The organism is Clostridium thermopalmarium DSM 5974 (assembly GCF_002995795.1).
Classification (GTDB): Bacteria; Bacillota; Clostridia; order Clostridiales; family Clostridiaceae; genus Clostridium_H; species Clostridium_H thermopalmarium.
In genome coordinates, this window is sequence record NZ_PVXN01000053.1 from 57,672 (window position 1) to 115,342 (window position 57,671).

Sequence of the window (57,671 nt, forward strand, 5' to 3'; positions counted from 1 at the left end):
TATGTAGTCATGGATGTTTATGATGAATATTTTAATGATATTTTTAAAAGCGTAAATGTTTATAGCGGCAGTAATATGTATATTTTAAATAAGGATGACACTATAATCACAGATAAGTTATACAAAAATAGAACAGGATTTAAATTTTATGAGAAGTATTTAGACAGTATACTTGAAAATAAAAGTGGAAGATTTGACTGCATTATTGATGGAGAAAAAAATATACTATACTTTACTACAAGTAATTCTGGACTTAAAGTTATTGAAACAGTTCCTGCACAAATAATGTATAAGGATAGTATAGTTATAGTAAGAACTTTTGTGTTTTTAGCAGTATGGTTCAGTATTATTGCTATTTTATGCTCATTTCTTCTTTCTAAAAGCATATCAGATCCTGTAAATAATTTATCTAAATTAATGCATGAGGTAGAGAAAGGAAATAGAGATGTAAGCTTTGACTTAGTTCAGGAAGATGAAATTGGCCAGCTTGGAAAGAGCTTCAATAATATGATTAAGGAAATTAATAGGCTCATAGAAGAGGTATATATGAAGCAGTATCTTTTAAAAGAAGCTGAATTTAAAGCCTTAAAGGCACAAGTTAATCCTCATTTTTTATATAATGCTTTGGAATCAATAAAATGGATGGCTAAGCTTGGAGAAAAAGACAATGTAGTTTTAATGGTAACTGCACTAGGTAAATTTTTAAGGTACAGTATAAGCAATAAAGGTGATATAGTTACTGTAAGAGAAGATATAGAACAGATTAATAATTATCTTACTATACAGAAGATAAGATATGGAGACAAAATAAATGTTGAAATAGACATTGAGGAGAATCTATATGATAAAGAAATAATAAAGCTGCTTCTTCAACCTTTAGTAGAGAATGCCATAGTACATGGATTAGAGCCAAAAAGGGACAAGGGCAATCTATATATTAAAGGATATATTCAAGATGACGATTTGTGCTTTGAAATTATAGATGATGGTGTAGGAATAGGAAATAGCGTAATAAAGGGTGAAGGTATTGGTATAAGCAATGTAAACAGAAGAATAAAGCTTCATTACGGCGAAGATTATGGAGTGGTTATTGAAAATAAACAAGGATTTACTATAGTAAAAGTTTCTGTTCCAGATAGTTATAAAATTTGAAAGGAGGCATAGTGTGATAAAAGTCTTAGTTGTAGATGATGAGTATTTTGCAAGAGAAGGTATGAAAAGAACAGTTCCTTGGGAAAAATATGGATGCACTATATGCGGCGAAGCTCAAGATGGGAGAGAGGGTATTGAAGAAGCTAAAAAGCATAAACCTGATTTAATTATAACGGATATAAGTATGCCAGAAGTTAACGGAATAGATATGGTAAAGGAAATAAGTAAGTTTCTTCCCAATTGTAAATTTATAATTATAACTGGACATGATGAATTTAAGTATGTTAAAGCAGCTATAAAATTAAGAGCCGTTGATTTTATACTAAAACCAATAGATGATGATGAATTTTTAGAAGCTGTTAATAGAGCTGTTGAGGACTTAAGAAAATTAAATGTGAGTAACAATATTAGAATAAGTAAGGAAGATATTATAAAACTTTCGGATATAATGAAAGAAGAAAAAGAGCTTTTATTTGCTGTTAAAGCTTTTGACAGGATAAATATGGAAAAGAATCTTAAGCATATATTTTTTAATATTTTAGAAGGTAATAGAAGCAATTATGAGATTGTAAAGCAAGTGAGTATTGATATTGTATTAAAGGCAGTTAATATGCTTAATGAATATAATATATCTTTTGAAAATGTATTAAACAGTGATTTAGATGCTTATAAAAAATCCTATACAGCATCAAATATAAAGGAAGCCTATGATTGGGTGCATAAAATCTTATCTAATATATTAGATGCTATAAAGGAAGCTGTAATGGAAGCAAATGAAACAGGCATAGAAAAGGCCATAGAATATATAGAAGAGCATTTTTGTGAAAATATATCACTAAGTGATGTTGCTAAAAGAGTATATTTGAGTGAGAGTTATTTAAGTAGAAAGTTTAAGAAAGTTAAAGGAATGGGCTTTGTGGAGTATATAACTAAATTGCGAATGGAAAAAGCTATAGAGGATTTAAAAAATCCAAATATAAAAATAACTGAGCTTGCATCTAAATTAGGATATCCTAATTATAGGTACTTTTCTCGGAGTTTTAAAAAGTACACAAACTATACTCCAAGTGAATTTATTAAAATCAATAAGTGAAAAATAAATAATAAGTATGGGAGAGAAGAATATAATGATTTGGTATGAAGTCTTGATAAGACTTGCATTAGCAGTTATAGTTGGAGGACTTATAGGTTACGAAAGAGAATATAAAAATAGACCTGCGGGTTTTAGAACTCAAATATTGGTATGCATTGGAGCAGCGGTTATATCTATGATACAATGCTATACTGTACAAGAAACTTCTAATATGATACTTCAAAATCCCACTCTAGCAAGTGCCTTAAAGGCTGATATAGGAAGGCTTGGAGCACAGGTAATATCAGGAGTAGGTTTTTTAGGAGCTGGAACTATAATGCATGAAAAGGGTTCTGTAAAAGGACTTACAACAGCTGCTACTACTTGGGTAGTTGCTTGTATCGGATTAGCTATAGGTTTTGGATATTATTTGTTAAGCATAGCTTCAGCCGTATTTGTATTCACAGTTCTTGTTTCCTTAAAACGGGTTGAAGTGCGAATCTTAGAGAGATCTAGAAGCACAAAAATTGAGGTTAGATATTTGGATAGAGGAGAGATGGTGAAAAAATTAGAGGAATATTTTACAAATAGAGGTATAAAAATTCAAAATATACAATTCGAATTAGAAGAAGATGAAGATTCTGAACAGCAGGTTTGTCTTTATACAATATTGGTACCACGACATATTAAATCTAGTGAAATAGTTAGAGACTTATGTTACTATGATGAGATTGTTAAGGTAACTTTAATATAACCATAATTTTTATATAATTTCTCGTGTAGAGTATAAAAATAATAAATTTTTAAACATTTATTTCTAGATAATTATAAATTTTAATAATTAAAAGATAGTTTTGTAATACAGAGTAATATATAACAAGATTTTTGATGCATAGTGAAAGGTAAAATGGATAAGCTATAATTGGACACAAAATCTCTACTAAGATAAATGCTAAAATATACTCTACGGAAGGGGAAGTTAACATGGATAATAATTTAAAGGAAACAAAAGAATTAAATGCACAATCAGCAGCAAAGGCAGGCAATGCAGGAGCAAATATGAATAATATGGCTGGAGCTAATAATATGTCTAATACTGCTACACCAACTAGTCTAAACAGTGCTAAGTTAGAAGAAACAAGACAATTAAATGCACAATCAGCAGCAAAAGCAGGTAATGCAGGAGCAAATATGAGTAATGCAGCTGGTTCTAGCAATATAACTAATACTGCTACACCAAATAGCTCAAACAGTGCTCAATTAGAAGAGACAAGACAGTTAAATGCACAATCAGTAGCAAATATGAGTAATATAGCTGCCTCTAACAATATGTCTAATACTGCTACACCAACTAGTTTAAATAACGCTAAGTTAGAGGAAACAAAACAATTAAACAAAAAGTCTGCTCAAAATAAAGGACTACAATAAGAATTAAATGTAGCTCAAAATTTTTAAAGGCGCAAAGCAAAATTTTGCTTCACGCCTTTATTTATGTTACACTGCTATGTCATTAGGAGCGTTGATACTTTCTTTTTTAAACATTCTTAATACAAGCTTTACAATCTCATTTACTACTATTATTAGGGCAGAAGCTGCTATAACTTTAATCCACATAATAGGGCTTAATGCTACTGCATTAAAAAAGCCTGAAAATACATTAGTTACAAAGATTTGAACTAAGGCTGTAAGGCTAACTATTTGTAAGAATATTTTATTATGAGTTAAGTTAGGAAATATACTGTTTGTACCAAACTCTCTACAGTTAAATGCATTGAATAATGAACTAAAAGCAAATAGAGCAAACAATACGGTTTCCATTTCGCTTGGGCCTTTGTGACCTTGTGGTGGAACTTCAGCACCTAGAGGATTGAACTTCATTTGTATAAGAATTACTGCTGTAATATACATTGCATTTAAAATCATGCTTGTTATCATCTGTTTTGTTATGATGCTAGCATTTCTATTAATAGGTTTTCTATTTAAAACAGCATCACGAACAGGCTCAAGTCCAAGAGAAAGTGCTGGAGGACCATCCATTATAATGTTAACCCATAATAATTGTATAGTTGTAAATGGCATTTCAAAATCTAATAATACAGATAAAATAGCTGTTAAGAAAGCTATGATATTAACTGTAATCTGGAACTGAATAAATCTTTGGAAGTTTTCATATATTCCACGTCCCCATTTTATACCTTTAACTATAGTGCCGAAGCTGTCGTCGGTTAATATAATGTCTGCCGCATTTTTAGAAACTTCAGTACCTGCAATACCCATTGCAATACCTACATCTGCTTTAGTTAAAGCAGGAGCGTCATTTATTCCGTCACCAGTAACTGCAACTACTTCTCCATTAGCTTGAAGAGCTTGTACAATTCTCATTTTTGTATCCGGTTTTGAACGAGCAACAATAGCAATAGTTTTAATTTCATCCCTTAGCTCTTCATCAGATAGAGTATCTATATATGAAGCTTCAACAGCTCTAAGACCTTCACCTAGAAGACCTAGCTCTTCTCCAATAGCTATAGCTGTGTTTATATTATCACCAGTAAGCATCTTTGTAGATACACCAGCATCTTTTGCAACTCTAACAGCCTCTTCAACTTCTGGCCTTAATGGGTCTTTTATTCCAACAAAACCTGTGAATATTAAGTCATCTTCAATAACTCCAGCTTCTGTTGACATTGCAACTTCTTCATTTATATTTCTATAAGAGAATCCAAGAACACGCATGGACTTCTTTTGAAGACTTTCAATATCTTTTAGAATTTCCTTTTTTCTAACATCAGTAAGTTTTACTATTTTTCCATCAATATGTTCATAGCTACATAAATCTAGAATTACCTCAGGAGCACCTTTAGTTAAAACGGTACAAGTATCTTCTTCATCTATAATAGTACTCATTCTCTTACGCTTTGAGGTAAATGGAATTTGATGTATTATTTTTCTAGATTCCCTTTCTTTTATGTAATCATAAGAATCGTTGTATAAAAGAAGGGCACATTCAGTAGCGCTGCCTAGATATTTAACTTCTCCATCAGTTTTTTCAATATCTGCTGTAGAGTTAATTAAACAGTTATCTATAAAATAGTTACTGCTTTCACTTAACTCATCTCTTTCAACAAACCTACCATTTAAATATACTTTCTCTACAGTCATTCTGTTTTGAGTTAAAGTACCTGTTTTATCAGAACAGATTACACTAACTGAACCTATAGTTTCACAAGCTTCCTTTTTAGTAACAAGTGCATTAATCTTGGCCATTTTTTGCATGGTTATAGCAAGAGTCATGTTTATCATAGTAGGAAGTCCTTCAGGAACAGCTGCAACTATTAAAGCTACACAAACAACAAAAGCTGTTTTTACAGGTTCAATAGAATCTAAGAATGGAATGAATCCTGATGTATCTATGTTAAGAGCATTTCCCATAATCATTTTTGTAAGCATTATTATGAAAAGAAGGGCTGCAATACCACTAGATACTTTTGAAATTGTGGAACCAAGGCCGCCAAGTTTAATTTGAAGAGGTGTTTCAAGATCTCCTTCTTCAAGGTTTTTGGCAATTTTACCCATTTCAGAAGCATCACCAGTAGAAGTTACTATAAATTTTCCTCTACCGTAGGCAACAAGAGTACCACCAAACACCATATTTACTTGCTTTGCAGGGATAGGGTCTTGTATAACTGTTTTTCCCTTAGCTTCAATGGTTTCCATTTCAACAATAGTATCTGCATTCTTGCTAACATCTTCAGATTCTCCAGTTAGCATATCTTCTCTAACCTTTAAATCTATGCTCTCTATAAGCCTTCCGTCAGCAGGAACCATATCTCCCATTTCAATAAAAACTATGTCTCCCGGAACTAAATCGCTTTTACTAATTTGCATTATATTTCCATCGCGTAGAACTTTAACCTCAATATTTTCGGTCATCTTAGATAGAGCATCTGCAGCTTTTTGAGATCTACTCTCAGTAACTATTCCTATAGTAATACCAATAGCTACGGCACATACTATACCAATGGCATCATGAAATTCTCCGATAAGCGCACTTATAAGGGCTGCAATTAAAAGAATAATCATCATAGGTTCTGTTAGAGCATCTTTAATGTCATCCCAAATAGAGCGTTTTTCTTGCTTTGTAAATTCATTAGGTCCGTATTTTTCTAATCTAGCTTTAGCTTCAGAAGAAGACAGGCCTTTAGCTGAATCTACTTTCAACTCTTCTAACACGTTAGAAGCTTTTTCGCCAAAGTACTTCATATTATCACCTTTCTTTTAAAATTGTACAAATTAGATTATATCATGATTATAAAATAATTGATATCAGAACTTATAGTAAATAAAAAAGAAAATACGTTAAAGTTTTGTAAATCTTAGCATGGTTTTAAGTTTATTGAAGTTTATTTTTTTATCCTGTAACAAAAGTTACAGAAACTAAAGATTTTGCCATATATAATAAAGCCATAGAAATTATTAGTGAAACAACAATTATATAGTTGAATTAACTCTTTAAATTGAATAAAAAGCAATTTTAAATTATTAAATAAAAAGTAATTTTAAATACAAATAAAATGGAGGTATAAATATGAACATGTTTTGTTATCAATGTCAAGAAACTGCAGGATGTAAAGGCTGTACAATAAAAGGTGTATGCGGAAAGACTGCAGATGTAGCTAATCTACAAGACTTATTAATATATACACTTAAGGGAATAGCCCTATATGATTTAAAGGCAATAGATGCTGGAATCAAAAATGAAAAAGTAAATCAATTTATGGTAGATGCATTATTTGCAACAATCACAAATGCTAATTTTGATAAAGAAGGTTTCGATGTAAGAATTAGAAAAGGACTAGCTTTAAGAGAAGAAATCAAAGCTTCATTAATAGAAAATGGGGTAAATATAGATGATATAACTCATGATTCTGCTCTATGGACTGGAGATACTCTTGAAGAATTTGAGGAAAAAGCTAAAACAGTAGGAATTCTTGCAGTAGAAAATGAAGATGTAAGATCATTAAGAGAACTATTAACATATGGAATAAAGGGTATGGCAGCTTATGTTAAACATGCCTATAATCTAGGCTTTGAAGATGAAAATTTATACACTTTCATGAAAAAAGCATTAGTATCAACAACTAAAGAACTAAGTGTTGATGAAATGGTTGCAATAGTTCTAGAAGCTGGTAAGTTTGGTGTAGACGCTATGGCTCTACTTGACAAAGCTAATACATCTACTTATGGAAATCCAGAAATAACAAAGGTTAATATAGGTGTTAGAAACAATCCAGCTATTTTAATTAGTGGACATGATTTAAAGGATATGGAAGAATTATTAAAGCAAACAGAAGGAACTGGAGTAGATGTTTATACTCACAGCGAAATGCTTCCTGCGAACTATTATCCAGCATTCAAAAAGTATAAACACTTTGTAGGAAACTATGGAAATGCATGGTGGAAACAAAACGAAGAATTTGAAAAATTCAATGGACCAATCCTAATGACAACAAACTGTATAGTTCCACCTAAGGATTCATACAAGGACAGATTATATACTACAGGTTCAACTGGATTCCCAGGAGTAAAGCATATTCCAGATGGAGAAAATGGTCAGCCAAAAGATTTCTCAATCATAATTGAACACGCTAAAAAGTGTGCTCCTCCAACTGAGATAGAAAAGGGAGAAATAGTAGGTGGATTTGCTCACAATCAAGTATTAGCTTTAGCTGACAAAGTAGTTGAAGCGGTTAAGAGCGGAGCAATCAGAAGATTCTTCGTAATGGCAGGATGCGACGGAAGAGCTAAGAGCAGAAACTACTATACAGAATTTGCTAAGGCTCTACCAAAAGACACAGTAATTCTTACAGCAGGATGTGCTAAATATAAATACAATAAGCTTGATTTAGGAGATATCGGTGGAATTCCAAGAGTACTAGACGCTGGACAATGTAACGACTCATACTCATTAGCAGTAATAGCTCTTAAATTAAAAGAAGTATTTGGACTTGATGATATAAATGAATTACCAATTTCATTTAACATTGCATGGTATGAACAAAAGGCTGTAATAGTATTACTTGCATTATTACACTTAGGAGTTAAAAACATTCATTTAGGACCAACTCTACCAGCATTCTTATCACCAAATGTAGCTAAAGTTTTAGTTGATAACTTTGGTATTGCTGGAATTGGAACAGTAGAAGATGATATTAAATTATTCTTAGGAGAATAATTTAGATTAGAGAGAAAAATATTAAAGAGTGTAAAAATCAATGGATTTTTACACTCTTTTCTAACTCCATAAATTATTAATTTAGAATTTAAAGGCTTTATAACTAAATAAAACTGTTTTATTATATGATTCTAAAAGAGTGTTTCTTCTAAAGCTTCTATGTCTAATATAGTTATAGTTTTTCTATCAAAATCTATAAGTCCATCCTCTTTCATCTTTATAAGTTCCCTCGATAAGGAAGGTCTAGTAGTTCCAAATTGATCTGCCATTTCTTGTCTTGAGCCATTAAGAGTTATTGTTAAACTTTTCTTATTCTTATATTCATTCAAAAGGAAGCTAGATATTTTTTGCCTTATGGTTTGATAAGATAAATCTCTTAATATTTTGCTTAAGGTGAGTATCCTATTAGATAATACCTTCATAAAATTATTTAAAAATGTTGAATTAGAGCTGCATAATTTAAGTATATCATTCTCATGTATAAATAGGATTTTTGTTGCATTAGAGGATACTATAGTTGAAGGGTATGTCTTTTTATTTGAGAATATGATAGCCTCTCCAAAAACATTTCCTTTTTCCATGCGATTTATGGTGACAGTTTTACCAGAAGGGTAATTTTTTTGAACCTCTATTGTACCTTCAAGAACAATTCCGATGCTTGAAATTGGATCGTCCTCTAAAGCTATAATTTCACCTTTTTTATAGGAAGAAATTTTATAATTCGTATTAGATAGCGTTGATATAGCTTCTTCTTCATTGAATCCACTAAATAAACTGCAGGATTTTAAAGCGTTATAAATATATTCCATGAACATCCCCCTTTGTACATAAAGTTTCGTAACATAAGTTACATATTAGATACAATAATATTAGTATAATTAAGAAACTGAATCAAGTATATGATTATAGTCACAATAGATAAGAAGAAACCTTTATGAGAGGAGAAGAGTAAATGAATAATAAAAATAAGGATATATTTAAGGGAATATCAGCGTGTCCATCTATGATAGCTGAAAATATAAATAGTGATAAATCAGAATTAAGCCATTGGCCAATACAGCTTAAACTTATAAAAACATCATCACAAATTTTCGAAAATGCACATTTGCTTATAGCTGCAGATTGTACTGCATATGCATATAAAGACTTTCATATTGATTTTATAAAAGACCATGTTACAACAATAGGATGTCCAAAACTTGACGATGCTGAATTTTATAAGAAAAAGCTAATAGAAATTTTTAAAAATAGTAATATTAAAAGTGTTAAAGTTGTAAAAATGTCCGTTCCATGTTGCAATGGGATAAGCATAATAGTTAAAGAAGCCTTAAAGGAAGTTAATAAGGATATTCCTTATAGCGAGGTTACCATAGATATAGACGGTACAATAGAAGCGAATTAGGTTAATAATTTACTACCTTATGTAAAGCTGAGCATTTCAAGGCCAGTTTTCTTTCTTTCGGCATTAAATGATGCTGTAGTTTCAATTGGTACAATGCAGTTATAATTTAATGAGAAAGCGTGACTACAGGTTTCAAATCCACAGACATCTGTTGCAGCTCCACAAGTATTAAATTTTTAATACCATTATTATTCAGTATCTCGTCTAAGTTAGTATTGAAATGTTCCTACTTGGTGCCTTCGCATAAGAAGATGCACCATAATTTTTTTGTATTGTATGTTTATTAAAATTTTGTAAATTTTTATTAGCAAGTTGTTGAATTTTAGTGTAGTTATAATATAATGGTACTAAATTGAATAAATTATTGTATCAGGGCTTAGGGTTTTTAGTTTATATTAGGAGGAATGACAATGGGAGTAAAGGATAGCTTGGAGAAAAGCGTTAAGCAAAAAGTGGTAAATACTGTATTAAACATTATAGACAAAGATCCAGAAAAAAATGTAGATAAGATTTTTGAAACATTAAAAAAGGTTACAAGAGATAAGGGACAGCTAGCTCAGATTGAGGCTGTTCACAAGTATTATGATATGCAGCCTGCTACTCGTAAATTAGTGGAAAGTATATTAAAAGACACTAATAAGAAGTGTCTAAAAAAGTTTTTTACTAATTTTTTTGCAAATGCGAACTGGTATGCTGGCTCTAAGAGATCTAAGTATCTTTTTGAGGAGGATACCAAAATACCTTTTACAATGCTTATAAGCCCTACTATGCAGTGCAATTTGAGATGTAAAGGCTGTTATGCTACAGATATGATGAATTTACCTAAAATACCTATAGAAGAAGTAGATAGAATAATAGGTGAAGCTAGAGACCTTGGTATCTACTATATTATAGTTTTAGGTGGAGAGCCTTTCTTTTATAAGGAACTACTTGATATATATGAAAAGTATGACGATATGATTTTCACACCATTTACTAATGGTACTATGATAGATGAACAAATAGCAGATAGGCTCCAGGAATTAGGAAATGTAATACCTATGCTTTCTGTAGAAGGTGAAGAGGAATTTACAGATGCAAGAAGAGGAAAAGGTACTTATAAAAAAGTTATGCATGCTATGGATCTTTTAAAAGAAAGAGGTATATTATTCGGTGTATCTACTGCTGTTACAAGGGAAAACATTGACTCTGTATTAGCTGATGAGTTTGTAGATAAATTGATAGAAAAGGGCGCAAAAATGAACTGGTACTTCCTATTCATGCCTGTTGGGTGTGAGAAACCAGATTTTGACTTAATGCTGACTCCAGAGCAAAGAATTTATCTTGGAGAAAGAACCCATGAAATAAGAAAGACTAAGCCGTATTTCACAATAGATTTCTTTAATGATGCACCTTTTGTTGGAGGATGCATAGCAGGAAAGTATTTCTTCCATGTAAATGCTCATGAGGATTGCGAACCTTGTATATTTGCTCATTTTGCAACACAGAATCTTAAAGGAAAACATCTTATAGATGTGTTTAGGGATCCTTTCTTTAAAGAATTAAGACATAGACAACCATATAACAAAAACATGCTAAGACCTTGCATGATGATAGATAATCCTAATGTAGTAAGGGAAGTATGTGAAAAGGTAGGGGCTAAGCCAACAGACTTAGGTGGAGAAATTATGCTCCATGATGAGGAATATAAGAAAAAAATAGAACAAGTAGCAAATGAATTTGCCCCTTATGCTGAAAAGATGTGGAAAGAAAGATTTGATGAAAAGGGAAATGAAAATTTTGCAAGAGGATAGTAGAAAAGTTTAAATAAACACAAATAATCCCGCTAATTGCAGCTTGTTGCAAACAGCGGGATTATTTAAATTATATTTATCTATTGCAGATTTTTTCATAGGCCTTAAAGGTATTTTCAGCAGTTTTTTTCCAAGAGAATTTTGAAGCTTGTTTTAAACCTTTTTCTCTTAAAATTTCTCTTAGCTTTCCATCATTAAGCACTTTTTCTAAAGACTTTTTGAGTTCATCTTCGTTATAAGGATTGATTAGTATAGCGCTGTCTTCTACTATTTCAGGTATTGATGTAATATTTGAAGTAATAACAGGGGCACCACAGCTCATTGCCTCTAGAGGTGGAAGTCCGAAACCTTCATATAGAGATGGATATACAAAAGCATCACAGGAATTATAAAAAATAGGAAGTTCTTCTTTAGGTATAAATCCAGTAAATATTATCTTAGAAGCTAGATGAGAGTAAGAATTGCTTAGGTACTCTCCCAAATCTTTTTTTGCACCTCCTATTACTAGAGTGTAGTTTTTCTCCTCTAGATTAGGTAGAGCTCTTAAAAAGGAATTTATTAATGCCCTTACATTTTTTCGAGCACTAAATCCACCTATATATAAAATGAAAGGTTTAGTGATATTATATTTTTTTGCTAAAAATTTCTTGCAGTTATTCTTATCTAAAGGCTTGTATATACTATCTGCAGCCAGTGGTGTTACGAAGATTTTATCTGGGTCAATAGGGAAAAATCTTAGTATATCTTTTTTTGAGTATTCTGACACGGTGATTATTCCATCAACATTTTGTATAATGTTAGGCACTTCTCTTAGGAATTTTAATAAATATCCGCGTCCTACGGTTTCAGGCATAATGTAAGGTATTAAGTCGTGAACAGTAATCACTTTTTTGCATTTAGCATCTATATTTAATCCAATGCCGTTTTGAGGCACGTGATAAATATCTATATTCTCACGTATTAAGTCATAAGAAAAATAATTTTGTTCAAAAAATCTAGTATGACGTTTAGAAGTCATAACTATTTCCGTATTATCTCTTTTATATTCGTCATAATTTAACTCTGACCAATAGAGTCTATAATAATTATCTTTATATAAATCTATTAAGTTTTTAACGATATTTTCTGTATAAGTACCAATTCCAGTACCTCCATACCAATTGATACCTCTAGCATCAATGGCTATTCTCATTAAATCCTCTCCTTATAATCCTTATATAGTATTAATATTAAACAATTGGTGAAAATGTGATATACATATCCAATATTTACTATTATTCACACACTAAAAAAATTATTCATATACTAGAAAGAGAAAAAAGATTTTGGAGGAAGGTTCCTTGGACGCAAAGGATGTAAAAGCAATAGTTGAAAAGGAGTATGGAGTTAGGGTAAGTAATATAGAACCTTTGAAGAATATATATAAATTGAACATTTCCAATAAAGAATTCTGTCTTAAGGTTATCAAGTATGAATTTGGGCATTTCTTTTTTATTCTTAGCGCTATGAAGCATCTTCAACAAAATGGATTTCATAAAATACCTGAGATAATAAAAACTCAGGAAGGAATGGATTATATAGAACTTGAGGGCAGTTATGCTTATTTAACGCCTTGGGTTAATGCAAGACATTGCAACTATGATAATCCTTTAGATATAAAAGAAGCTACACTGAAGCTAGCTGAACTTCACATAAAGAGCAGAGGTTTTAATGTTACAAAGGAAATGAAGCCTAGAATAGGATGGTTAAAGTGGATAGAAACATATAAAACGAGAAAAAATGAAATTCTTGACTTTAAGCATAGGATAAGTAAGAAAGAAAAGCTTTCTGAATTTGATGAGATGTATTTAGAGATTATGGATGATGAGCTAAAAAGGGCAGATAGGGCTATTAAAAATTTAATAAATAGCAGTTACGTAGAAAGTATGAAAAAAGAAATAAAAGATAGAAGCTTCTGTCATCATGACTATGCATATCACAACGTTCTTATAGATAATGATAATCAGATTAATATAATAGATTTTGATTATTGTATATTAGATACGCATTTGCATGATTTATCAAGCCTTTTAATAAGAAGGATGAAATATGGAAAGTGGGATTTGAAGAATGTTATAGAAATACTTGATGTATATAACTCAATAAATAAGCTATATGATGATGATATTCCAATAATGGCTGCTTTTATGGAATTCCCTCAAGACTATTGGCAAAGAGGAATACAGTATTATTGGGAACAAAAGCCTTGGGGAGAAGAGTTTTTCATAAATAAACTTGAAAAATATATTGAAGACAGAGAGCAGAAACAAGAATTAATAGAGCAATTTAGGGAAACCAAATTAGGTGGTTAAATTATCCATTGTCCTAATTATTAAAAAATAGTTTGGGGGGATAAGAATGAGCAAGGATGAAAAATATGAAATTTTAGAATACGATCTACAGGATATTGATATAGATGAATATGAAAAAGAGGTTGATAGAGTGAAGCAGCATATTAAGATGTTAAAAAAACTGAGAAAAAAACAGGAGAAGCTTAGAAAGCTAGAAAAGGAGAGACGTCATTTAATGAGAAAAATGAAGAAGGATAGATAGGAGTGAAGTTAATGATAAGCTTATATGATAATTCCTTTTTAAAATATTGTAGTGAAAAAGGAATTAAACAAATAGATTTTCAAAATGATAATCTATTTAGAAAATCCCTTAATAAAGATGACATAATAGAGCATATGCATACATTAAGTAAGTTTCATAAAAAGATTAGTGGGTACAACAATTATATAGGGTACAGATTAGAAGATAAAAGAGGAAGAATGGTAGAGCAATATAAAATATATATAAGAAAGGTAAAACGACAATATGAATCCATAAAAAAAAAATCTGAACTAAGTAGTTTTGAAAAGCTTTTGCTATATCATGGAGATGAGTATTTAAAGAGAGCAGAGAATTGCATAAAAGTGATATATGAAAATGGATATTTAGAACTTATAAAAAGAAGTATGGATAGAAATGAAATTTGTATAGGAGATACTTCCTTTGCCAATCTTAGGATGAGGGAGCAAATAGAGGTTAATGATTTGAGCAAGTGTGTTTATGATTTAGTTGAAATTGATGGGGCAGATTTTTTACTTAGATTAATAAAAAAAGGATTAGATTTAGACTATGAAAATTTAGTGAAGGAGTTTTGTAAGATAGAGGGCTTGGATTCAAGAAGTGAAAACTTTATAAAAGCAGTAATATCCTATCCTAGTGAGTTTATGAAATACTGCATTAAGTATAATAAAAAAAATAAAATGAAAAATAGGGATAAGTATGAAGCTAAGCTTCATAAATTAGTTGAGGAGGCTTTTATGAGCTTAATATAGGGGGTGGGGAGAATGTTAGAGAATATTAGATTTAAGGATAAAAAAGCTTTAATACAATATGATTTAAATATAGACATTTTTAAAAATTATAATTTTATTGTTGAAGATGTAATTCCAGTTCGAAAGGTTTTTATATTAATTACTAATAAAGGAAATAAGATTCTTAAACGACTTAACTATGGAATAGAAGATTTAGAATTTATACAACAGGGAGTAGATTATATAAAAAAGCGTTTCTTTGATAGGGTGTTTAACTATGAACTGACAAAGGAAGGAAAAGCTTATGTTGTTTGGAAGAAGCATATTTATACTGTTATGGATTTAATAGAGGCTAGAGAAAGCGAGTATACTAATCCTATAGATGTAAATATAGCATCACGTGGTCTTGGAGAACTTCATAAAGCCAGCGAGGGATTTAGATATAAAAATAAAGCTAGATATGCTTGCGGAAACACCATAAATAGTTTTAAAAGAAAACTTGAAGAGATGGAGTTATTTAAAAATATAGCTATTTTAGGAGAGGATAAAACAGAATTTGATAATATATTTTTAGAGAATATTGATTACTATAAAAAGCAAATAGAGGAAAGCATAAAAATTTTAGAAAAATCTAATTTCTATAAGTTGTGCAGCGAAGAAGATAAAGTAGTATTATGTCATCATGATTTAGCTCATCATAATATATTAATTAAAGATGAAAAGGCATATTTTGTAGACTTTGACTATTCTATAATAGATTTAAAAATTCATGATCTATGCAACTTTATAAATAAGGTGGAAAAATTTTCGGCTTATGATATTGAGAATGCTAATAGAATAATTGAAAATTATTGTGAGAGTAACGATATAGATAAGAGGGAATTAGAGGTTTTATATGGAATGTTAGTATTTCCACAGGATTTTTACAATATATCTAAGGCATATTATACAAGAACAAAGGAATGGGATTATGATACCTTTTTAGAAAAATTAATAAAAAAGAATAATTTTAAAAATGATAGAGAAGAGTTTTTAGAAAAGTTTAGAACTTTGTTATCTTGAATTATAATATAATTAGCAGAATAAAAACATAAGTTTAGGTTAATATCTAATATTAGCCTAAACTTTTTTTATTGACAAAAAAATGAATTTGTAATATAATCCTATTAAACCAGTAGTTTTAATCGGGTTAAGGAGTGTTTATATGAAAATATCTACTAAAGGAAGATACGGACTAAAGGCTATGGTAGATTTAGCTCTTTATTCTAGCAGTGAAAGCAGCATAACTTTAAAGAGCATATCTGAAAGACAAAATATATCTGAGAGATATCTTGAGCAAATTTTCTCTGTACTCAGAAAAAATGACTTGGTAAAAAGCATAAAAGGACCTCAAGGAGGATATATGCTGAGCAAGCCAGCAAAATATATAAGTGTAGGAAATATTTTGAGAGTTCTTGAAGGTGAACTTCATATTGTATCAGAAGAAGAAAATGGTGATAAAGTTGCAATGTGTATAAAAGAAACTGTATGGAATAAGATTAATGAAAGTATCGATAAAATAGTAGATTCTATAAGCTTAGAAGATTTAGTATGGGAATATAATAATTCAAATAGTGAAGGATATATGTTTTATATATAAATTACAAGATGTTTATGTGTTTAAATTATAAGGAGGGATTCTCATGAAAATAGCAAGAAATTTAACTGAGTTAATAGGAAATACACCTATGATGGAGCTTGTCAACTATGATAAAATAAATGACTTACAAGCTAATATAATTGCAAAGCTAGAATACTTTAATCCAGCAGGCAGCGTTAAAGATAGAGTTGGTTATGCTATGATAGTAGATGCTGAAGAAAAGGGAATTATAAATAAGGATACAGTAATAATTGAACCTACAAGTGGTAATACAGGAGTAGGACTAGCATTAACAGCAGCTGCAAAGGGATATAAATTAATCATAACAATGCCAGAATCCATGAGTATTGAAAGAAGAAAAGTTCTAAAGGCTTATGGAGCAGAGCTTGTATTAACTCCTGCAGCTGAAGGAATGAAGGGAGCTATTGCGAAGGCTGAAGAAATAGCTAAAAACACTCCAAATTCATTTATTCCTCAACAATTTGCTAACCCAGCAAATGCTGATATTCATAGAAAAACTACAGCAGAAGAGATTTGGAGAGATTCAGAAGGAAAGGTAGATATATTCGTTGCTGGAGTTGGAACAGGCGGAACTATAACAGGAGTAGGTGAAGTGCTAAAACAAAAGAATCCTAATATTAAAATTGTGGCTGTAGAACCAATGGATTCACCAGTATTATCAGGTGGAAAGCCAGGTCCACATAAGATTCAAGGAATTGGTGCTGGATTTGTGCCAGAAGTTTTAAATATAGAGGTAATAGATGAAATAATAAAGGTTAGCAATGAAGATGCATTTGAAGCTACTAGAGAGCTTGTAAGAACAGAAGGATTATTTGTAGGAATATCTTCAGGAGCAGCAGTTCATGCAGCTAAAGTATTAGCGCAAAGAGAAGAGAACAAAGGTAAAAATATAGTAGTATTATTGCCTGACACAGGTTTAAGGTATCTTTCAGAGCCTGTATTTGGAGAATAGAAAGCTGTTTATAAAATATAATAAAATTAATGCATAAAACTTTCCTCAGTTGGGGAAAGTTTTAATTAAGTTTTGTGAATATTTTTAAGAGGAGGTGTTGGTGAGTGGTTGAAAAAATAGAAGTCTATATGGATAATAGCGCTACTACAAAACCTTATGATGAGGTTATAGAGACTATGGTTGATGCAATGAAAAACTATTATGGAAATCCTTCTTCTGCACATATTCATGGAATAAGGGGAGAAAAAAAGCTAAATGAGGCCAGAGAAATAATTGCAAAAACTTTAAATTGTACTAAAGATGAAATTATTTTTACTTCTGGAGGAAGTGAAAGCAATAACTTTTTAATAGGTGGATTTGCAAAGAAGGGTGTCCATATGATAACTTCCTCAATAGAACATCCTAGTGTACTCAATACCTTCAAAGAACTAGAAAACCAAGGAGTAAGAGTTACTTATCTGAATACAGATAGTAGTGGAAGTATAAAGCTTGATGAGTTAGCTAACAGCATAACCAAAGATACTGTTTTAGTAAGTATTATGCATGTAAATAATGAAATAGGGATAATTCAAGATATTAATACTATTGGAAAGATTATAAAAGAAAAGAGCAGTAGAGCAAAATTTCATGTAGATGCTATTCAAAGTTATGGAAAGCTTGATATAGATGTTAAAAGAGATAATATAGATTTACTATCTATTAGTGGACATAAAATACATGGACCTAAAGGAATAGGAGCAGCTTACATAAAAAAAGGCCTTAATCCAAAGCCTTTGATATACGGTGGAGGACAGGAGAGAAAGCTTAGAAGTGGAACGGAAAATCTTCCTGCTATTGCTGGATTTGCTGTTGCAGCGGATAAAAAGGCTAAAAACTTGAAGGAAAATTTTCACAAGGTTCAGGAAGTAAAGCAGTATTTTATAGATAAGCTTAAAGATATAGATGATATAAGAATAAACAGTAAAGGAGCAAAGTTCTCTCCATATATATTGAGCGTATCTTTCAAGGGTGTTAGAGGAGAAGTACTTCTTCATGCCCTAGAAAATGAAGGAATATATGTATCTACTGGTTCTGCATGTTCATCAAGATTGCATGAAAGAAGTCATTCTTTAGAAGCTATTGGTCTTACGGAAGAAGAAATGGAAGGAACTATAAGATTTAGCTTTAGTGAATATAATTCTAAAAAAGAAGTAGATTATGTAATAGAAGTACTAAAGAAATCTTTGAATTTTCTAAGGAGATTAAGAAAATGAGAAAATTAATTTTGATAAAATATGCATCCGAAATATTTTTAAAAGGATTAAATAAAAAGAGCTTTGAGCAAAAGTTGTTAACAAACATAAAAAGAGCTTTAAAAGGACTTGATTATGAATTCAGCATTGATCAAAACAGATGGCTTTTATATTCTGAGAATTTAGAAGAAGTCATTGAAAGAGTAAGAAAGGTTTTTGGAATAAAGGAGCTTGATTTAGTTACAGAAGTAGATGCAAATCTTGAGGCAATCAGTGAGGAGGCTTTAAGAGAAATCAGAGAAGTAAATCCTGCTACTTTTAAGGTGGAAACAAAAAGAGCAAATAAAAAGTTCCCTATGAATTCTATGGAGGCTAGTAGGAAAGTTGGAGCATATATATTAAGAAATAGTAAAGATTTAGAAGTAGATGTTCATAATCCTGGAGTAGTAATAAATGTGGAGATAAGAGAAAAAGCATATATTTACTCAACCTCAAGAAGGATAAAGGCTGTAGGCGGTATGCCTTATAAAACAAATGGAAAAACTATGCTTATGTTGTCAGGGGGTATAGATTCCCCTGTAGCAGGGTATATGATGGCAAGAAGAGGGGTAGAATTAAGTTGTGTTTATTTCCACAGTCCTCCTTATACTAGTGAGAGAGCAAAAGAGAAGGTAAAGGATTTAGCAAAGATATTAAAGGGCTATACTGGAAATATAAACTTATACGTTGTACCTTTTACCAATATACAAATGGCTATTATAAACAAATGTCCTGAAGATGAATTGACTATAATAATGAGAAGGTTTATGATGAGATTAGCTTGTAAGTTAGCTGAGAAAAATGAAATTCAATCAGTTACAACTGGAGAAAGCATAGGACAGGTAGCGAGCCAAACTATGGAAGGCTTAGTTGCAAGCACTGAAGTTGCAGATAGACCAGTATTTAGACCGCTTATATCCATGGATAAAGAAGATATTATGGATATAGCAAAAGAAATAGGCACCTATGAAACATCTATACTTCCATATGAGGACTGCTGTACAATATTTGTACCAAAGCATCCAAAAACAAAGCCAAAAGTTCATTTCTTGAAGAAATCTGAAGAAGCTTTAGATGTGGATAAATTAGTTGAAGAAGCACTAGAAAACACAGAACTTATCAGATTATAAATTAAGCAAGAATTTAAATCTATTATATGATGATAGGACCTACCTTTGTTATAATGATAAGAGAAGTTTTATAATATAAAAGGAAAGGGGAGAAATAAAGGCTGCATGTATGCAGCCTTTATAAATAACATGAGCAAAAATATCTATTTAGATTATGCATCAACCACATTTATAAAAGAAGAAGTGTTGAAGGAAATGATGCCATATCTTACTGAACATTTTGGTAACCCTTCATCCATTCACTCTATGTCAAGAGAAGTTAAAAAGGCTGTGTATGATGCCAAAATAAGAACTGCTAAGGCGATAAATGGAAGTAGAGAAGAGATATTCTTTACTTCAGGAGGTACAGAGGCTGATAACTGGGCAATTAAAGGAGTAGTCTTTAGGAACAGGGATAAAGGGAATCATATAATAACAACAAAAATAGAACACCATGCAATTTTAAATTCTTGCAAATATTTAGAAGAACAGGGGTTCAAGGTTACATATTTACCAGTAGATGAAGAAGGTATTATAAAAATAGAAGATTTAAAGAACGCCATAACAAAAGATACTATTTTGGTATCAATAATGTTTGGAAACAATGAAGTTGGCAGTATTCAACCAATAAAAGAAATAGGAAAGATATGTAGAGAAAAAAATATAATATTTCATACAGATGGGGTACAGGCAGTAGGTTCAGTTCCTATTGATGTAAATGAGCTAAACATAGATTTATTATCCATGTCTGCACATAAGTTTTACGGACCAAAGGGCGTAGGAGCACTTTATATAAGAAAAGGAACAAAGATACATAATCTAATACATGGAGGATCTCAGGAAAGGGCTAGAAGAAGTGGAACAGAAAATGTGCCAGGAATTGTAGGACTAGGCAAGGCAATAGAATTAGCCTCAGAAAGTCTTGAAAAGGAAAGAGTTAGATTAACTCATTTAAGAGATAAGCTTATTGATGGTCTTCTTAAAATTCCTAATTCTAAGTTAAACGGCCCTATTGGAGAAAAGAGGCTTCCAGGAAACGTAAATATAAGCTTTAAGGATGTAAATGGAGGAACAATGCTTATGGCTTTAGATGAAATGGGCATTTTTGCATCCGCAGGAAGTGCGTGTACAGCAGGATCTTTAGAACCTTCTCATGTATTATTAAGCCTAGGTTTGCCAGAAGATATGGCGAGAAGCTCAGTTAGATTTACTATGGGCGCAAAAACCACAGAAGAAGAAATAGACTATGTAATTGATGTTATGCCAAAGATTGTGGAAAGAATAAGAAACACAAATATATAAGAACTTCGGTACGCAAATTGAAAATTGACGATGGAGACTCTCCATCGTCAATTTTCAATTTTAAAATAAATTGCTTCATAGCTTATTTTAAATTTTTATTATATTTTTGTATGCTTTTAGCGTGTTTTCAGCAGTTTTTACCCAGCTAAACTCAGAGCTTCTTTTTAAAGATTTATCAATAAGGTTATTTCTAAGGTGTTTATCTTCAAGAACTTTGTACATAGACTCATATAATTCATCTATATCATAAGGATTTATAAGGATGCCAGCATCTCCTACAACTTCAGGAATAGAGGTCAAGTTTGAAGCTATTATTGGAACACCGCAAGCCATAGCTTCTATAGGTGGAAGACCAAATCCTTCATAAAAAGAAGGGTATACAAAAAATTCACAAGCGTTATAAAAGATTGGCATATGTTCTAAGGGGATAAATCCAGGAAAAATAACCTTATCAGATATGTGCAAATCATCAGCAGTCTTCTTATATAAGCTATAGGATTTGCCCTGTTTCCCAACTATAACTAGCTTTAGGTTGCTATTTTTTAGTTTATTGTGTAGTTTACTAAATGCTTGAATCAATCCTACAATATTTTTCCGAGGGCTAAAACCACCTACGTATAAAACGTAATCATCTTCTATAAAATAGTTTTTTTTCATAAAATCTTTGCATTGCTTTTTATCAAGAGGAATATATATATCTTCATTGGCTAAGTGAGTAACAAATATTTTATCTTCTGGGAAATCAAAGGCGTTTAATATGTCTTTTTTTGAGTAATTAGATACTGTGATTATTCCATCACATTTTGAAATTATGCTAGGCATTTCTCTAAGAAATATTTCTAAGTATGCTTCTCCAACAGTCTCAGGCATTTTATAAGGTATAATGTCATGAAGTGTTATTATAAAAGGACAAGTTTTTTCTTTAGGAAGACCTATACCATTTTGAGGAACGTGGTATAAATCCATATCTTTGCTTTTCAATATATTAGGAATGTTAACTTCGTCCCAAAAAGTTCCTTTCATATCTTGTGATATATTTCTTATTTTATAATTATTATTAAATTTAATATCACAATTGCTATCCTTAGGCATAAAAAGCAAATATTCGTTGAAAAGGTCTATTTTATTTAAAGAATTGATTAATTGATAGGTATAAGTACCTATACCTGTTCCTCTATACCAATTTGCAGCTCTTGAATCTATTCCTATTTTCATAAAGCATCCCTTCAAAAAATAATAGCTACAGTTTAGTATATTAGAGCTAAGTAAAAAGTGTTAATAAATACTTTAATAAATACTTTATATAAAAGGATATATTTCAAAGTCTGTGGAATTATTTATATTATTATCCATTGAATAGTATTTATTAAAAACAATTCTAAATATGTAATTTTAGTCATATAAATTTATAGGGAGGCGATAACAATGATGAGGGAGTTTGAAATTGAAAGACAATTTGATATTAGAATCGAAAGTATAAAGCCCAATAAAGGGGTATATTTTTTAAAAACAAATAAAGGAGCTAAGTGTCTTAAGAGAATAAATTATGGTATTCAAAAACTTTGCTTTGTATACGGGGCAAAAGAGCATTTAATAAATAATGGATTTACCCGTGTGGATAAGTACAATTTAAACATTGAGGGAGAGCCTTATGCTCTTGTAAATGAAGATATATACACTTTATCAGAATGGATTGAGGGAAGAGAATGTGACTTTCATAATGATGATGATATAGTTATTGCAGCTAAGGCTCTAGCGAATATGCACATAGCTTCAAAAGGATATGATCCTCCAGAAAATAGCAAGTTAAAAACAGATCTTGGGAGATGGCCTCATCTCATGGAAAAAAGAGTTAAAGCCTTAGATAAGATGAGAGATATGTCAAGAAAAAGAAGTAGGAAAGGAGAGTTTGACGTTAATTATGTAAAGAATGTTGAATTCTATAAGGAACTTGGGAAAAGGGCAATAAAGGTTTTAAATGATTCTAATTACATGGAGATATGCAAAGTTACGGATGAAGAAAAGAGTTTTTGTCATCATGATTATACTTATCACAATATAATAATAGATAAAGATAACAATGTAAATATAATAGACTTTGATTATTGTAAGAGAGAGGTAAGAGCTTATGATATTTCAAACTTTATGACAAAGGTTCTTAAAAGAAGAGAATGGGATATTAATTGCGCAAATCTTATTATTGATGCTTACAATGAAGTTAGTCCTTTAAGTAAGGACGAGTATAGGGTATTGTTTGCCTTTTTACTATTTCCTCAACGTTTCTGGAGACTAGGAAATAGATATTATTACAATGAGGTTAACTGGGCTACAAATACATTTAATAAGAAAATAGAAGCTCTAATTTCTGAGCAAGAGCAGTATATGAAATTTATAGATGAGTTTAAGAAAGTTTATAATCAGAAAGAGGATTTATGATAGAAGAGATTTTTTTGTAATAAGGCCATATAAGTATATATACTTATATGGCTTTATTATAATAATTTGATAAAAAGTGAAAAATATACTAGTATATGTCTGAATAAATTAATTTTAGATAGGAGGGAAGGCGATAAAAATCAGAAAAAATGATTCTGATAAAAAGCCTAACTAATAATGAAATATAAAAATATATATGAGCTAAAAAAAGAAGGTTTGCAAAGCCTTAAAGGAAGATGGGGAATAGCTATATTAGTATGCTTAATTGCAGCTATAATAACAGAAGGTCTTTCTATTTATGCAAGAATTTCCACTATATCAGATGTTTTTAGTAAAGGTCTATTTTCAAGTCTTATTAATTTAGATTTTCTATCAGAAGGAATAGGAACATCTTCTATAATGCTAAGATTAGATTTTCTTGTAAGCTTGTTATTAGGAGGAACTATTACTTATGGACTTAACAGCTTCTTCTTAAATCTAACTAGAAATGAAAATCCTCAAATTGAAAATCTATTTTCTGGATTCAAGTACTTTGGAAAGAATTTTCTTATTCAGCTGGTTATAGGGATATTTAATATTATTTGGACTATAATAGTTTTTATACCGATTATTTCAATAGGACTTATTACAATAATAGGATCCTTTTCAAGCTATTCTGGTTTAACAGAGCTAGAACAGATGCATTGGAATGCACGAAGAGAAATACTGATTATTATGGTGGTGTTATTTATAATTGCTTTTATAATTGTTGAACTTATAGTTCTAAGATATGCTTTAGCATTTTATATTCATAATGATATTAGAGATGCTTCAGTTATGGATTGCATAAATTATAGTAAAGAAATGATGAGAGGGCATAAATATAGGTTATTATTATTAAATTTAAGTTTTATAGGGTGGCATATTTTGTCTATTTTAACTTTAGGAATAGGGTACATCTGGCTTAGACCATATATTTTTGCAACAAGGGCAGGCTTTTATAATGATCTTAAACAAAAGTCATAATAAAAATGCTTGGCATTTTATTATAGTCACCTTCATTATCCCTTTGGCATACTATGAAATATAAGTTGTAGTATTGGGGATGATAGTTTGGAAATAGGAGATGCTGTAGTAAGAAGATCTTATGGAAAAGATATTACTTTTAAAATAATAGATATAAAGCATAATGAATATGGAGTTATTTATGTACTTAAAGGCATAAATATGAGAATAATAGCTGATTCTCCAGAGGATGATTTGGAATTAGCAGGCGGAGAGAATATGAGTAAAAAAGAAGCTGCATTTAATAAAAAGGTTAATAATTGTATAAAAAAGATATTGATGAATAGAGGTGTTGAAAAAAAGTATAGAGGAGAAATAGAAGAAACTAGGGGGAAATCTAAGAATCAAAAAAAAAATAAAGAACATATACCCTCAATGCTTTTCGGAAGACCAGGAAGAGTACTTCATGTTGATGGAGATTCTGAATATTTAGATGTATGCTTAAAAACCTATAAACAGTTATCTGTGGAAGCAGTTGGACATGTGATCCCAGAGGCAGAACAACCAATCCGTGTTCCAGAGCTTGTTAGACAGCTAAGGCCTGATATAGTAGTATTAACTGGTCATGATGCTATTTTAAAGGGTGCAGAAGATTATATGAACCTTGATAATTATAAAAATTCAAGATATTTTGTTGATACTGTAACTCAGCTTAGAAATTATGAACCTAATTATGATGATTTAGTTATATTTGCAGGGGCATGCCAATCTTGCTATGAAGCTATACTAGATGCAGGTGCTAATTTTGCAAGTTCTCCCAATAGGATACTGATACACTGTTTAGATCCTGTATTTATCTGTGAAAGGGTAGCTTATACCAATATAGACAAAGTAGTATCTATACATGAAGCTATACAAAACACTATAACAGGGGCAGATGGCATTGGAGGGCTTCAGACAAGAGGAAAGTATAGAGAAGGTTTCCCAAAGTCTAAATACTCTTAAATGTACTTTAAAAATGTTATTTGATAAAGTTTATATTTTTTATGTATATTTAATAATAAAATTGAAGATAATAATAATATAAACGTATGAGTTAAATAAATTTAGCTTCAAGTTACGTTTAGCACTTGAAGCTAAATTTGTTTACAGAAAATTTACATTGACAACTATAATATATTAATGATAAAATTATTAGTTATTTGACATTTGAGGATATGTACTGTATAATATATAATGTAGAAAGAGGGTGCTTGTGATGGAAAGAAGAAATATATTAGCGACTATAAAAAATGAGATGGATGATCACATTGGAGAAAAGGTAACGCTAAGAGCTAATAACGGAAGAAGAAAAATTATTGTTAGTAATGGAATATTAGAAAAAACATATTCAAGTATTTTCGTTGTTAGGTTAGAAGACGACACCCAAAGGACAGTCACATATAGTTACTCAGATGTTTTGACAAAAACGGTTCAAATAGACTTTGCTGGCTGAAGAAATACTGAAATTTCAGTATTTCTTTTTTTATAATAAAAAACATTTTTAATCCAAAGTATTTCTAAATAGTTTTAAATGATAGCCTATTGTTCCAGGATTTTTACTCCTATAAAATAAGTAATTATTTTATAAAACATATCATATTTTTTATTGAGAGGATATATAAATTAGTTAGTAGGTATTTTATGGGAGGTAGAATGGATGGCTATGGAATTGATAAAGGAAAATATAGAGTACGAACAACTTCTAGGAGAACAGACAGTTGATAATATGATAAAAGAAGAATATGTTATACCTGATGTACAGCCAGATGTGAAAAAAATCTTGATGGTAGATGCTAAGCCTAAAATTGTTAGTAAAGAGGTGATGCAAAATAAAGTATATGTAGAAGGAAGAGTAAAATGCAATGTACTTTATTTAGCAAGTGTAGAAGAAAATAATGAGATTTTCAATGTAGTGTACACTAAGGATTTTTCAACTTATATCGATATGAATGGCGCTAAGCCTGATATGAGCTGTTCATTAGAATGTGATATTGAACATATGGAATGTAACATAATTAATGAAAGAAAAATATCTATTGAAGGAATCGTGCAGCTAAAGTTAGGGGGTTATAATAAATATGAATTTGATGTTATTAAGGATGTAGATGATTTAGATAACATTCAACTTTTAAAAAATCCTTGTATTATAGATAAGGTCATAGGTAATGTAAATGGAGAATTAATAAGCAAAGCTCATATTCAAGTTCCAATGGACAAACCAGAAATAGATAAGATTTTGAACTGCGATGTTACTGTTCATAAGGGAGATGCAAAACTTAAAGAAGGTAAAGTTGAAGTTGAAGCCTTTACAAAAATAAAAGTTTTATATAAGGCAGTAGAAAATAGAGAACTATGCAGTTTGGAGGAAGACGTATTTATTAGCGAAGAACTAGACTGTCCAAATGCAGATCAGTTCATGGAGAATAGTTTGGAATTTGTAGTTGATGATATAGAATTTGATGTTAAAGAAAATGATTTAGGAGAAAACCGAATTGTTGATGTTGAAGCTTTAGTAAAATGTTATGTTAAAGTTATGCATAAAGAAGAAGTGGACATGATAGAAGATGCTTACTCACCTTCTAAAGTGTTAAGGATGGACAAAAAAGGTTATGAACTTAATACTATTCTAGGACATAATATAAATGAAATTATAATTAAAGAAAACATAGAATTAGAAAATAATATGCCAAAACCAGTTGAAATCATTATGTCTACAGGAAAGATATCAGTAACAGATAAGAGAATAGTAGAAGATAAAGTAATCGTGGAAGGATTATTAAATGTTAATGTGCTATATAAGACATCTGATGATGATAAATATGTAGCTACAGTAAGTGAAGATATTCCATTCAATTGTAGTGTAGAAGTATCTGGAGCTAAGATTGATATGGAATGCATAACTAAAGCGTATCTAGAAAATTTAGAAGCGTCTATAGAAGCTGGAACTATAGCTATAAAAGGTATTGCAAGGGTTTATGCAAGAGTTAATTATGTTACTCATAAAGAATTCTTAGTTGATATAGTTCCTCTTGAAGATGAAGTAGTAAAGAAAAAAGCTAGTATAACAATTTATGTAGTCCAAGATGGAGATACATTGTGGAAGATTGCAAAAAGGTACTACACTACTATAGAGGATTTGATTAATATTAATGAGTTAAGCAGTGACAACATAATGCCTGGACAAAAGTTGATTATACCAGGAAGAGCAGTTATATAAAGGAAGTTTAGAAATTATAAACGGGAAAGGTTTTCTAAAAATATAGTTAATAAAAATAAAACTGTAGGTGTAGACTAAGTCTATACTTATAGTTTTTTTGTTTATAATTTTATGATATAATGTTAAAATAATGTATACTTAAATAGATGTTGCGGGGGAAATGTATATGTTGATTAAAGCATACGCTAAGATAAATATATCCTTAGATGTAGTTGGGAAAAGAGAAGATGGTTATCATCTTTTAGAGATGATAATGCAAAATATAGAGTTATATGATATTTTGAGGATAGAAAAGAGCAGAAGATATATTAATATTGGGTGCAATAAGCCTTATGTACCTACAGATGAAAGAAATTTAGTTTATAAGGCTGCTAAGCTATTTATGGACGCTTATAATGTAAAAGGTGGAGTAAACATTAGTATACATAAAAACATTCCTGTAGCTGCAGGACTTGCAGGTGGAAGTACAGATGCTGCCGCGACCTTATTAGCTATGAGAAAATTGTATGAATTAGATGTTAGTGATGATGAGCTTAGGAAGCTTGGGCTAAACATAGGTGCAGACGTTCCGTACTGTATAAAAGGGGGAACTGCTTTATGCACAGGCATAGGAGAAATAGTAACTCCTCTTAAGCCATTTAAAGGGCATATATTAGTTTTAGTTAAACCTAATTTCGGTGTATCAACTAAAGAAGTGTATAAGAATTTAGATTTAAATAAAGTACATAAACATCCAGACACTAAAAGATTGATTAAAGCTATTGAAGATGATGATATCGTATATATTAGTCAAAATATGAGGAATGTGCTTGAAAATGTAACATTAAAAAAGCATATTATATTGAAGGAAATTAAAGAAAAAATGATTAGAGGTGGAGCGTTAGGTTCCATGATGAGCGGAAGTGGGCCATCTGTGTTTGGATTCTTTGATGATATGTTAAAGGCTCAAAGATGTTATGATCATTTTAAAGAGAAATATAGTGAAGTGTATTTAACTAGAACAATTTAAGTATAATCGTATTCTCCATGAGGTGGAGAATACGATTATTTTTTTTGCGAAGAATACAGTTCTTCTTTTTGTAAAGAATATTGTTATTCATTTTGTGAAGGATATTATTATTCATTTTGTGTATATTTTGCTGCTAGAAGACAAAAAATAGGCTGAGTAGGAGTGATATCATGAGAATTATAAATTTATTCGGAAAGTATTTTTTGGCATTGCTTGTAATACAGGGAACAGTGTTATCTTTAATAGATTCAAAAGATTTGAAGAGGTCAGGAATGGTTGAAGCATCTAGAAAAGCAAAAGCTATTGGAAATGCTGTAATTATATTAGGAGTTATATTATTTGCTTTAAGTTTGTTTATATAAGTCTTAAAATTAACTCCAATATTAAAGTGTGTGGAAGGTGTGATAAGTTTGAAAGAAATAATCAAAGAAAGCATATCTAGGCGCGTTAAAGAAGATGTTAAATACATGAAGGAACTTTTAAAAGATAATTCAGATATAGTGTTTAGAGAGTTTCGAATTCATGAATTAAATGCAGCTATTGTGTTTATTGATGGGCTGGCAGACAAAAGTTTTATAAGTGACTACATAATGGAGAGTGTAATGCATGAGGAATCTGTAAAATATCATGTAGATGAAATAAAAGAGAGGATATTAGCTGTAGCTGATATGAAAGAGGTTGATACTCTAAAAGACGGAATAAATGCTGTACTTTCAGGAGAAACCTTGCTGCTTATAGATGGTCTTAGAGTTGGATATGTTATAGCTACTCGTGCTTGGCCAGCAAGAGGAGTAAGTGAACCATCAGGAGAAACTGTAATAAGAGGTGCTAGAGAAGGTTTTACAGAGACCATGAGGTTTAATACAGCTTTAGTAAGAAGAAGAGTAAGAGATACTAGATTGAGAGTTGTTCCAAAGTCTTTAGGAACTAGATCAAAAACAGACGTAGTTGTAATGTACATAGAAGATATTGTGAATAAATCCATTGTTGATGAATTAAATAAAAGGGTAGATAATATAGAAATCGATGCTGTATTAGACAGTGGATATGTAGAACAATTGATAGAGGATAATCCTTTTTCACTATTTCCTCAGATACAAAGCACAGAAAGACCGGATGTGGTAGCGGCAGCCTTATACGAAGGAAGAGTAGCTATGTTAGTTGATAACTCACCATTTGCCATTATAGCTCCAGCAACTTTGCCTACTCTATTTCAATCACCTGATGACTATTATCAGCGTTGGATAAATGCTTCATTAATGAGAATCTTAAGAACTATTGCCGTAGTATTATCTTTAATTCTTCCAGCATTATATGTCGCAATTACCTCTTATCATACTGCAATTATACCATCAAGGCTTGCTTATTCTATAGCAGCTTCTAGAGAAGGAGTGCCATTTCCATCAGTTGTAGAGACTTTGATTATGGAATTTAGTTTTGCCCTTTTATTAGAAGCTATATTAAGGCTTCCAAGACCTATAGGTTCAACAATAGGTATAGTAGGAGGTCTTATTATAGGGCAGGCAGCTGTAAGTGCAGGAATAGTGAGCCCTTTAATGATAATAATAACCAGCCTCACAGCTATTACTGAATTTATTACGCCTAATTACGAAGTTTCTATTGCACTCAGATGTACAAGATTTTTATTAATAATTGCCTCTTCGGTACTTGGTTTGTATGGTATAATGCTGGGACTTATATTGCTGCTCACACATTTACTAAGATTAAAGAGTTTTGGTATACCATATTTAGCACCAGCTGTTAGTCCAGACGCAAATGATTTGAAGGATATGTTTATAAAATTGCCTCTTAGATATTTTAAAAAGAGACCAAATTACATGAAAACTGTAGATAAGATAAGACAAAAATGATTTTGAAAGAGGTGTCATGTATCCTTATGAATAAAAAGAACATTTTGAGTCAATATGATTTATTTGTAACTATAGTGGTGACTGTAGTTGGAAGTGCTGCATTTACCTATCCAAGAAAACTTAGTGAAGTCATAGGAAGTGAAGGATGGATTGTAATAATTTTAAGTGCACTTATGCTCCTTCCGTTTCTATATATAATCTATAAGGCTATTAAAGTTAATGGGTATAGAAGACTTGTAGAAATGTTACAGAGGAATTTTGGAAAATTCTTAGGAAATGCTATAGCGTTATATATAGTGTTAACTGGTATATTTATAATGGCTATAGAAATGAGAACTTTTGCTGAAGTAATAAAGATGTATCTCTTAAATAGAACACCTACAGAATTTATAATATTAGTAATGTTTCTTGTTGGAGGATTTCTTGTAAGGGGAGAGATTGAAAGTGTAATAAAATTTAATGAAATAGCTTTTTGGTTAATGTTTGTACCTGTGCTGATAGGAATACCTTTTGTATTGAAAGGATCAGACTTTTCGAACATACTTCCTATATTTGTTCATGAGCCTTTAGAATATATAAAAGCTACAAGAGTAAGTATTTTCAATTTTTTAGGCTTTGGAATATTATATATGATAATTCCTATGGTAAAAAACAAAAAAAGTATTGTAAGAGTCACATTTAAGAGCCTAGTCTTTATAAGTGTTTTTTATATCATAATAACCTTGTCAACTTTGTTTGTGTTTTCAAAGGAATATAATTCTCAGTTATTGTGGCCAACAATAAGTATGTTTTCAACTGTGGATATGCCAGGAAACTTCATAGAACGCTGGGAAGGTATAGTTATGGCCTTTTGGATAATCTTTTACTTTACTACTTATATAAATATATATTATTTTAGCTCTGAAATTATTAGAGATGTATTTAGGTTGGAAGATGTAAAAGTATCATTGGTATTAATAACTCCTATAATATACATACTATCCTTATATCCAGAAAATATAGCTGAAGTATACAGTATTCAAGATAGGTTTATTCCATATACGGATCCTATAGTAATTGGAATATTACCTATTGCACTATTGATTACTGGTCTTATTAAGGCAAGGAGAGTTAAAGATGAGATATAAAAAGATAATAATTTTAGCATTAACTTGTTGTTTTTTAAGTGGATGCTGGGATAAGGTAGAAATTGATAGGAGAAGTTTTATATCTACCATAGCTATTGATGTAGGGCAAAATATAGATGATGAGGAAAGGTTTAAAGAGATAAAATCCAATGAAGTTTTTAAAGAGAAGGACTTTAAAAAATTAAATGTTATTTTTGGGCTTCCGAATATTAGTGAACTAGGGCCTGAGAGTGGAAGTACTGCAAAAGAGCAGATTGTAACTACTGAAGCCTTTTCTATGCAAGATGCGGTAACAGAATTGGCGGCTAAAATGAGTAGGAGCGTGTATACTGGTCATTCTAAACTTCTGATACTAAGTGATAAAATAATTGAATATCCTGAAACGATGAAAGAGATATTTGATTATTTAGAACGTCAGCCAGATATTAATAAAATGATGTTGGTGGTTGTGGCAAAGGGTAATGCAGAAGACTTTGTAAAATTTGAACCTAATATGGAAAAGAATATTGAATCTTATATAACAGGGCTAATGGAAAATGGAATTAGCAACTTTAGTGTTCTTCCTGTAAGGTTAAATGATATCTTTATATCCTTGTATAAAAATAAAACTGCTGTAATACCAACTATAGAATTTGACAAGATTAATAAAAATCAACTTAATATATCTGGAGTTGCCTTGATAAAAGACTATAAAATAGAAGGATATTTGACGCCAGAAGAAGATGCTTCATTAGAAATATTGAAAGGCAAAATAAAGGGAGGAAAAGAGGTCATATTGATAGATGGTCATCCTGTAGAATTACACATAACAGGCATAAAGAGGAAAATTTACTTAGAAGATGATACTAATCCTAAAAAACTAAAATTTAATATACAGGTATTATTAGAAGGGCAATTGAAGGGATATTATATAGACAGCGATATATTTTCACAAGGTGAAATTAAAAGAATACAAGATAGTTTTAATGATGTAATAGAAAGAAAATGCGAAAAGGTAGGAAGGATAATTCAGGAGCAGCATCCTATAGATGCTATAGGACTTGAAGAATATATTGAAAAATTCAAACCACAATTATATAAGAAAATAAAAGATAATTGGGAAGAAGTTTATAAAAATGCGAATATAGATGTAACTGTAAATACTAAAGCAAGAAGACTTGGGGTTACAAAATAGTTATAAGATTGGAGAAAATAAATTTAAATTTTTTCCAATCTTTTTTTATTGAAGTGTATATATTTAGAAATGTATGTCAATAATTTTAAATGTAATAGATAAGTAGGATAAAAAAATGGGGGACAAGTATTATGAAAAAAATAATTGCTATTATGAGTTTTTTAACATTATTATTAGGAATTATACTAGGAGTTTCTTATATGAGAGCTGATGCTAGCCAAAAAACAATTGCAAATAAACTGATAAGATTTCATGTTATAGCTAATAGCGATACTACAGAAGATCAAGCTTTAAAATTGAAAGTAAGAGATGAAGTTTTGAAATATATAGCTCCAAAACTTAAAGAAGCAAAAAATATAAATGATTCAAGAGAGATATTAAAAGCAAATGATGAAATCATAAAAGAAATAGCTAAGAAGGTAGTTAAAGAAAACGGTTATACTTATACTATTAATACATCCTTATCTCATGAAAATTTTCCAGTTAAGAGTTATGGAAATGTAACATTACCAGAAGGAAATTATGAAGCTTACAGGATTATAATAGGAAATGGAGAAGGGCACAACTGGTGGTGCATAATGTTTCCTCCTCTATGCTTTATCGACGTAACAAGAGGGCAAATTGCCTATGATGAAACAGAAAAAGAAATGAAGTCTGTGTTAACAGAAGATGAATACAAACTTGTTAATAATCAGGATGAAGATATTGAAAGCAATCAGATAAGATTCAAATATAAGATTGTAGAAGATATAAAAAGTATATATAGAAAAATCCAGAAACATTAATTTTTCTGGACTTTTATGTTGCTTATGTAATTTGATAAGTTATCTTGACATAGGCAGTACATTAAAGTATATATATCATCTCCAGAATTAGGTTTTACATAGTTTATATAGTTTCGCTTAATTCTTTCTAATAAAAAAGGATTTTCTAATAAATCATTAACGAGGTTATTACAATTTTTTATATCATCTAAGTAAATGGCCAAATTGTTTTTAGTTAAAAATTCAACATTTTTTTCTTCTTGACCAGGAATTGGAGAAAATAAAACAATGGGGATAGATGAAATCATAGCTTCTGTTATTGTTATTCCACCTGGTTTAGTAAATAGTAAATCAGAAGCCTGCATATATTTATTTATTTCATTAGTATATTTGAGGATTCTAATATCTTTAAAAAAGTTACTCTTTAGCTTTACTAGTTGGTTATAAAGTTTGGAATTTTTCCCTGTTACAACTATCATTTGCATATCATTTTCTATCTTATCTAGTTTATTGCAAAGTTCTAAAATCTTACCTATGCCTAAACCACCGCCCATTATTAAAATAGTAAATTTATTAGGAGATAAATTTAAAGAACTTAAAGTTTGTACTCTATCATATTTTTTAAAAAATTCCGGATTAACAGGAATACCAAAGTTATAAATTTTATTTTCATCTATTCCTTTTTGAGAAATATCTCTAATCAGGCTTTTATTTGCTGTGATATATGCATCTATACCTTTGTGAAACCAAAAATTATGGGGAGCGTAATCTGTAATTATGGTAATTACAGGTACATTTAATCCTAATTTTAGTTTAAGCATAGATAGCATTTCAGTAGGTATAGGATGAGTTGATATTATAGTGTCTGGCTTAAAATCATCTATGAGCTTCTTAAGTTTAATTGATAACAAACTATTAAATTTAGAATTTAATTTTATGGATGAAGATTTACTATTAAAATCTATGATATAATACAACTTTCTATACAAACTTGGTTTAAGTTGGATTATTTTTAAATAACTTCCAATAATTATTTTATTTAATATGGGACTTATATAAGTTAGAGTATCAACAATCATAACATCTGAAGTTCTATCTTTTGATAATATGTATTTTTTCATGGCTAAAGAAGTTTGCAGATGACCCTCACCAGCAGAAATTGAAAAAATCAATGTTCTCATTTTTTTCACTCTTTCTTTATCTTTAATGTAATCGCGCTACTAGTAGTATAACCAAAATGTATAACAATAATTATTAGAACAAATACTATTCATAGGAATTTTATGATAATAAGTGGGAGGAAACATTAGATATGAATAAGAAAAGAATCGTTTATACTATAGCAGTAGCCTTTATAGTGGTTTTTTCTACTACTTTTGCTATTTTAATGACGCTTGAAAGAACAGATTATAGGAATTATCTTCAAGGTGAATATTCTAAAAATATGTATCAATTAATTGATTCAGTGAAAAATATAAAAACTGATTTAGCGAAATCCGCAGTAATAGGATCTAAAGAGCAAGGTTTAATAGCTTTTGGAAATATATCTAAATATGCAGACGCGGCTAATGATAAACTACATTCTCTTCCTATACCTCAGGAGGATTTAGATGGAACAAGTAAATTTTTATCTCAAGTAAGTGACTTTGCTTATAGCCTTGCAAGAAGCGCAGCTCAAGGGAAAACTTTATCTAGTAAGGATTACGACAACATAGAAAATTTGAAAAATGAAGCTGATTATTTGCTAATTCAACTAAATGAGATTCAACAAGATATAAATGAAGGCAGAGTTAAATGGGGAGAGGTGCGAAAAAGAGTTAGTTTAGGATTAAATAAATCCGAAACTAATTTACTATCTAGCAAATTTAAAAACGTACAAAACCAAGTAGTACAATATCCAGCACTAATATATGATGGACCTTTCTCAGATAATATTTTAGAAGTAAAACCAAAGATTTTACAAGAGAAAGAGATTACAGAAAATAACGCTAAAAATATTGTAAAAAAGCTTTTAGGAGCAGATAAAGTTGAATCTATAATAAAAAGAGAGGATGGAAAGACGAAGATACCTTCCTATAGTTTTAATGTAGCTTTAAAGGGAAGAGAAGAAGAAGATGTTGTATGTGAAATAAGCAAAAATGGAGGAAAGGTTGTTTATTTAATAGATAATAGAGGGGTAAATGAAGAAAAAATAGATGTAGAAAAGGCTGCTTCAATTGGTAAAGAGTATTTGAAAAAGATTGGATACAGGAATATGGAGCCTACTTATACAATAAAGGCTGATAATACTGTAACCATAAGCTATGTGTATCATGAAAAAGGTGTAGCTATTTATCCAGACCAGATAAAGCTAAAAATATCCCTAGATAATGGAGATATACTTGGAATAGAATCACAGCAATATCTAATTTCTCACGTTGATAAAAGAGATATACCAAAGCCTAAAATTTCAAAAGAAGAAGCGAGGAAGAAGGTTGGGAAAAATCTAAAAATAACTTCAACAAGTCTAGCTATAGTACCAACTGAAACCGATAAAGAAGTTCTTTGTTATGAGTTTGTTGGAAAATGTAAAGATGATGATTTTATTGTTTATATAAATGCAGAAACTGGATATGAACAAAACATTCTTCAAATCATAAAAACAAAGGATGGAGAACTAACAATTTAGGAGCAAATTAAAAGTCGAATTATTGATATTAATAACTTAGAATTGAGAGTTACTATGGTTTCGAAGCAGCGAAACAGTTTTAACTCTCAATTCTTAATTTTAAATAACTTGAAGTTTTTCGAAATTATTAGCAGCCAGAACTAAAATGTCTCCTGCCTTTATAACTGAGGATCCCTTTGGAATGATAACTTCATCTTTTCTTTTTATCATAATTATGAGTACATCTTCAGGTATATTAGCATTCATAATAGTTTTATTTTTCAAAGGACTATTTTCTTCAATAACTATTTCTACTAATTTTGTATGCACTTCATTTTCGTAATCATTAAAAGTTTTAAATACAGATGATTCTTCTTCAACTAAATCTAGTTTTTTTGATATTGTGGGAATTAATGTTCCTTGAACAATAATGGAAAATAGAGCGATTATAAAAACCGTATTAAATAGTTCATTTGCAACAGAAAGGTTGTTTGTAAGAGCATAGGTTGCAAACACTATAGAGGCAGCTCCACGAAGACCTACCCAAGACACGAGCAATTGTTGTTTTATTGGAGTTTTAAACCAACTGAGTATACTAAAGATTGCAACAGGACGAGCAACTAAAGCCATAAATATTGCAACTATAAAACCGTTTGTAAAAGCTGATGGAAGTTGAGATGGAAAGACTAACAATCCTAATGTAAAGAATAAAACAATCTGCATTAACCAGGATACACCATCAAAGAAATGGACAAGATTTCTTTTGTATGGAATCTTACTGTTTCCAATTACAATTCCTATTATATAAACTGTTAAAAAGCCATTTCCCCCTAAAATTTCGCTCAAAGAGTAACCAAGCAATGTTAGTGATATTACAAGAATTGAGTATAATCCTTCTACATTTAGATGAATCCGTTTTAAAACTAGCACTGAAAGATATGATATAACAAAACCAATAGCAATACCAAATAGTATCTGACGAGATAACATTCCTATTATTGATTGCTGGCTATTATTTGTAATTAAGGAAATAACAACTGTAGTCAACATATATGCTATAGGGTCGTTACTTCCGCTTTCTATTTCAAGCATGGAAGCAAGTCCGCCTTTCAGATTTAAGCTTTTAGATCTCAATATAGAAAATACAGAAGCAGCATCTGTAGAAGATACTACAGCTCCTAAAAGCATTCCTTCAAGAAGGCTTATATTAAGTATAAAATGAGAAAATACGCCAACTAGGATTGCTGTAAATACTACTCCTAAGGTTGCTAAAAGAATAGCTTGTGATGCTATAGGTTTTGCTTCATTCCAGCTTACACCAAAGCCTCCATAAAACATTATAAATACTAAAGCTATACTACTAATCTGCTGAGCAAAAGTGGAATTATCAAAATATATTCCACCTATACCATCGGAACCAAGAATCATTCCTAGGATTAAAAAGATTATCAGTGTAGGTATACCGAAACGATATAAAAGTTTACTGGAAATTACGCATATAAGCAACACTATGCCGCACAGCAGCAGAGTTTTAATCATAAAATCCCCCCTTTATAAATAAAATATTAGAATTCCTATATAAATTGTAATATATTATATTATAATTATATATTATAAATAAGCAAGTTTGCCAATTAATTCTTAATGTTTAAAAAAAATTTACGAAAGTATAATAAGTGACCAGATTTTATTTACAATGTTAAAGAAACATATAATTAATTGTGAATAACATAATATGATAAATATGAAAATAAAAATTTAGAAAAGGTTGTGATTTTTATGCGAAAAATAAAAAGTATAAAGATAAAGATAATGCTGCCCATTATATGTATGATGGCTATTTTTATGGGAATTATGGTTAATCAAATTACCTCTCTAAGGAGTAATTTGGAAAAGGTAAAAGAAATGAATAATAAGGCATTTGCTATGTTAACAAAGTCAGAAGAGCTAAAACTAAATGTTGTACAAGTTCAGCAGTGGCTTACAGATATTAGTGCTACTAGGGCACAAAATGGATTAGATGATGGTTTCGATAAAGCAGAAAAGTATGCACAAAATATTGAAAAACTTTTTGATGAGCTTATAGAAATTAATCCGGAGAGTAAAAGCAATATTGAAGAGATAAGAAAGGATTTTAAGCCTTACTATGAAACTGGAAAGAAAATGGCTAAGGATTATATTGAAGGAGGACCAGAGAAAGGAAACCTTACAATGCTTCAATTTGATAAGGAAGCTGAGAAGATAAATGAATCAGTAGACGCATTTAAAAATGAGGCATATAAAAGTGTAAATGATTATATTTCTAATATAGAAAGAACTGTATATTTTTTAATAGTTAAAATATTAATTTTAGTTATTATAGAATTTATTATTTTTATTATGGTTTGGAAATATATTTCAAAGGGAATTATAAATCCTGTAGGGAATGTTTTAACCAAGTTAAAGGATATAGCTAATAGCCAAGGAGATTTGACTAAGCAAGTTGATGTAATAAGTGATGATGAAATAGGAGAGTTGGCTAAAAATATAAATGCTGTACAAGACTCTTTTAGAAATATTATTAAAACCATTATAGGGGAATCTGTTGAAATAGAGGATATAGTTAATAAGACTAATAATAATATGTCCAACCTAACAAGGGAAATTGAGGAAATATCTGCAGCTACAGAAGAGATATCTTCAAGTATGGAAGAGACAGCGGCCTCTACAGAAAGCATGGTGGGTACTGCTGAAACAATAATGGAAGTTATTGATTCTATAGATATAAAAGCAAAGGAAGGAACTTCTGTAGTAGAGGAAATTAGGTCAAGAGCTAGTGAGCTAAAGGAGAGTGCAGAAATATCACAAAAAAGTGCAAGACAAATAGGAACTAAGATAAAAGAAGAATTAGGTGATGCTATAGAAGGCTCTAAAGAAGCAGAGAAAATTAACTTGCTAGTGGATTCTATACTAAAAATTGCACATCAAACTAATCTTTTAGCGTTGAATGCAACTATTGAAGCAGCTACTGCGGGGGAAGCTGGAAAAGGCTTTACTGTAGTAGCTAAAGAAATTGGAAAGTTAGCTGAGAGCTCAAAAAATGCTGTAAATGAAATTAGTAAGGTTACAGAAAAAATCATAAGTTCTGTTGAACATCTAACAGAGAGTTCTAAGGATGTTATAAAATTCATTGATACGGACATTATTAAAGATTATGAAGTTCTTGCGGAAATTGGAGATAAATATTATAAGGATGCCGAATATATGAGAGATTTTATTTTTAGTTTAAGTGATGCATTAGATCAAATTACGGAGAAAATAAGTGATATAGTAAAATCTATAGAACAAATTTCTAGCAGTAACAATGAGATGTCTAATGCCACTCAAGGTATGGCAGAAGGTACAATTATAATTGTAGATAAATCTAATGATGTACTTAAATCTATAAATAATGCTAAAAAAAGTGTTGAAAAACTTATAAACATGGTATCAAAGTTTAAAGTTTAGTATCTTGAAGTGCGCTGTTATTTGGATTAAAATATAGTAAGTGTTTAAAAATAAGATTGATATTAAGCTGATTTTACTTGTCAAGTATAAAGCTGTGAGGGAGATGAAGTTATGAAGAAGAAGGTAGCTATTCTTTTCGGAGGGCAGTCAACAGAGCATGAGGTATCACGTGTTTCAGCGTCTTCGGTATTAAGAAATATTGATTTAAGTAAATATGATGTATATCCAATAGGTATAACAAAGGATGGAAAATGGTTCGAATATACAGGAGCAATTGATAAAATCGAAAATGGAGAATGGGAAAAGGATGAGTTTTATAAATCACCAAATGGTCAAGAAATACTTTTTAATAGAGAAGTTGATGTAGTTTTTCCTGTAATGCACGGATTATATGGGGAAGATGGAACCATACAAGGCTTATGTAAACTTTTAGGCATTCCTTGTGTAGGTCCTGGAGTTATGTCTTCTGCTGTGTGTATGGACAAAGTTTATACAAAATATCTTCTTGAGAACTTTGGAATAAAACAAGCAAACTATGTAGTAGTAAATGCTTATGAATATAGAAAAAATAAGGAAAGCTTATTAGAGGAAATTGAAAATAAGTTAGGATATGCAGTGTTTATCAAACCTTCAAACAGCGGTTCTTCTGTAGGAATAACTAAAGCACATAATAGAGAAGAACTAGAAAAAGGACTTGAAGAAGCATTAAAATTCGATAGAAAAATTTTGGTTGAGGAAGCTATTAATGCAAGGGAAGTTGAGGTGGCTGTATTAGGAAATGATGAGCCTACAGCTGCAACTCCAGGAGAGATAATTCCTGCAAATGAATTTTATGATTATGAGGCTAAATATTCTAATGCGGAATCTAAGCTTTTAATTCCAGCAGCTTTAAGCCAAGATAAGCTTGAAGAAATAAGACAGCTTGCTATTAAAATATATAAAATTTTAGACTGTGCAGGATTAGCAAGAGTTGACTTTTTAGTAGATAAGGAAACAGAGGAAGCATATTTAAACGAAGTAAATACTATACCAGGATTTACTAAGATAAGTATGTATCCTAAGATGTGGCAGGCAGATGGTAAATCTTATGGCGATTTAATAAGCGAACTTATAGAACTTGCCATTGAAAGAAATAATTTATAATGATTTATAGCAACTAGAAAGGGGAACAATATGACAAGAGCATTAGCCCTAATATCAGGTGGATTGGACAGTATATTAGCTGCAAAGTTAATAAAAGAACAGGGAATAGATGTTATAGGAATAACTTTCAAGTCATACTTTTTTGGTCCAGACAACGCCATAAGAATGGCTAAACAAATAGATATACCTTTAGAAATTGTAGACTTTTCTGATGAACATTTTAATGTGACCAAGAATCCTAAACATGGACATGGAAAGAATATGAATCCATGCATTGATTGTCATGCTATGATGATGAGATATGCGGGAGAATTATTGGATAAGTTTAATGCGGATTTTATTATAACAGGAGAAGTATTAAATCAGAGACCTATGTCTCAAAATAAGGCTTCTTTAAATATAGTGAAAAAAGAATCTGGATTTGCGGATAAAATACTAAGGCCCCTTTCAGCAAAAGCGCTTCCTCCAACAGAAATGGAGTTAAATGGATTAGTAGATAGAGAGAAACTTTTGGGAATAACAGGTAGAAGCAGAAAAGTTCAAATGGAGCTTGCAGAAAAGTGGGGAATAAAGGACTATCCATCTCCAGCTGGCGGATGCAAGCTTACAGATCCTAATTTTTCTGTAAGACTCAAAGAACTAGTACAGCATAAAGAAAATCCTACCCAAAGAGAAATTGAACTTTTAAAAATAGGAAGACATTTTAGAGTTTCTCAAAATGCAAAAATCATATCAACTAGAACTGCAGAAGAAGCGAATTTTCTAAAAAAATATTTAAGAGAAGAAGATTTAGGATTTTTAGTTAAAGACTTTAAAGGTTCTATGGTAGTTATAATAGGAGATGCAACAGAAGAAGACATAAACTTTGCAGCTAAAGTTGCTGGAAGATATTCTAAGGGTAGAGAAGAAGAAAAGTTAGATGTCATTTATGGAAGATATGGAAAGCCTTATAACAAGTCTATAAAGGTAAAACCGGCTGTAGAAGAAGAATTAAGCAGATATTTAATAGTCTAGGAAGGTAGGTTGGATATGCAAAGAGATGCAATCATATCTGTGGGAAGTAAGCAGGTTGGAAATGAAGAGGAAGCTGTAGAAGTTGTAACTAAAGGGAAGTTCTATAAGAAAAACAATTGCTATTATGCAATTTATGATGAAACAGAAATATCAGGGATGGAAGGCACTACCACTACTTTGAAAATTAAGCCGGATGAGTTTACTCTTATAAGGATGGGAAGCACCAATGCAAAGGTAGAGTTTAAAGATAAGGCTAGCGATGTATCCATGTATAATACTCCATATGGAGCTTTAGAGCTTGTAGTTCAAACAAACAAGCTTGATATAAATGTAAATGACAATGGTGGAAAGATTTCTATAGACTATAATATGGCACTAGCTGGACAGAAACCTTTAAAGACTATATTAAATATAGATATAAAAGTAAAATAGTTATATAATATAAAAATATTAATTCGTTTAATTTACGACTCACTTAGTATACTTTTGTATATTAAGTGAGTTTTTATTTAAAAAATAATAAACAATAAGTTTAAATTTAAGTTTTATGGATAATAATTCTAAATGAGGTGAAGTTTATGTATATGATGGAAAACTATGAAAAAATAATAGAAATAATATGTTCTATGAAAGGTATAAATAGAGGTGAACTCTTTAAAATATTAGAAGATAAGGAATTTAAATATCTTTTTTTCTTACTTTTAAAAAAGTATAAATGTGACGATATGAATAAAATTAATGAAGACTTTTCTATAGATAGTAGAAGAGTTGTAAATTATAATGTAAAAAAAGCTCAAGAAAAGTTTTTTATAAATAAAGAGTTTAGAGAGGCGTATTTTCAAGCGGAAAAGAGAATTGAAGAACTTAAGTAGATAATAAAAATTCAAAAAACACAAAAAAGGACTAGCACAATTATAAAAAATGTGATATTATACTATCTATGTTTTTGATTTTGTCATACAGCAACCCTATTTTATAGGGTAATTTTTATTATAAAGGTTTATAAACAATATGTCAATAGTTTTTTATATCAAAGGAGGAGTTATATTGAGCACTAAATATGTATTTGTGACTGGAGGAGTTGTGTCTTCTCTAGGGAAAGGAATAACAGCAGCTTCACTTGGGAGATTATTGAAAAATAGAGGGTTAAAAGTTTCTATACAAAAATTTGATCCATACCTAAATGTAGATCCAGGCACTATGAGTCCTTATCAACATGGTGAGGTTTTTGTAACGGATGATGGTGCAGAAACAGATTTGGACTTAGGACATTATGAAAGATTTATAGATGAAAATTTAAGCCAAAACAGCAATGTTACCACAGGAAGAGTATACTGGTCTGTACTTCAAAAGGAAAGAAGAGGAGATTATTTAGGAGGTACTGTTCAAGTAATACCACATATAACAAATGAGCTTAAGTCAAGGGTTTATAGAGTAGCTAAGGAAAAAGATGTGGATGTGGTTATAACAGAAATAGGTGGAACAGTGGGAGATATAGAATCTCTGCCATTTTTAGAAGCTATAAGGCAAATAAAATATGAAGTTGGACGTGAAAATGTATGCTTTATCCATGTAACCTTAATACCTTATCTTGGAAAGGCTGGGGAGATTAAAACTAAACCAACGCAGCATTCAGTTAAAGAATTAAGGGGTATTGGTATTCAGCCAGATATATTAGTGTGTCGTACAGAAAAACCTTTGTCAGCTGAGGTAAAAGAGAAGATCGGATTATTCTGTAATGTAGATGCTGATGCGGTGATACAAAATTTAGATGCTGAAAATCTTTATGAGATTCCAATAATGCTTCATGAGGAAGGTTTAGATACTTTGGTTTGTAAAAAACTAGAATTAACTTGTAACGAAATAGATAATACAGAGTGGTTAGAAATGCTTAATAGAATTAAGAATTTAAAAGAAAATGTAACTATAGGGCTTGTAGGCAAATATGTGGAGCTTCATGATGCTTATCTTTCAGTTGTAGAAGCATTAAGTCATGGAGGGTTTGCTAATGATTCAAATGTGGAGATTAAGTGGATTAATGCAGAAGAAGTTAATTCTCAAAATGTAGATAATTATTTAGAAGGTATAGACGGTATCTTAGTTCCAGGAGGTTTTGGAGATAGAGGAATAGAAGGGAAAATAGAAGCTATAAAATATGCAAGAACTAAAAGGATATCTTTCCTTGGAATATGTCTTGGAATGCAGTGTTCAGTCATAGAATTTGCGAGAAATGTCTTATCATTTAAAGATGCTAACAGTTCAGAAATAGATAAAAATACCACTTATCCAGTGATTGATTTAATGCCAGAACAGAAGGATATAGATGAAAAAGGCGGCACTATGAGACTTGGAATTTATCCTTGCAAGCTTGAAGAAGGTTCTAAAGCTTTTAAAGCTTATGGACAGCAGGTAATCTACGAAAGACATAGACATAGATATGAGTTTAATAATGAATACAGAAAAGAAATCACAAAAGCTGGACTTAAGATTACTGGTGTTAGTCCAGATAATAGGCTGGTTGAAATAGTAGAAGTTGAAGATCATCCTTGGTTTGTAGCAACTCAATTTCATCCAGAATTTAAATCAAGACCTAACAGACCTCATCCATTGTTTAGAGATTTTATAAAGGCAGCGCTGCAAAATAAATAAATTGTGACAATCTTTAATATTAAACATTCCGTATGAGATTTGCATTTAGGAAAGTTTCACTACGCAAAGAAGCTCTAATATAAAAAATAGCAAGGCATAAAATAGTGACTAGCCATGTAGTATCAAGTCTGCCAAGTATGAGTTGAATATATGACTTTAAACAAAAATTATTGATAAATAAACTAAATTAAACAAAAGTCCATAGAGATTCATCTATGGACTTTTGTTTTTTTCTTCGTTTTTATTATTTTATTCTAATTTTAATATTTTTAGATAATTGTGTATTATGTCCTAAACTAAATAATAAATATCAGCTTGTGGCAGTTGGATTTTTGGTAACTGGATTATTAGAAAATACTAAGTCACAAGGAATAGAAATAAAACTATTGATTTAAATTTAGTAAATGGATATAGGATTAAATCACTTTGTATAGATGATTGCAAGATTGTTGAGAAGTTGTATGACAAATGTTCTGATTATTATATTCTGCATGATAGGCATTATTTATTAAAATTAGTTCACCTTTTTCTTGGTTTCTTTAGATTGTTTTGAAGGAAATATTAAATATATATAGAATTTAATTAATAAGATGGGGGTGAAAGTAATTGTTAATAAATACTGTGGTTAGTGCAGCGTTTAAAAATAGTTTGGGCCAGTATGATGTGAAAAGAATATATATATTCAATATTGCAGATATAAATAAGTATTTCAAACATATAGAGATTAATTTCTTTCCAAAGAAGGAAATCCATCTTAATGTAAAATGCCCTATGTGTGGAGAAAAGCACTGCTATTCTTACGACATCGCTAACATTATAAATGGCAGCATGGTGATTGGAGGATGCGAAAATATAGGATACCCTATATTTTTTATAGGAGATAAAGAAAAAGTTGAGGAAAAGATAAATAAATATAAAGAAGTAAATGAAAAGATATATGCAATGTTCTAATAAATTGAATATGTTGTAAGTAATCTGTTAATATTATATACAGATTGCTTTTTTATTTTAAAAAAAGTAGATAAAAAACAAAAAATGGAGTATAATCTAATAGGCATTGCATATCCAATACTTTAGTCTGAACAATTTTCCCAAGGATTATATATATATAATAAAAAATATGGAGGTGCTATTTTTGGCTAATAAAGATTTAAATGCTATGACGGTTGTTGAACTGAGAAAAATAGCTAAGGAATTAGGAATTGTAGGATGTTCAAAATTAAAGAAAGCAGATCTTATAGAAGAGATTAGTAAAAAATCGCCCATTTCTATAAATAAAAATGGAGTTGTTTTAACAGAAAAAATAAGTCCTAAGACTGTACATAATGTAGAAACTGAAGCTAAAGAAGAAATTAAGGAAAAGACTGAAAATGTACATATGGAAGCTAAAGTATCAGAAGATCTTAATGAAATTGACGAGACGGAAGGCAATGTAGATAAAGGGAAAAATCTGAAGGAAATTATAAGTGAGTGTGATAGTGCAAAGGGTGTTCTAGAGATTGTTGAAAATAACAATTACGGATTTTTAAGGGGAGAAAATTATCTAACAGGACCTAAAGACATATATGTGTCGCCATCTCAAATAAGAAGATTCAATTTAAAAACTGGAGATGAGGTAGAAGGAAAAATCAGAACAGCTAAAGAAGGAGAAAAGTTCCAAGCTCTAATATATGTTGAAAAAATAAATGGAGAGAATCCAGAAAAGGCTGTAGGAAGACAAAGATTTGAAAAGTTAACACCTATTTATCCAAATGAAAGAATAAAATTGGAAACAAGTCAATCAGACTTATCTTCAAGGCTTATGGATATAATTTCCCCTATAGGGAAAGGTCAAAGAGGAATAATAGTTGCTCCGCCAAAGGCCGGAAAGACTACACTTCTTAAAAAAGTTGCCAATAGTATAGCTATAAATCATCCAGAATCTAAGTTAATAGTGTTATTAATAGATGAAAGACCAGAAGAAGTTACAGATATGCAAAGATCTATTAAGGGTGAGGTTATTTACTCTACTTTTGATGAAGAGCCAGAGCATCATACAAAAGTTGCATATATGGTACTTGAAAGAGCTAAAAGAATGGTTGAACAAGGACAGGATGTTATAGTGCTATTAGATAGTTTGACAAGGCTTGCAAGAGCATATAACTTAACTATTAATCCAACTGGAAGAACTCTATCAGGTGGACTTGACCCAGGAGCTCTTATAATGCCTAAAAAGTTCTTTGGTGCTGCAAGAAATATTGAGGAAGGTGGAAGTCTTACAATACTTGCAACAGCTCTTGTAGATACTGGAAGCAGAATGGATGATATGATTTTTGAAGAGTTTAAAGGGACAGGTAATATGGAAGTACATTTAGATAGAAGACTTGAAGAGAAAAGGATATTCCCTGCTATAGATATTTATAAGTCAGGAACTAGAAGAGAAGATTTGCTTTTAACACCAGAGGAATTAGAAGCTGCTTTTACTATAAGAAAGGTTCTTTACAATGAAAATAATCCAGCAGCCGTAACAGAAAAGCTTATTAATTTACTTTCGAAAACAAAGGATAATAAAGAATTCTTAGGAATGTTTAACAAAGAAAAATGGGAAAGATAAAATCTTTCCCATTTTTTTAACTATTTGTTGTCTGCTTTTAAGTTGTATTTTTTCATGAATTTTTCAACTCTTCCACCTGTATCTAAAACTTTTTGTTTTCCAGTATAGAATGGGTGGCAGCTAGAACATACATCGACTTTAAGTTCTTTTTTAGTTGAACCAGTAGTAAAAGTGTTTCCACAAGCACATTTAACTACTGCATCGTGGTAATATTCAGGATGTAATCCTTCCTTCATTATATTTCACCTCGCTTAAGATATTATTCTTTGGTAGAATAATTCAAACCGATTTGTCAACTCTTAGAATTATAGCATAACATAAGTTAAATATCAATAAAAAATAAGAAAAATAAAGCTTTGCACTATTTCCAGAACTTTTGAAATAGAAATATAAATAAAATTATGTTAATATAGCAGTACTAAAGAAATAGTTCTATATAATGCTGTTCATATTTACGTTAATAAACGAGCTGGGAAAACCAAAGGAATATACATGTAAAATGAATTAGTGATATAATAAAGTATTGTAATATTATAGTGTGGAGGATAAAAGTCAATATGAGTAAACTATATTTTAGATATGGAGCTATGAACAGTGGAAAATCAACAAACTTATTACAAGTAGCTCATAATTATGAAGAAAGAGGAATGAAGGTAATAATCATAAAACCTAAAACTGACACCAAAGGTGGTAATACAGTGGTTTCAAGGTTAGGTGTGACAAGAAATGTGGACATGTTATTGGATAGGAATGAAAATATATATGAAATGGTAGAGAAATGGTGTGAGCAAAAAGGCAAGGTTCACTGTATATTAGTAGATGAGGTTCAGTTCTTTGGGGAAAAGCAGATAGATCAACTTTTTGAAATTGCAGTAAAAATGGATATTCCCACTATATGCTATGGCCTTCGTACAGATTTCCAAATGAATGGATTTGAAGGTAGTACAAGACTTCTTTTGTTAGCTCACAGTATAGAGGAATTAAAAACTATATGTTCTTGTGGTAAAAAAGCTTTATTTAATGGAAGAAAAGTAAATGGAGAATTTGTATTTGAAGGGGAACAAATAGCAATAGATAATCAAGATAATATTAAATATGAGGCACTTTGCCCTAGATGCTATTTTAAGTATAAGGATAAGTATATGCATAGAAAGGAAAAATAAATATTACTATTAATTTAAAAGGGGTGAAAATATGGCTAGGAAAACTTCAGTTGGAGGACAGGCTGTAATAGAAGGAGTAATGATGCGTGGAAGTAAAGGGGTAGCCACTGCTGTTAGGAAAAGTAATGGAGAAATAGAGATAGACTTTAAGGAAAGTTCACCTCTTACTAAAAAAAATAAGTTGTTTTCTCTTCCTATAATAAGAGGGTTTGTAACCCTTGTTGATTCTTTGGTTTTAGGAGTGAAAACTTTAAATTATTCAGCATCTTTTTTTGAGGAAGATGAGGATGATAAGCCATCAAAATTAGACATATGGATGGAGAAAAAATTTAAAGGTAAAACTAATGACATTATAATGGGAATATCTTTAATTTTCTCTTTAGCTCTATCCATATTATTATTTTTTATAATTCCTACTTTTGCAGCTAACGGATTTAAAAAAATGAGTGTAGAAAATACTATAGTTTTAAATATACTTGAAGGTGTAATAAGAGTTTCTATATTTCTATTATATATCTATCTAATAAGTAAAATGAAAGATATTAAAAGGGTATTTCAATATCATGGAGCGGAGCATAAAACTATATTTTGCTATGAAAATGAAGAAGAATTAACTCCAGAAAATGCAAAAGAACAAGGGCGACTTCATCCAAGGTGTGGAACTAACTTTTTATTTTTGGTTATGATAGTAAGCATTATACTATTTTCTTTAACAGGATGGAACTCTATATGGGAGAGAATATTATATAGAGTGGTGCTTTTACCAGTAGTTTCGGGAATTACTTATGAGATTATAAGGTGGATGGGTAAAAGTGATAGTATAATAAGTAGAACTTTTTCTTATCCAGGTCTTATGCTGCAAAAGCTTACAACACAAGAACCGGATTTAGAACAACTTGAAGTTGCTATACAATCTCTTAAAGTAGCAGAAGGGATTGAAACAGTTGAAAGTCTTAAAGAACAGTGGAGAAATACCAAGAATGGTATAGAAAGTGATGAATAAAAATACTCCTGATTACTAAAAAGTGGATGGTGATATTTTTGAATATAAATCAAGCTTTAATGAAGGCATATAATATATTGAAAGCTGCTGGCATAGATACTTATATGCTGGATGCTCAATTGCTTCTTCAAAAAGTTTTAAATAAAGATAAATTATTTATAACTATAAATAGAGATTTTGAAATTAGTCTCGAAGAAGAAAAAGAATACTTTCATATGATAGAACTAAGAAAAAATAAAATGCCTGTAAAGTATATATTGGGTGAGTGCGAGTTCATGGGATTAAATTTTAATGTAAGAGAAGGAGTACTAATTCCAAGACCTGATACGGAAATTTTAGTAGAAGAAGTTATAGAAAGAATAAAAGAAAGTAACTATAGAGAGATTTGTGATGTTTGCTGCGGTAGCGGAGTTATAGGAATTTCTATAGGAAGACTTGTGGAAAATACTAGAGTCTACTGTTATGATATATCAGATATGGCTTGTCAGATTACCGAAGAAAATATAAATAAATTAGGAGTACAGGACAAAGTAAATATTTTTAAAAGTGATTTATTAGATGAAGCTATAATAAAAGATAGAAAGTTTGATGCAGTAGTGTCTAATCCACCTTATATAAAGAAGGAAGTCATATCTGCTCTTATGGATGATGTTAAAAACTATGAACCTCATATTGCTTTAGACGGAGGAAAAGACGGTTTAGATTTTTATAGAAAGATAACAGAGCAAAGCCTTCAAGTTTTAAATAAGGGAGGGCTTTTAGCTTTTGAAATAGGATATGATCAAGGAGAGGAAGTTCAAGCTATTTTAAGAGATAAAGGGTTTACGGATATTAAATGCATTAAGGATTTGGCTGGACTTAATAGGGTTGTAACAGGAATAAGAAGTTAAATCAATAGGCATATTTATCTGTTAAGGTCATTAGATAAAATAAAATTAATCTAGAAAGTGGTGACTATCATGAAAAATATAATATTTGATGTTGATGGTACCTTATGGGATACAACGGAAGTCGTGATAAGAGCTTGGAATAAGGCGATTTCAGAAGTAGGAGGAACGTCTGCTAGAGTAACTTTTGATATAATAAGAAAAGAGTTTGGAAAGCCTGTAGATAAAATAGCAGAAGATTTATTCTATGATGTTAATGAGGAACAAAGGTGTTTTTTAATGGATAAGTGCTTTGAATATGAACATGATGCTTTAAAAGAAAATATGGATAATCTATTATTTCCAGGTGTCAAAGAAACCATTGAAAAGCTTTCAGAGAAGTGCAGCTTATTCATAGTCAGCAATTGTGAATCTGGTTATATTGAATTATTTATGGAAAAGTCAGGGGTTGAAAAATATATTAAAGACTATGAGTGCTTCGGAGATACATTAATGTCAAAGGGAGAAAATATAAAACTCGTTATAGAAAGAAATAATCTAGATGATGTAGTGTATGTAGGAGATACACAGGGGGATTATGAGGCAGCAACTTTTGCTGGAATTCCTTTTGTATTTGCGAAATATGGATTTGGCAGTGTTGAAAATTATGATTTTGCTATTAATAGTATAAAAGAAATGTTAGATTTATGTAAAAGGTGATATGACGGTACACTTGATTAATTCACAATTGTCAATCAATAATTATTTATGTTATAATAGTTAAATGTGAAAATAGAGATTACGGAGTGATATAATAATGTTAGATAAATTGGAGTTTATAGAAAATAAATATGATGAATTATCTGTAAAAATAAGTGATCCTAGTGTGATGGCTAATCAAAATGAATGGAGAAAACTTTGTAAGGAACATGCAGAGCTTGAAGTTATAGTTAATAAGTATAGAGAGTATAAGAAAATATTAGAAGATTTAGAAGCTAACAAAGAAATGTTAGCAGAGGAAAGCGACAAAGAGATGAAAGAGATGATCCAGGAGGAGATAAAATCTCTTGAAGAAGCTAAAAAAGATAAAGAAGAAGATTTAAAAATAGCGCTTCTTCCAAAGGATCCTAATGATGACAAGAACGTATTTATAGAAATAAGGGCTGGTGCTGGCGGTGAAGAAGCTGCCTTATTTGCATCTAATCTTTTTAGAATGTATACAAGATACGCTGAGCGTCATGGATGGAAAGCAGAATTTATGAGTTCAAATGAAACTGATATTGGTGGATTTAAAGAAGTTGTATTTATGTTAAAGGGCCATGGAGCATACAGCAAGATGAAATTTGAAAGTGGAGTTCACAGAGTTCAAAGAGTTCCAGACACAGAATCAAGCGGAAGAATTCATACATCTACAGCAACTGTTGCTGTACTTCCAGAAGTTGATGATGTTGAGATAGAAATAGACCCTAACGATTTAAGAATAGATGTATTCAGAGCCTCAGGTAATGGTGGACAGTGCGTTAACACTACAGACTCGGCTGTAAGAATAACACATATTCCAACAGGAATGGTAGTTTCTTGCCAAGATGAAAAGTCTCAGCTAAAAAATAAGGAAAAGGCTTTAAAAATATTAAAAGCTAGACTTTACGAAAAAGCAGAGCAGGAGAGAAATGCAGCTATTTCTGCAGATAGAAAGAACCAAGTTGGTAGTGGAGATAGAAGTGAAAGAATAAGAACTTATAACTATCCACAAGGAAGAGTTACAGACCACAGAATAGGAGTTACTGTATACAAACTAGATGCCTTTTTAGATGGAGAAATGGATGAAATAATAGATGCGCTAGTAACAGCAGAACAAGCTGAAAAAATGAAGAACATGGGGAATGAATAATTAGAATATTAATAATTATAGAGGTGCAGTTATGAATATAAATAAAGCCATTAGAAAGCAGAAAAAATCTATTAAAAGATTTATGCTGTCTATGGGCTTTATTTTTATTTTGCTTCCAACTGTTGCATATGTTTCTAAAATATCCTCTTGGTTTTTAATTATATATTTAATATTAATAGAAATTTTTATAATTGTTGCCATATTAATCAGACTTAATAGAGAAACTTTAAAATTTGAATATGGAAGTAGGTTGAAGATTCAAAACGGTATTCTAGGAGAGGGTTACAGTATAGACTGCAATAAAGTAAAAGCAGTACACTCTATAAATAGAGGAAAAGCATTAGAAATAATAGTCATATTAAAATCAAGATTTAGAAATAAAAACATAAAGAAAGTAGATAGTAATTTTTTAAAGGATAATAACTGGGCTAATATATATTTTAACGATACAAAAGAAAACAGTAAAACAGAATATTACTATATAATAATAGACAAAGGTGGATATATTAAATATAAGTTTTTAGACTTATTATATAGAAACTGCATAAAAGCGGATTTTACAGAAGAGGCTATAAAAAGAATAAAAGAATATAGAATTAAAGAATAAACTCCCCATTTCTGAAATAGTATAAATTAGAAATGGGGGGATTTATTTTGGATAGACAAGTTATTTTAATAGTCACCTTTGCTAGTTTACTTTCATTGGCAGGAACAATGATTGGCGCATCTATAGGTATAATAATAAGAACACCTTCTAAGAAGGTAATAGGCGCTATAAATGGTCTTGCATCAGGGCTTATGCTTTCTATAATTATGCTCGACTTAATTCCAGAGGCTGTAGAGAAAATAAACTTTTTTAATACTATTACTTTTTCTATAATTGGGATTTTTATTATTATGTTAATTGATATGCTCAGTGGGAATGAAGGGAGGTTCTTTAGTGATACGCATACTAAAGCTGCATTTATGGCTGCATTAGGCCTTATGCTTCATAATTTTCCTGAGGGGATTATTATGGGAGCTGGTTTTTTAGCCAACGCCAGCCTTGGAATTAAGATGAGCATACTAATAGCCATTCATGATATACCTGAAGGAATAGCAGTTTCGGCTCCTCTTATGGTATCTAGAGTAAAGATATCAAGAATATTAAATTATGCATTTATAACGGCATTTCCTACTTTAATTGGAGCAGGTGTTGGAATGTACATAGGTAATATCTCAAATATAGTTTTAGGGGAGTGTTTAGCCATAGCTTCTGGAATAATGCTCTACGTAGTTTTTGGACAAATGCTTCCAGAATCTCTAAGGTTATGGGATGGTAAAACTGCAACTTTTAGTATATTATTAGGGCTAATATTAGGACTTGTAATTACTAATATGTTGTAATAAAATAATCGGTAAGTAAACATCTCAAATTTATGGTTTGTTAAAAATTTAAAGTAAAGAAGTGAAGATACATGGATACAAGAGTTGAATATTTAGATAGTAATATGCCGAATAATGAAATAATAAAAAAAGCAGGGGAAGTTATAAGAGAGGGTGGACTTGTAGCTTTTCCTACGGAAACTGTATATGGACTTGGAGCAAATGCCTTAGATGAAGAAGCGGTAAAAAAGATTTTTATTGCTAAGGGAAGACCACAAGATAATCCTCTTATTGTGCATGTAGCAAGTACTGAAATCGATGATTTAGTAGAAGAAATTCCAGATATTGCAAGAAAATTGATGGATAAGTTTTGGCCAGGGCCCTTAACATTGATAATGAAAAAGTCTTCTAAAATTCCTTATGTAACAAGTGCAGGACTTGATACTATAGGAATTAGAATGCCTTCAAATGCTGTGGCTAACAAACTCATTAAAGAATCTGGAGTTCCTATAGCAGCCCCTTCAGCTAATATATCTGGAAAGCCTAGTCCAACCAACATAGAAAGATGCATAGAAGATTTGCTGGGAAAAGTTGACTACATAATAGGTGGGGAGGTATGCAATGTAGGGTTGGAATCTACTATTGTAGACTGCACTGTTGAACCTCCTTGTGTGTTAAGACCAGGTGGTGTTACTCTGGAGATGCTTAAAGAAATTCATAAAGATATATATATAGACCCTGCCATTATGAAAAAGCCTGAAGGAGATTTTAGACCAAAAGCTCCAGGAATGAAGTATAGGCATTATGCACCAAAAGCTCCAGTAAAAATTATTAGCGGTAATTTACAAAAAACTATTGCAAAAATTAACGAAATGGTGCAAAATTATATGGATACAGGTAAAACAGTTGGAATTATGGCAACTGATGAAAGCATAAAAAATTATCCTAAAGGCATAGTTAAGTCCTTAGGAAGCAGAAAAGATTTAAGAAACATAGGTAAAAACTTGTTTAAAACCTTAAGAGAATTTGATGATGAAAATGTAGATATAATATTATCAGAGGCTTTTGAAGAAAAAGGTATAGGTATTGCTGTTATGAACAGACTAAAAAAGTCAGCTGGTTTTGATATAACTTATATTAATGATTAACGGAGGACAGTATGAAGATTTTATTTGTTTGCACAGGAAATACATGTAGAAGTTGTATGGCTGAAGCTATATTCAATAATATATCTGATATAGAAGATGTAGAAGCATATTCTGCTGGAATTTCTATTGTACCTGGCAGCAAAACATCTAGAAATACTGCTATACTTGTGAAGGAAAAACTTGGGGTAGACATTAGTGAAAGAAATGCTGTTCAATTAACAGAAGAGCTTTTAAGGGAAAGTGATCTTATTTTGACTATGACTTACTATATGAAAGAAATGATATCAAAAGCCTTTTCAGAGTATAAAAATAAGGTATATTCTTTAAATGAATATATAGGATTAAAAGATGATGTATTAGATCCTTATGGCGGTGATATGGAAACATATAAGGCTACATTTGATGTTTTAAGCAAAAGTGTAGAATTATTGTTGCATAAATTAAAAGGAAGATAGTGGCAAATGCCACAAGTATCTTCTTTTTTTGTATAAAATATAATTTAGGAGGAAACATTATGAAGATAGCTATAGGATGCGATCATGGTGGATTTAAACTAAAAAATGCGGTTATTGAACACCTACAAAAAAAGGGGCTAGAAGTTAAGGATTTTGGAACATATACAGAGGAATCTTGTGACTATCCTGAATTTGCTCAGAAGGTAGCAGAGGAAGTTGTATCTGGAAACTATGAATTTGGCATACTTATATGTGGAACAGGAATAGGAATAAGTATAGCAGCTAATAAGGTTCCAGGAGCAAGGGCCGCTTTATGTCATGATACATTTAGTGCTCATGCAACTCGTGAGCATAATAATGCAAATATATTAGCTATGGGAGAGAGAGTTATAGGTGTAGGTCTTGCTTTAGATATAGTTGATACTTTTTTAGGAACAGAATTTGAAGGTGGAAGACACCAAAGAAGAATTGATAAAATTAAAGAAATAGAAAAAAAGTATTATAAATAGAACAAAATATATAAGTTTGGTAGGAGGAATTTTTTATGGGTAAGATAACACAAATTGCACATCCTTTGATATTACATAAATTATCTATAATAAGAAATAAAGAAACAGGTGCTAAGGATTTTAGAGAACTTGTAGAAGAAATAGCTATGCTTATGGCATATGAGGTTACACGAGATTTTCCATTAGAAGAAGTGGAAATAGAAACACCTATATGCAAAACAAAGGCTAAGATGCTTTCAGGAAAAAAAGTTGCAATAGTGCCAATACTAAGAGCTGGCCTTGGAATGGTAGATGGAATGTTAAAGCTTATACCAGCAGCTAAGGTTGGCCATATAGGATTATACAGAGATGAAGAAACGTTAAAACCTGTAGAATACTTCTGCAAGATGCCTCAAGATATAAGTGAAAGAGAAATTATAGTTACAGATCCAATGCTTGCAACAGGTGGATCAGCTATAGATGCCATTAATGCTCTAAAGAAAAGAGGAGCTAAAAATATAAGATTGATGTGTCTTGTAGCATCACCAGATGGAATTAAGGCTGTAATGGATGCTCATCCAGATATAGATATATATACAGCAGCTATAGATGAAAAATTAAATGAGCATGGATATATAGTACCAGGCCTTGGAGATGCAGGAGATAGACTTTTTGGAACTAAATAATATATAATAAAAAAGCTAAGTTGCAATTAATTTATTGTAATTTAGCTTTTTTTTAATTTAAAATAAGTATATTATATTAAAACTAAGATTCTACAAAAAGATATTCTTTATCTAAAGTTTTTTATTAAATCTTTCAATTATTTCTTTTATGGTATAGAATAATATAGAATAGAACTGTTATACGTTTTTAGGAGTGAAAATAAGATATGGATAGAATAGACAAACATAACTATTATTTAGATATTTGTGAGACTATATTAGAAAGAGGAACTTGTATTAGACGTAATTTTGGAGCAATAATTGTAAAGAATGATGAAATTATATCATCAGGTTATTCAGGAGCTCCAAGAGGAAGAAAAAATTGTTCTGATTTAGGATATTGTAGAAGAGAGGAGTTAAAAGTCGAGAGAGGAACTAGGTATGAGCTTTGCAGGTCGGTTCATGCGGAACAAAATGCAATTATATCTGCAAGAAGACAGGATATGATAGGGGCTACATTATATTTAGTGGGAAAAGAAATGACAAATGGCGAATTGGTAAAAAATGCATCGCCATGCTCTTTGTGCAAAAGATTTGTAATAAATGCTGGTATAGCTAGGGTCATTATACGAGACACAAATAAGGATTTTAGAATAATAGATGTTCAAGAGTGGATAGATAATGATGATTCATTAAAAGGGGATGGATCATACTAACAAAAGGAAGGTTAAAAAATGGGTATGAATAGTATAAAAGTTTTGACCATGATTTCAGTGCTGATATCATTTTTATTAACACCTTTTATTAAAAAATTTGCCTTTTATATAAAAGCATTGGATATACCTAAAGATAAAAGAAAGATACATAAAGAGCCTATACCTTTGCTTGGGGGTATTGCTATATATATATCTTTTCTACTCACAATAATTTTAAAAGAAGGGTATTTAAACAAATCAGAAAGGGGTATTTTAATAGGAGCAACAATAATTGTAATTGGTGGCTTAATTGATGATCTGAAGGATTTAAAGCCTTGGATGAAACTTGCATTTCAATTGGCTGCCTCCATAGTTCTTGTAATATTTGAAGTTCACATAATTCGTGTAACAAATCCCTTTCCTACAGGAAGTTCATATATAAATTTAGGATATTGGTCCATACCTATAACTATATTATGGGTAGTTGGAA

The 57,671-nt window shown here is 30.7% G+C and carries 56 protein-coding genes and 1 pseudogene (2 of these 57 cut by a window edge); 49 read left to right on the forward strand and 8 right to left on the reverse strand.

Annotated elements, in window-relative coordinates; all coding sequences use genetic code 11:
* From CPAL_RS09320 to CPAL_RS09335, 4 genes are all read left to right on the forward strand, one after another.
* Positions 1–1,152, forward strand: partial view of a cache domain-containing sensor histidine kinase gene (locus CPAL_RS09320; protein WP_106024479.1) — the 3' portion only. 576 nt of this gene lie to the left of the window's left edge; only the last 1,152 of its 1,728 coding nucleotides appear in the window; its start codon lies beyond the left edge, outside the window; it ends in the stop codon at positions 1,150–1,152.
* A gap of 13 nt (positions 1,153–1,165) precedes the next feature.
* Positions 1,166–2,245, forward strand: coding sequence for a response regulator transcription factor (locus CPAL_RS09325; protein WP_106024480.1), 1,080 nt, complete (start codon positions 1,166–1,168; stop codon positions 2,243–2,245).
* Positions 2,246–2,279: 34 nt separating this feature from the next.
* Positions 2,280–2,978, forward strand: coding sequence for an MgtC/SapB family protein (locus CPAL_RS09330; protein ID WP_061857612.1), 699 nt, complete (start codon positions 2,280–2,282; stop codon positions 2,976–2,978).
* Positions 2,979–3,208: 230 nt separating this feature from the next.
* Entirely contained in the window at positions 3,209–3,652 is a 444-nt protein-coding gene (locus CPAL_RS09335; protein WP_082787818.1) for a hypothetical protein, read from the forward strand.
* 66 nt (positions 3,653–3,718) lie between these two features.
* Here CPAL_RS09335 and CPAL_RS09340 read toward each other — a convergent pair whose 3' ends face one another.
* Positions 3,719–6,484, reverse strand: coding sequence for a calcium-translocating P-type ATPase, PMCA-type (locus tag CPAL_RS09340; protein ID WP_061857611.1), 2,766 nt, complete (start codon positions 6,482–6,484; stop codon positions 3,719–3,721).
* Positions 6,485–6,809: 325 nt separating this feature from the next.
* Between CPAL_RS09340 and hcp the strand changes: the two genes are divergently transcribed.
* Positions 6,810–8,456 carry a hydroxylamine reductase gene (hcp, locus tag CPAL_RS09345; protein ID WP_106024481.1) on the forward strand — a complete coding sequence of 549 codons (1,647 nt, stop codon included), beginning with the start codon at positions 6,810–6,812 and terminating at the stop codon, positions 8,454–8,456.
* A 131-nt stretch (positions 8,457–8,587) separates the two neighbouring features.
* Here hcp and CPAL_RS09350 read toward each other — a convergent pair whose 3' ends face one another.
* Entirely contained in the window at positions 8,588–9,265 is a 678-nt protein-coding gene (locus CPAL_RS09350; protein WP_061858049.1) for a Crp/Fnr family transcriptional regulator, read from the reverse strand.
* A gap of 143 nt (positions 9,266–9,408) precedes the next feature.
* Between CPAL_RS09350 and CPAL_RS09355 the strand changes: the two genes are divergently transcribed.
* On the forward strand, positions 9,409–9,858 hold the full coding sequence (locus tag CPAL_RS09355) for a hypothetical protein (RefSeq protein WP_061858048.1): 450 nt from the start codon (positions 9,409–9,411) through the stop codon (positions 9,856–9,858).
* A gap of 17 nt (positions 9,859–9,875) precedes the next feature.
* On the opposite strand, the pseudogene CPAL_RS14260 reads toward CPAL_RS09355, so the two are convergent.
* Positions 9,876–10,010, reverse strand: a pseudogene (locus CPAL_RS14260) (hypothetical protein); the annotation flags it as partial.
* A 258-nt stretch (positions 10,011–10,268) separates the two neighbouring features.
* On the opposite strand from CPAL_RS14260, the gene CPAL_RS09365 reads away from it, so the two are divergent.
* A complete protein-coding gene (locus CPAL_RS09365; RefSeq protein ID WP_061858047.1) occupies positions 10,269–11,651 on the forward strand; it encodes a radical SAM/SPASM domain-containing protein in 1,383 nt (460 codons plus the stop codon).
* A 76-nt stretch (positions 11,652–11,727) separates the two neighbouring features.
* On the opposite strand, the gene CPAL_RS09370 is transcribed toward CPAL_RS09365, so the two are convergent.
* Positions 11,728–12,843, reverse strand: coding sequence for a glycosyltransferase family 4 protein (locus CPAL_RS09370; protein ID WP_061858046.1), 1,116 nt, complete (start codon positions 12,841–12,843; stop codon positions 11,728–11,730).
* A gap of 148 nt (positions 12,844–12,991) precedes the next feature.
* Here CPAL_RS09370 and CPAL_RS09375 point away from each other — a divergent pair, with 148 nt between their 5' ends.
* The 9 genes from CPAL_RS09375 to nifS all read left to right on the forward strand — a co-directional run bounded on the left by CPAL_RS09375 (position 12,992) and on the right by nifS (position 21,286).
* Positions 12,992–14,002 (forward strand): CotS family spore coat protein, encoded by a 1,011-nt coding sequence (locus tag CPAL_RS09375; RefSeq protein ID WP_061858045.1) that lies wholly within the window; start codon positions 12,992–12,994, stop codon positions 14,000–14,002.
* Between the two features lie 46 nt (positions 14,003–14,048).
* Positions 14,049–14,243, forward strand: a complete 195-nt coding sequence (locus tag CPAL_RS09380) for a hypothetical protein (protein WP_061858044.1) — start codon at positions 14,049–14,051, stop codon at positions 14,241–14,243.
* Positions 14,244–14,254: 11 nt separating this feature from the next.
* The gene (locus CPAL_RS09385) at positions 14,255–15,013 is read left to right on the forward strand and encodes a hypothetical protein (protein WP_061858043.1); all 759 of its coding nucleotides are present in this window, start codon (positions 14,255–14,257) and stop codon (positions 15,011–15,013) included.
* A gap of 12 nt (positions 15,014–15,025) precedes the next feature.
* Complete coding sequence (locus tag CPAL_RS09390; protein ID WP_165815312.1) at positions 15,026–16,054, forward strand: CotS family spore coat protein; 1,029 nt, start codon at positions 15,026–15,028, stop codon at positions 16,052–16,054.
* A 142-nt stretch (positions 16,055–16,196) separates the two neighbouring features.
* Positions 16,197–16,631: an RrF2 family transcriptional regulator gene (locus CPAL_RS09395; protein ID WP_061858041.1), complete on the forward strand. Its 435-nt coding sequence runs from the start codon at positions 16,197–16,199 to the stop codon at positions 16,629–16,631.
* Between the two features lie 43 nt (positions 16,632–16,674).
* Complete coding sequence (gene cysK / locus CPAL_RS09400) at positions 16,675–17,604, forward strand: cysteine synthase A (RefSeq protein ID WP_106024483.1); 930 nt, start codon at positions 16,675–16,677, stop codon at positions 17,602–17,604.
* A gap of 116 nt (positions 17,605–17,720) precedes the next feature.
* The gene (locus CPAL_RS09405; protein WP_106024593.1) at positions 17,721–18,857 is read left to right on the forward strand and encodes a cysteine desulfurase family protein; all 1,137 of its coding nucleotides are present in this window, start codon (positions 17,721–17,723) and stop codon (positions 18,855–18,857) included.
* Entirely contained in the window at positions 18,854–20,005 is a 1,152-nt protein-coding gene (gene thiI / locus CPAL_RS09410; RefSeq protein WP_061858039.1) for a tRNA uracil 4-sulfurtransferase ThiI, read from the forward strand. Before CPAL_RS09405 ends, thiI begins: the two co-directional genes overlap by 4 nt.
* 129 nt (positions 20,006–20,134) lie before the next feature.
* Positions 20,135–21,286 carry a cysteine desulfurase NifS gene (gene nifS / locus CPAL_RS09415; protein WP_106024594.1) on the forward strand — a complete coding sequence of 384 codons (1,152 nt, stop codon included), beginning with the start codon at positions 20,135–20,137 and terminating at the stop codon, positions 21,284–21,286.
* A gap of 87 nt (positions 21,287–21,373) precedes the next feature.
* Here nifS and CPAL_RS09420 read toward each other — a convergent pair whose 3' ends face one another.
* A complete protein-coding gene (locus CPAL_RS09420; RefSeq protein WP_061858038.1) occupies positions 21,374–22,501 on the reverse strand; it encodes a glycosyltransferase family 4 protein in 1,128 nt (375 codons plus the stop codon).
* Between the two features lie 210 nt (positions 22,502–22,711).
* Between CPAL_RS09420 and CPAL_RS09425 the strand changes: the two genes are divergently transcribed.
* The 11 genes from CPAL_RS09425 to spoIIR all read left to right on the forward strand — a co-directional run bounded on the left by CPAL_RS09425 (position 22,712) and on the right by spoIIR (position 33,931).
* Entirely contained in the window at positions 22,712–23,722 is a 1,011-nt protein-coding gene (locus tag CPAL_RS09425) for a CotS family spore coat protein (RefSeq protein WP_061858037.1), read from the forward strand.
* 177 nt (positions 23,723–23,899) lie between these two features.
* Positions 23,900–24,727: a DUF975 family protein gene (locus tag CPAL_RS09430; RefSeq protein WP_061858036.1), complete on the forward strand. Its 828-nt coding sequence runs from the start codon at positions 23,900–23,902 to the stop codon at positions 24,725–24,727.
* Between the two features lie 87 nt (positions 24,728–24,814).
* Complete coding sequence (yabG, locus tag CPAL_RS09435; RefSeq protein ID WP_061858035.1) at positions 24,815–25,711, forward strand: sporulation peptidase YabG; 897 nt, start codon at positions 24,815–24,817, stop codon at positions 25,709–25,711.
* Positions 25,712–25,964: 253 nt separating this feature from the next.
* Positions 25,965–26,201, forward strand: a complete 237-nt coding sequence (locus CPAL_RS09440; protein WP_061858034.1) for a Veg family protein — start codon at positions 25,965–25,967, stop codon at positions 26,199–26,201.
* Between the two features lie 204 nt (positions 26,202–26,405).
* The gene (locus CPAL_RS09445; RefSeq protein WP_106024484.1) at positions 26,406–27,965 is read left to right on the forward strand and encodes a DUF3794 and LysM peptidoglycan-binding domain-containing protein; all 1,560 of its coding nucleotides are present in this window, start codon (positions 26,406–26,408) and stop codon (positions 27,963–27,965) included.
* 166 nt (positions 27,966–28,131) lie between these two features.
* Positions 28,132–28,974, forward strand: coding sequence for a 4-(cytidine 5'-diphospho)-2-C-methyl-D-erythritol kinase (gene ispE / locus CPAL_RS09450; RefSeq protein ID WP_106024485.1), 843 nt, complete (start codon positions 28,132–28,134; stop codon positions 28,972–28,974).
* A 170-nt stretch (positions 28,975–29,144) separates the two neighbouring features.
* Positions 29,145–29,336 (forward strand): CLC_0170 family protein, encoded by a 192-nt coding sequence (locus CPAL_RS09455; RefSeq protein WP_106024486.1) that lies wholly within the window; start codon positions 29,145–29,147, stop codon positions 29,334–29,336.
* A gap of 48 nt (positions 29,337–29,384) precedes the next feature.
* Entirely contained in the window at positions 29,385–30,845 is a 1,461-nt protein-coding gene (locus CPAL_RS09460; protein WP_106024487.1) for a spore germination protein, read from the forward strand.
* Between the two features lie 26 nt (positions 30,846–30,871).
* Complete coding sequence (locus tag CPAL_RS09465) at positions 30,872–31,972, forward strand: GerAB/ArcD/ProY family transporter (protein ID WP_106024488.1); 1,101 nt, start codon at positions 30,872–30,874, stop codon at positions 31,970–31,972.
* Entirely contained in the window at positions 31,962–33,146 is a 1,185-nt protein-coding gene (locus CPAL_RS09470; protein ID WP_061858028.1) for a Ger(x)C family spore germination protein, read from the forward strand. Before CPAL_RS09465 ends, CPAL_RS09470 begins: the two co-directional genes overlap by 11 nt.
* Positions 33,147–33,277: 131 nt before the next feature.
* Positions 33,278–33,931 (forward strand): stage II sporulation protein R, encoded by a 654-nt coding sequence (gene spoIIR / locus CPAL_RS09475; protein WP_106024489.1) that lies wholly within the window; start codon positions 33,278–33,280, stop codon positions 33,929–33,931.
* On the opposite strand, the gene CPAL_RS09480 is transcribed toward spoIIR, so the two are convergent.
* Positions 33,928–35,091, reverse strand: a complete 1,164-nt coding sequence (locus tag CPAL_RS09480) for an MGDG synthase family glycosyltransferase (protein WP_106024490.1) — start codon at positions 35,089–35,091, stop codon at positions 33,928–33,930. The genes spoIIR and CPAL_RS09480 overlap by 4 nt on opposite strands.
* A gap of 131 nt (positions 35,092–35,222) precedes the next feature.
* Between CPAL_RS09480 and ypeB the strand changes: the two genes are divergently transcribed.
* On the forward strand, positions 35,223–36,578 hold the full coding sequence (gene ypeB, locus CPAL_RS09485; RefSeq protein ID WP_106024491.1) for a germination protein YpeB: 1,356 nt from the start codon (positions 35,223–35,225) through the stop codon (positions 36,576–36,578).
* Between the two features lie 99 nt (positions 36,579–36,677).
* Here ypeB and CPAL_RS09490 read toward each other — a convergent pair whose 3' ends face one another.
* Positions 36,678–38,093, reverse strand: coding sequence for a potassium/proton antiporter (locus CPAL_RS09490; protein ID WP_423237154.1), 1,416 nt, complete (start codon positions 38,091–38,093; stop codon positions 36,678–36,680).
* 243 nt (positions 38,094–38,336) lie between these two features.
* On the opposite strand from CPAL_RS09490, the gene CPAL_RS09495 reads away from it, so the two are divergent.
* The 8 genes from CPAL_RS09495 to rho all read left to right on the forward strand — a co-directional run bounded on the left by CPAL_RS09495 (position 38,337) and on the right by rho (position 47,442).
* A complete protein-coding gene (locus tag CPAL_RS09495; RefSeq protein WP_106024493.1) occupies positions 38,337–40,043 on the forward strand; it encodes a methyl-accepting chemotaxis protein in 1,707 nt (568 codons plus the stop codon).
* Between the two features lie 111 nt (positions 40,044–40,154).
* On the forward strand, positions 40,155–41,186 hold the full coding sequence (locus CPAL_RS09500) for a D-alanine--D-alanine ligase family protein (RefSeq protein WP_061858022.1): 1,032 nt from the start codon (positions 40,155–40,157) through the stop codon (positions 41,184–41,186).
* 30 nt (positions 41,187–41,216) lie between these two features.
* Positions 41,217–42,200 carry a DUF814 domain-containing protein gene (locus tag CPAL_RS09505; protein WP_061858021.1) on the forward strand — a complete coding sequence of 328 codons (984 nt, stop codon included), beginning with the start codon at positions 41,217–41,219 and terminating at the stop codon, positions 42,198–42,200.
* 15 nt (positions 42,201–42,215) lie between these two features.
* Entirely contained in the window at positions 42,216–42,632 is a 417-nt protein-coding gene (locus tag CPAL_RS09510) for a YwiB family protein (RefSeq protein WP_061858061.1), read from the forward strand.
* A gap of 146 nt (positions 42,633–42,778) precedes the next feature.
* Positions 42,779–43,072 carry a hypothetical protein gene (locus CPAL_RS09515; RefSeq protein WP_061858020.1) on the forward strand — a complete coding sequence of 98 codons (294 nt, stop codon included), beginning with the start codon at positions 42,779–42,781 and terminating at the stop codon, positions 43,070–43,072.
* Positions 43,073–43,247: 175 nt separating this feature from the next.
* Positions 43,248–44,849 (forward strand): CTP synthase, encoded by a 1,602-nt coding sequence (locus CPAL_RS09520; RefSeq protein WP_106024494.1) that lies wholly within the window; start codon positions 43,248–43,250, stop codon positions 44,847–44,849.
* A 606-nt stretch (positions 44,850–45,455) separates the two neighbouring features.
* The gene (locus CPAL_RS09530; protein ID WP_061858017.1) at positions 45,456–45,800 is read left to right on the forward strand and encodes a hypothetical protein; all 345 of its coding nucleotides are present in this window, start codon (positions 45,456–45,458) and stop codon (positions 45,798–45,800) included.
* A 184-nt stretch (positions 45,801–45,984) separates the two neighbouring features.
* Positions 45,985–47,442 (forward strand): transcription termination factor Rho, encoded by a 1,458-nt coding sequence (rho, locus tag CPAL_RS09535; protein WP_061858016.1) that lies wholly within the window; start codon positions 45,985–45,987, stop codon positions 47,440–47,442.
* A gap of 20 nt (positions 47,443–47,462) precedes the next feature.
* Here the strand turns inward: rho and rpmE are convergent, their stop codons facing one another.
* Positions 47,463–47,678 carry a 50S ribosomal protein L31 gene (rpmE, locus tag CPAL_RS09540; RefSeq protein WP_061858015.1) on the reverse strand — a complete coding sequence of 72 codons (216 nt, stop codon included), beginning with the start codon at positions 47,676–47,678 and terminating at the stop codon, positions 47,463–47,465.
* 321 nt (positions 47,679–47,999) lie between these two features.
* On the opposite strand from rpmE, the gene CPAL_RS09545 reads away from it, so the two are divergent.
* The 13 genes from CPAL_RS09545 to CPAL_RS09605 form a co-directional block, all read left to right on the forward strand.
* Positions 48,000–48,605, forward strand: coding sequence for a thymidine kinase (locus CPAL_RS09545; RefSeq protein ID WP_061858014.1), 606 nt, complete (start codon positions 48,000–48,002; stop codon positions 48,603–48,605).
* Between the two features lie 31 nt (positions 48,606–48,636).
* On the forward strand, positions 48,637–49,608 hold the full coding sequence (locus CPAL_RS09550) for a DUF1385 domain-containing protein (protein ID WP_061858013.1): 972 nt from the start codon (positions 48,637–48,639) through the stop codon (positions 49,606–49,608).
* A gap of 26 nt (positions 49,609–49,634) precedes the next feature.
* Positions 49,635–50,498 (forward strand): peptide chain release factor N(5)-glutamine methyltransferase, encoded by an 864-nt coding sequence (gene prmC, locus CPAL_RS09555; protein ID WP_165815313.1) that lies wholly within the window; start codon positions 49,635–49,637, stop codon positions 50,496–50,498.
* 69 nt (positions 50,499–50,567) lie between these two features.
* On the forward strand, positions 50,568–51,194 hold the full coding sequence (locus CPAL_RS09560; protein ID WP_061858011.1) for an HAD family hydrolase: 627 nt from the start codon (positions 50,568–50,570) through the stop codon (positions 51,192–51,194).
* A gap of 94 nt (positions 51,195–51,288) precedes the next feature.
* On the forward strand, positions 51,289–52,365 hold the full coding sequence (prfA, locus tag CPAL_RS09565; RefSeq protein WP_061858010.1) for a peptide chain release factor 1: 1,077 nt from the start codon (positions 51,289–51,291) through the stop codon (positions 52,363–52,365).
* 31 nt (positions 52,366–52,396) lie between these two features.
* Positions 52,397–52,972 carry a hypothetical protein gene (locus tag CPAL_RS09570; RefSeq protein WP_061858009.1) on the forward strand — a complete coding sequence of 192 codons (576 nt, stop codon included), beginning with the start codon at positions 52,397–52,399 and terminating at the stop codon, positions 52,970–52,972.
* A 47-nt stretch (positions 52,973–53,019) separates the two neighbouring features.
* A complete protein-coding gene (locus tag CPAL_RS09575; protein ID WP_082787839.1) occupies positions 53,020–53,751 on the forward strand; it encodes a ZIP family metal transporter in 732 nt (243 codons plus the stop codon).
* 71 nt (positions 53,752–53,822) lie between these two features.
* Positions 53,823–54,878: an L-threonylcarbamoyladenylate synthase gene (locus CPAL_RS09580; RefSeq protein ID WP_106024497.1), complete on the forward strand. Its 1,056-nt coding sequence runs from the start codon at positions 53,823–53,825 to the stop codon at positions 54,876–54,878.
* Positions 54,879–54,889: 11 nt separating this feature from the next.
* Positions 54,890–55,333: a low molecular weight protein arginine phosphatase gene (locus tag CPAL_RS09585; RefSeq protein ID WP_061858006.1), complete on the forward strand. Its 444-nt coding sequence runs from the start codon at positions 54,890–54,892 to the stop codon at positions 55,331–55,333.
* Positions 55,334–55,392: 59 nt separating this feature from the next.
* A complete protein-coding gene (rpiB, locus tag CPAL_RS09590; RefSeq protein ID WP_061858005.1) occupies positions 55,393–55,842 on the forward strand; it encodes a ribose 5-phosphate isomerase B in 450 nt (149 codons plus the stop codon).
* Positions 55,843–55,877: 35 nt separating this feature from the next.
* Positions 55,878–56,507 (forward strand): uracil phosphoribosyltransferase, encoded by a 630-nt coding sequence (gene upp / locus CPAL_RS09595; RefSeq protein WP_061858004.1) that lies wholly within the window; start codon positions 55,878–55,880, stop codon positions 56,505–56,507.
* A 206-nt stretch (positions 56,508–56,713) separates the two neighbouring features.
* Positions 56,714–57,202: a deoxycytidylate deaminase gene (locus tag CPAL_RS09600; RefSeq protein ID WP_061858003.1), complete on the forward strand. Its 489-nt coding sequence runs from the start codon at positions 56,714–56,716 to the stop codon at positions 57,200–57,202.
* A gap of 24 nt (positions 57,203–57,226) precedes the next feature.
* A protein-coding gene (locus CPAL_RS09605; protein ID WP_106024595.1) for an MraY family glycosyltransferase crosses the window boundary here: on the forward strand, positions 57,227–57,671 show its start. The gene runs 584 nt beyond the window's last position; the window shows 445 of its 1,029 coding nt (coding positions 1–445); the start codon lies at positions 57,227–57,229; the stop codon falls past the right edge of the window.

Coding starts and splice junctions, on each gene's coding strand:
- CPAL_RS09480 (WP_106024490.1), bottom strand. CDS start 35,091: ATGAGAACATTGATTTTTTCAATTTCTGCTGGTGAGGGTCATCTGCAA.
- ypeB (WP_106024491.1), top strand. CDS start 35,223: ATGAATAAGAAAAGAATCGTTTATACTATAGCAGTAGCCTTTATAGTG.
- CPAL_RS09505 (WP_061858021.1), top strand. CDS start 41,217: ATGACAAGAGCATTAGCCCTAATATCAGGTGGATTGGACAGTATATTA.
- CPAL_RS09465 (WP_106024488.1), top strand. CDS start 30,872: ATGAATAAAAAGAACATTTTGAGTCAATATGATTTATTTGTAACTATA.
- CPAL_RS09455 (WP_106024486.1), top strand. CDS start 29,145: ATGAGAATTATAAATTTATTCGGAAAGTATTTTTTGGCATTGCTTGTA.
- thiI (WP_061858039.1), top strand. CDS start 18,854: ATGAGAAAATTAATTTTGATAAAATATGCATCCGAAATATTTTTAAAA.
- rpmE (WP_061858015.1), bottom strand. CDS start 47,678: ATGAAGGAAGGATTACATCCTGAATATTACCACGATGCAGTAGTTAAA.
- CPAL_RS09365 (WP_061858047.1), top strand. CDS start 10,269: ATGGGAGTAAAGGATAGCTTGGAGAAAAGCGTTAAGCAAAAAGTGGTA.
- CPAL_RS09420 (WP_061858038.1), bottom strand. CDS start 22,501: ATGAAAATAGGAATAGATTCAAGAGCTGCAAATTGGTATAGAGGAACA.
- CPAL_RS09355 (WP_061858048.1), top strand. CDS start 9,409: ATGAATAATAAAAATAAGGATATATTTAAGGGAATATCAGCGTGTCCA.
- CPAL_RS09585 (WP_061858006.1), top strand. CDS start 54,890: ATGAAGATTTTATTTGTTTGCACAGGAAATACATGTAGAAGTTGTATG.
- rpiB (WP_061858005.1), top strand. CDS start 55,393: ATGAAGATAGCTATAGGATGCGATCATGGTGGATTTAAACTAAAAAAT.
- CPAL_RS09385 (WP_061858043.1), top strand. CDS start 14,255: ATGATAAGCTTATATGATAATTCCTTTTTAAAATATTGTAGTGAAAAA.
- CPAL_RS09380 (WP_061858044.1), top strand. CDS start 14,049: ATGAGCAAGGATGAAAAATATGAAATTTTAGAATACGATCTACAGGAT.
- CPAL_RS09550 (WP_061858013.1), top strand. CDS start 48,637: ATGGCTAGGAAAACTTCAGTTGGAGGACAGGCTGTAATAGAAGGAGTA.
- cysK (WP_106024483.1), top strand. CDS start 16,675: ATGAAAATAGCAAGAAATTTAACTGAGTTAATAGGAAATACACCTATG.
- CPAL_RS09390 (WP_165815312.1), top strand. CDS start 15,026: ATGTTAGAGAATATTAGATTTAAGGATAAAAAAGCTTTAATACAATAT.
- CPAL_RS09560 (WP_061858011.1), top strand. CDS start 50,568: ATGAAAAATATAATATTTGATGTTGATGGTACCTTATGGGATACAACG.
- CPAL_RS09430 (WP_061858036.1), top strand. CDS start 23,900: ATGAAATATAAAAATATATATGAGCTAAAAAAAGAAGGTTTGCAAAGC.
- spoIIR (WP_106024489.1), top strand. CDS start 33,278: ATGAAAAAAATAATTGCTATTATGAGTTTTTTAACATTATTATTAGGA.
- CPAL_RS09350 (WP_061858049.1), bottom strand. CDS start 9,265: ATGGAATATATTTATAACGCTTTAAAATCCTGCAGTTTATTTAGTGGA.
- CPAL_RS09395 (WP_061858041.1), top strand. CDS start 16,197: ATGAAAATATCTACTAAAGGAAGATACGGACTAAAGGCTATGGTAGAT.
- upp (WP_061858004.1), top strand. CDS start 55,878: ATGGGTAAGATAACACAAATTGCACATCCTTTGATATTACATAAATTA.
- CPAL_RS09510 (WP_061858061.1), top strand. CDS start 42,216: ATGCAAAGAGATGCAATCATATCTGTGGGAAGTAAGCAGGTTGGAAAT.
- ispE (WP_106024485.1), top strand. CDS start 28,132: ATGTTGATTAAAGCATACGCTAAGATAAATATATCCTTAGATGTAGTT.
- CPAL_RS09570 (WP_061858009.1), top strand. CDS start 52,397: ATGAATATAAATAAAGCCATTAGAAAGCAGAAAAAATCTATTAAAAGA.
- CPAL_RS09600 (WP_061858003.1), top strand. CDS start 56,714: ATGGATAGAATAGACAAACATAACTATTATTTAGATATTTGTGAGACT.
- CPAL_RS09515 (WP_061858020.1), top strand. CDS start 42,779: ATGTATATGATGGAAAACTATGAAAAAATAATAGAAATAATATGTTCT.
- CPAL_RS09545 (WP_061858014.1), top strand. CDS start 48,000: ATGAGTAAACTATATTTTAGATATGGAGCTATGAACAGTGGAAAATCA.
- prmC (WP_165815313.1), top strand. CDS start 49,635: ATGGTGATATTTTTGAATATAAATCAAGCTTTAATGAAGGCATATAAT.
- CPAL_RS09495 (WP_106024493.1), top strand. CDS start 38,337: ATGCGAAAAATAAAAAGTATAAAGATAAAGATAATGCTGCCCATTATA.
- CPAL_RS09340 (WP_061857611.1), bottom strand. CDS start 6,484: ATGAAGTACTTTGGCGAAAAAGCTTCTAACGTGTTAGAAGAGTTGAAA.
- CPAL_RS09335 (WP_082787818.1), top strand. CDS start 3,209: ATGGATAATAATTTAAAGGAAACAAAAGAATTAAATGCACAATCAGCA.
- CPAL_RS09330 (WP_061857612.1), top strand. CDS start 2,280: ATGATTTGGTATGAAGTCTTGATAAGACTTGCATTAGCAGTTATAGTT.
- CPAL_RS09445 (WP_106024484.1), top strand. CDS start 26,406: ATGGCTATGGAATTGATAAAGGAAAATATAGAGTACGAACAACTTCTA.
- CPAL_RS09470 (WP_061858028.1), top strand. CDS start 31,962: ATGAGATATAAAAAGATAATAATTTTAGCATTAACTTGTTGTTTTTTA.
- CPAL_RS09425 (WP_061858037.1), top strand. CDS start 22,712: ATGATGAGGGAGTTTGAAATTGAAAGACAATTTGATATTAGAATCGAA.
- CPAL_RS09370 (WP_061858046.1), bottom strand. CDS start 12,843: ATGAGAATAGCCATTGATGCTAGAGGTATCAATTGGTATGGAGGTACT.
- hcp (WP_106024481.1), top strand. CDS start 6,810: ATGAACATGTTTTGTTATCAATGTCAAGAAACTGCAGGATGTAAAGGC.
- CPAL_RS09440 (WP_061858034.1), top strand. CDS start 25,965: ATGGAAAGAAGAAATATATTAGCGACTATAAAAAATGAGATGGATGAT.
- nifS (WP_106024594.1), top strand. CDS start 20,135: ATGAGCAAAAATATCTATTTAGATTATGCATCAACCACATTTATAAAA.
- CPAL_RS09500 (WP_061858022.1), top strand. CDS start 40,155: ATGAAGAAGAAGGTAGCTATTCTTTTCGGAGGGCAGTCAACAGAGCAT.
- CPAL_RS09580 (WP_106024497.1), top strand. CDS start 53,823: ATGGATACAAGAGTTGAATATTTAGATAGTAATATGCCGAATAATGAA.